The following is a 57,671-nucleotide window of genomic DNA, read 5'->3' as shown; positions in this document are numbered from 1 at the left end:
GCGTCCAACCGCATCAGCGCGCGGGCCGACCGCTTTGCCATGTCGGTCCAGATGGGCTGGCCCGACGGCGCCAGCGCGCTGTGGGGCAGGGAGAGGCCGAAGGCTTCGCCCACGATCTGCGAAGTGGCGGCCGTACCGAGGAACTGGCAGCCGCCGCCCGGCGACGCGCAGGTCCGGCAGCCCATGTCCGCCGCATATTCCAGCGTGATCTCACCATGGGCGTACCGGGCGCCGATGGATTGGATCTTGCCGGCGTCTTCGCCCTCTTCGGGCGGCAGCGTGACGCCGCCAGGCACCAGCACGCAGGGCAGGTCATGGGTCGCCGCCAGTGCGATCATCATGGCGGGCAGCCCCTTGTCGCACGTCGCCACGCCGATTACGCCCTGGCGCGTCGGCAACGACCGGATCAGCCGCCGGAATACCATGGCCGCGTCGTTTCTGTAAGGCAGGCTGTCCATCATGCCCGGCGTGCCCTGGGTGCGCCCATCGCAGGGATCGGTGCAGTAACCGCCGAAGGGAATGCCGCCCAGGGCCGTAAGCTCCTCGGCGGCCGCCTGCATGAGCAGGCCGACCTCCCAGTGGCCCGTGTGGTACCCCAGGGCCACGGGCGTTCCGTCGGATGCACGGATCCCTCCCTGGGTGCTGAGGATCAGGTATTCCCGGCGTTTCAGCGCTTTTGGACTCCAACCCATGCCCACGTTCTGGGATAGGCCGAAGAGGTCGCCGCTCGGGCTGTCCCGCAACATGTCGCCGGTGAGCGGCAGGCTGCCTTCCGGGCCCGGCGCGCTGGACTGTATATCGTATATTGCGGGATCGGACTGGCCGACCACGGCATCGAAGGAGAGCAGGGAAGGTGGTTTCATGATGAGGATGCCCCGTTTCCAATACGTCCGGTGGTCCATGAAGCGTACCAGCTGTCCGGGGTGAGCGCCGGCGGGACTTCTTCGAAGTGATAACGGGTCTCGCCGCCCTGGAAACCCGGCAGGAGCTGGTTTTCGTCGGATTGCATGAGGACGTCGACGGGCTTGAACCGCGCCCACAGGCCTTCCGCTTCCTCCGGGGTGAAGCGGTCCCCGAGCGGCCTGCCCCACTGCAGGGTCATGGGATGGACCGATTCGATGCCCAGGGCTTCCGGCGCCGAAAGGTCGTCCGGTTCCACACAATGCTGGTTGTATATGTGCCGGGCCGTCTTGCTGAGACAGATAGTCGACTTGACGACGCCCTTTTCGCCCCTTCCGGGATGCAGCGCATCCAGTGCGCTTCGATAGGCGCCGGCGTCCGCGGCCAGGACCGCACGCAGCGCCGCCTCCCCGTGGTCCATGTAACCGGCGGCGCGCTCGTGCCAGCGCTGGCAGGCATCGCGGGCCGCGGGCGCAAGATGCTCGATCCAGTCCGTCGTGTGCCAGTGCGTCAGGCGCGCGAATCCCCCGTGAATGGTGCGGCGCATTTTCGTAGAGTAGTTGCTCCCCCAGTGGAGTATGGGTAGAATGTAGACGACCCCATCCCCCGCCTGCAGCCGGGTCTGCACGCCGCCCGGGACCGGAGACCTGGGGTCTCTGGACATGGACGCGTTTTCTTCGTGCGTGTTGCGCCGGACGTGGCTGCCCGGGACGACCCACAGCACGTTGTCGTCGTACAGCGGCACGTTCCACTGGACGTACCGGGGCCCGCTTTCCAGGATATCGTCCGCATAGGCCATGAGCGGACAGTTCAACGGCGGATAGAAATCGCGATGCCACCGGGCGGGACCGTGGTCTCTCACCGGGTTGCACATGAGCATCATTTCCGTGGGCGGCGCGTCGTCTTCGTCGAGGAGCGCGCTGCTCACGCCCTGGACGTTCTCGTGCAGCCAGAACGCGAAGGCCGGTGCTGTTTCCCGGTCGCCCAGGTCCGGCGGCCGCGTAATGTTCAGCCTCGGCTGGGCCGCGGTCCGCCACACGTCGGCCGGCGCCTTGCCCCGGGCCGCCTCGTCCGTCCAGATGCAGCGCTGCCGGTCCACGAGCCTTTCGTAACTGCTGCGAAGGATTTCGAGATCCCGCGGGGAGATCATGCCGCGAAGGATCAGGTAGCCCTCTTCCAGGAACCGGTCCCGGTCGACGCGGATCACGCTGCACCTTCCCGTCGTTTTCCCACGTTGTCCAGCAACGCCTTCATGTAGCCCAGCGCGTAGGCTCGGGACGTGCTGTGGCGGTCATCGGGATCTATGGCCAGCCGCGGCACGTGATCGTCGATCATGGGACAATCCACGCCGGCTTCCTCGTAGGCCCGCAGGGACGCCATGGGATCCACGTGGCCCTGGTCGATGAAGGTCTCCGAGAACGTGGGAACGGGTCCGGACACGAAGCGGAAATGGACATAGTTGATCTTGCCCCGGCCGCCGAAATACCGGATGGCGTCGAGCACGTCGCCCGGAATTTCCGAAATGGTCCCCTGGCAGAAACCCAGGCCGTTGCAGTCGCTGGGTACGAGGTCGACGAGCCGCGACAGCGCCTCGTGGCTGCGGAAGACGCGCGCGATTCCCGCTATGGGTGAGATGGGCGGGTCGTCCGGATGCAGGCTCATGCGCACCCCGGCCTTCTCGGCCGTCGGTATGACCGCCTCAAGGAAATAGGCGACGTTGCGCCACATGTCCTCGTCGGACCGTTCCAGGTCCCGGGCAACGGGGGGATGCCAGTAGTCCTGTCTCGCGCCCCTGATCTGTTCGTAGTCGAAGCTGGTGACGACCGCGCCGCCCCGGCTCCGGGTCGACTTCGACGTGCGCAGTCCATAATTGCCGCCCACGTTGCGCAGACTGAAGAAATACCCCAGGACGGGGATGCCCGCGGCGCCCATGTTATCCAGCGTCCTGCACCAGTTGTCGATCTGCTCGTCGCGCCCCGGCAGTCCCAGCTTGATCTTGTCGCACCACTCGGGAGGCACGCCCTCGAGCACCGACCAGATCAACCCGGCATCTTCTATGCGCGCCTTCTGAAGCGACAGGTCATGAAAACTGTAGTAACCCTTTGACAGATCACAATCCGGCACCCCGTTCACCACGTCCGTCACTCCCAGCTGCCGGGCGAAGGCGAGGTGTTCGGCGTCCATCCTTCCGTTGACGGCCAGCTTCATCGTTGAATTCCCACAGACGGCCGCTATCGGACCGCTCAAGGGCCGCTGCGGCCGGGGTTTGCCTTGACAGGACCACCGGCGAGCCGTATCATACTCCGGTGTTTTCGGGGTGTAGCGCAGTCCGGTCAGCGCACCTGCTTTGGGAGCAGGGGGTCGGGGGTTCAAATCCCCCCACCCCGATTGCCATTTCCCGCTCGTGGCACGCTTCCTACTACAGCTCGCCCGCAAACCGCGCACTTCCTACTACAGTTCCCCCGCACGCGGCACGCTTTCTTCTACGGATCCTGGCTTCGGATCTCCACGTATCTTGCCAGCCGATTCACCTCACCATCGTCCACGTACTTACCGATTTCACGGCGAAACTGCTCCATGCTGGTATACGGGCGGTACTCCCTGAATTCATGGGCCATGCGCTCCCCCACGCCGGGTACGGCGAGTATCTCCTCGTCGGTGGCCGTATTCAGGTCGATGGGGACGAACACGTACTGTTCCATGCGGGCGACCTCCTCGTCGTCCACGTACTTGCCCATTTCCCGCCGCCACTGGGCAATGGAAAGGTACGGGCGGTACTCCTTGAATTCGTGCAGCATCCGGTCCCCCACGCCGGGCACCAGCAGGATCTCCGCGTCCGAGGCCGTGTTCAGGTTCAGGGGAATGAACATCTGCGCGTAGAGCGCGGCGGCCTCATCGCCGCCGAGGTGCCCGGTGACCAGTCCGTCCAGCCCGATCATGTCCATGAAGGGACGCGCATCCAGCACCGCGTTCGCGAGTTCGGAGGTCATGCCCGGCAGCATCCCGAGATCGTCGCGTCCGGCGAGATTGGGATTGATGACCGCCGACGCCGATTCGACGGTCGATTCGGCCTGGGCGGGATCGCCCGGACTGCCCGGACTGCCCGGACTGCCCGTTTCCGTGTCGCCGCATCCTCCCATCACGACCGCGAACAGACCCGTGATCAGCGCGTGCAGCAAAACAGACCGGGGTTTCTTCAGGTTTGTCATGGTTTCTCCAGGGTTTTGGTGGATACAGGTCTTGAATGAAGGGCCGGATGCCGAAGGCAGGTCACCAGGCCGAGCAAACCGAACAATGTCATGGTGCCCGGCGCGAGGGACGGGTAAGCGCCACTCAGCGCCTCCCACACCAGTTCGAGCCCTTGCCGCGACGGATACATTTCCAGTTCGAACTCCACGTTGCCCTGGTAGTGCAGCCACTGCCCGACGAACCCGGAAATAACGAACAGTATCATCATGGCCTGGTACGTCCGTATGACGGCGAAACCGGGCGAGAGAATGAGCCAGATCGAAACCGGCAGCGCGGCCGCCAGCAGTACGATCGGCGCCCATTGCCAGGGATCTTCCATGTGATCCAGCAGCACCAGTTCGAAACCAACGCCGGCGATGCCGAACGTCAGCACGACCAGGACGAGACGCCGAAGCGTACCGGCATCGTCTTGCGGAGTCCCACGGGGTGGTTGAACCACGGTACACGCCTCGCGTACTTTAGATTGCGCCAAAAGATAGCGTCAAAAGATGGCGTCAATCCGTCAGAACAGCGTTTGCCTCTCCAGCGGTTTCAGGATGTCCGGCGTGTCGTTGGCCACCCGGTTCACCAGGTCGCTCAAGGGACGGGTTTCATAGGGACCTTCGTGAGGCGTGCCTATGATCTCCTGAAGCGTCTCCTCGGGCGTCCCGGGGTCGAACCAGTCGGTATAATCGTCCGGATCGACCACCGCGGGCTGCCGATCATGTATATCCGAAAGCGCGGGCGAAGCTTCGGTCGTGATGATGGTGAACGTTTCGAGATGTTGGCCGCCCCGCCCCCATTGCTCCCACAGTGCGGCGAAGGAAACGGGAGAACCGCTTTCAAGCGCCAGGAAATAAGGTTGCTTGCCGCCTCCGGTCGGCCCAGTCCGTTTCCATTCGAACCATCCGTTCGCCGGGATGAGGCACCGCCTCGTGCGGAAAGCCGATCGGAAGGCCGGCTTCTCCTGGACGGTCTCGGCCCGGGCATTGATCATCCGTGCGCCGATCTTGACGTCTTTAGCCCAGAACGGAACCAGTCCCCAGCGCAGCACGGCCATGGATCTCAGCCCACTTTCGTCCAGGCGGCAGAGCGCGAAATCCTGGGTAGGCGCGCCGTTGAACCTGGGTTGCGGATCAAGCCGAGGCGCGGAATTCGGCAGGGTGTACAGCGTGTAGATCTGCTGCCAGGTCAGGTTCTGCGAGAGGCGGCCGCACATGGGATCAGTCGTCCGTTTTTGAGGCCTGTCGCGCTTTTATCGCGCAGGATTGAATCACACCATTGGAATGCTTGACCTTGCCCTTTCGATGTATATCATTTAATCAGCGAAGATACGTTACTTTCCCCGCGATGCAAGCCCAATCAGTCAAGTACGGGAGCACTGCTTTGAACTACAGCCTGGATACCTTCCGCGGCGACGTGTTCGGTGGGATAACCGCGGCGGTAGTGGGTCTGCCGGTCGCGCTCGCCTTCGGCGTCGCTTCGGGAATGGGCGCGGCGGCCGGTCTGTACGGCGCGATCGGCGTCGGCCTGTTCGCCGCGTTGTTCGGCGGAACCCGTTCCCAGATTTCCGGCCCCACGGCGCCCATGACCGTGGCCATGGCGGTCATCATAACGGAACACGCCAGTTCGATGAGCGAAGCCCTGGTCGTGGTCATGTTGGGCGGATTCCTTCAGATTCTGCTCGGCGTGTTGCGGATCGGCCGTTACGTCGCCTACACTCCCCACGTGGTGATCTCGGGGTTCATGTCCGGGATCGGCCTGATCGTCATGTTGATTCAGGCCCTGCCCTTCATCGGCGCGCCGGCCGCGCCGGGTGGCGTCGTCGGCACCGTTCGCGTATTGTCTGAAGCCGTCGGGGACATCAACTACAGCGCTTTCGCAGTCGCCTTCGTCACCCTGGCCGTCGGCGTACTCTGGCCACGGCGATTGTCGAAAATCGTGCCCGGCACCCTCGTCGCCCTGATCACCGGCACGCTGCTGAGCGTGCTCTGGTTCACCGAAGTACCGGTCATCGGGATCATACCCTCCGGCCTGCCCGAGATCATCCTCGTGCCGCCCTCGGCCGACTTCCTGCTTCGCGCCATCGAACCCGCGCTCATCCTCGCCCTGCTCGGTTCCGTGGACAGCCTGCTCACCTCCCTTATCGCCGATTCGCTGACGGGTACGCGCCACAGGGCGGACCAGGAACTGGTGGGGCAGGGCATCGGCAACATGGTGGCCGGACTGATGGGCGGACTCCCCGGCGCCGGCGCCACCATGGGCACGGTAACCAATATCAGGGCAGGCGGAGCGACCCGCCTGTCCGGCGTGGTCCGCGCGGTCATTCTGCTGGGGCTGCTCCTGGGCCTGGGCTGGGTCGTCGAACCGATCCCCCATGCCGTGCTGGCGGGCATACTCATGAAGGTGGGTTGGGACATCGTCGACTGGCGGATGCTGACGCGGATCCACCGTCTGCGAAGGGAACATCTCTTCATTCTGCTGATCACCCTGGGACTGACCGTATTCGTCGACCTGGTCACCGCGGTGGCGATCGGACTGATCGTCGCCGGCATGGCCCACGCCAGGAAACTGGAGAACCTCGAACTGGACAGCGTGGTGTCCGTTCCGCTGCTGGACCGTCAGTTCTTTACGCAGGAAGAAGAAAGTTCCGGCATAGACGAGTTCACGGCCCGGGTCGGCCTGGTCGCGCTCAGGGGCAGTTTCACCGTGGCCTCGTCCAAGAAACTGGTAGGGGTGATCAGCGAAGACATCAAGGACCATGACGTCGTCATCTTCGATTTCTCCGGGGCCACGTACATCGACGACAGCGCGGCCATGGTCGTCGAACAGCTCATGGACGTCGCCACGAGCGAAGATACCTCGTTCATCGTCATGTCGCTTGCAGGTTCCGTCGAAGATACCCTTTCCGCCCTCGGGATCATCCAGCGCGTACCGGAAGCGCATATCGTGCAAACACTGGATCAAGCGCGTGAGGTCGCCAGGAAGATGCTGGGCATGTGAGCCTTACGAATATAACGAACAAGGCGAGGGCACATGCTCGAACCATGGAGAACATTCCACCCTTTCTGCCGGTATGGGTTACTCGTCGCCCTGCTGACGACTACGTCCTGCGGGTTACTCGTCGCCCTGCTGACGACTACGTCCTGCGGCAACCGCCCGTCCGACCTTCCCGGCCATCCATTCGTCGAGACCGTCCCGGCGGAAGAAGCCGCGGCCAGGCCGCTACCTCCGGACGCGGCGCCCCCCAAACGCCAGGTATTCCGCTACTTCTCCAACGAACCCTCCAGCCTGGACGTGAGCGTCGCCCTTTACGAGTCCCTGGGCAGCGCGTTCCTCTTCGAACGGCTCTGCATGATCGACGAGAACGAAGGGCTCATTCCCGGCGCGGCGGACCGGTGGGAGCGTTCGCCCGACGGAAGGACCTGGACCTTCCACCTCCATCCCGGCGCGCGCTGGAGCGACGGCACGCCCGTCACCGCCCGCGACTTCGAATACACGTACCGGCGCCTGCTCCATCCGGACAGCGGCAACGTGTACGCCTTCTTCTACTATGACATCAAGGGCGCCAGGGCGTTCAACCAGCGGGAATCCGACGACCCGGACCTGCTCGGCATACGGGCGGTCGGCGACCTGACCCTGGAAATCGAGACCGAAGAACCCTGCGCCTACCTTCCCTACGTCACGTCGTACACGGCCTCCTCGCCGGTACCGCGATGGCAGGTGGAGAAATACGGCGCCCGATGGACGGAGGCCGGAAGATGCGTGAGCAATTCGGCCTTTCGGTTGGATGAATGGGTGCAGGGCAAGTACATGACGTTCCGGCTGAATCCACATTACAAAGGCAATAATCCCGGTCATCTCAGGAAGATCGTCCGTCTCTTCTCGGGGACGGCGGGGACCGGCAGCGCGTCCGGCGGCGTGGGCTTGCTTCCGTACGAGAACGGTGAAGTGGACCTGGTCGGCGTGGGAAGCCCGGCCGATCTCGACCGCATCCGGAATGATCCCGGGCTGAGCGAACAGCTCTGGAAGTTCAACGGCGTATCAACGGTATACCTGTTCTTTCGTACCCGGGAACCGCCCCTGGACGACGTCCGCGTTCGCCAGGCCATTGCCCGGGCCATCGATAAGCAGACCATAGCCGATGTCCTGTTCAAGGGCGCCGTCCGGCCGGCCCATGGCATGCGTCCCCCGAATTTCCCCGGCTATGCGGGAGAAACGTTGCGGCATCTGCAGCAGTTCGACCCGGAAGCCGCCCGCAGCCTGCTGGCCGAAGCCGGATATCCCGGCGGGAGGGGATTCCCCGCCCTCGAGGTCTGGCTACGCGACGCGCCGCCTTCGTCACAAAGCGGCCAGGCCGTGCAGATGATCCAGGAACAGCTGCTCGACATACTCGGCATCCGTCTCGAGATCCGCAACATGCAGGCGAACGCCTTCAACCGGTTGATGTACGAATGGGAGATACCCATGGGCATGGTGGGCTACGGCGCCGACTTCTCCGATCCCCAGAGCCTGCTCGGCGTGCCCTGGCGCTCCCAGCCCCGGGGATTCACCCGGCACGACTGGAACAATGCGCGTTACAACGACCTGATCGACCGGGCCCGCAGGGAAACCGACCGGGACAGGCGGATGCAACTCTACGAAGAGGCGGAATGGATACTGACTGCCGAGGTCGGCGGGGCGTTTCTGTGGCACGACCACCGGTTCCAGCTCCGCAAGCCGTGGCTAAAGGGACTGAAGCAGGATCGCGCGGGATTCTATCCCTTCTGGGAGAACAATACCGTGTACACCGAGATGTACATCGGCACGGAGAGACTGGAGAGATGAAAGGATCAACGTCATGGACGATCCACATCGCATAGACGGACATACCGCGGTCGTGACCGGCGCGGCGCAGGGGCTGGGGCTGGGTATCGCGGAGCGGCTGGCGCGCAACGGCGCAACCATCGTGATGGCCGACCTGCAACGCGAGAAGGTCGAGGAAGAGGCGAGAAAACTCCGCGAACCGGGACTGAAGATGTTCCCCGCCTTCGTGGACGTTTCGGACAGTAACTCGGTCGACCGTCTGTTTGAGGAGGTCGCCGAAGCGCACGGGCGGCTCGACATCCTGGTCAACAACGCCGGAGTCGGCCAGCAGGTCGCGCCCGTGGTCGATCTGGACGACCAGGAATGGGACCGGGTCATCCGGGTCACGTTGACCGGGACCTTCTACTGCTGCCGGGCGGCGGTCCGGATCATGGAAGGGCAGGAGTCGGGCGCCATCGTGAACATCTCATCCATCAACGGACAGAACCCGGCGGCCCTGGTGGCGGCCTACAACGCGGCCAAGGAAGGCGTCATCAGCCTGACGCGGACCCTGGCCCTGGAACTGGCGGCCTATGGGGTCCGGGTGAACGCCGTCTGTCCGGGCCCGGTCTACACCGCGTTCAACCGGTCCAACATGGCCCAGCGCAGCAAGACGCTGGGGCTTTCCGAAGAAGAGATGATCGAACGGATTCGAAGCGCCATCCCACTGGGGAGGTGGGGCGAACCGGAGGACATCGCGAATGCCGTGGCCTTCCTCTGCAGCCCGGCTGCCGGATGGATCACCGGTGAAGTCCTGCGGGTGAGCGGCGGCATGGAAGGCGTGGCGGCCGCGCCGGGGAGGCGGGGTGATGACGGTATTTGATAGTCCAGGATTTACATGTGTAAATGCATCCTGATTCCTGTTATGTGTTGGGATTAATGGGTAAATCAGGTATATTGACTTGTGTATAGTAACTCGAGTATTGGTCAGAATCCACCGACTATCTCCCATATACAGCATATCGAGAATTAACCCTTATTGCACTGTCAATGCGTTACCGAAATGACTGACCCTTATCCAATCTTGGAAGTGGAACAGAAGGGGATTGGTACTCTTGAAGAAATGGGGAGTAAATCGAAATTCTGGCACACACATCCAGAGGATGACGATTACTGGCTTTTTAAATTCCCTCGATGTAATTCTGGAGAACATTGGGCAGAGAAGATCGCTGCCGAAATCGCGGATCGAATTGGTATACCCCACGCAAGGGTAGAATTGGCAGTATTTCAGGATACTAAAGGATCATCAACAAAGTCATTTGTATCAGACGGCCAAGAATTGGTTCATGGAAACCAACTATTGAGTTGGTGTGTATCGGGATATGATCCCAAAATAGAATACAACCAATCGAGTCATATACTGCCGAATATCTGGAGTGTAGCGGATCAGGTATTTACACATCATAAGTCAAAAACAGCAGCAAAGTTACGTTTGGCTGAATACATAGTTTTCGACGCATTGATTGGCAACACGGATCGTCATCATGAGAATTGGGGTATATTAAGGTGACGAGACGATAACAGATGGAAAGGCGCCGTAGCCCCAACGTTTGATCATGCTTCCTCTTTGGGGAGAGAACTAAGAGATGGACGGCGGGAGACTTTGCTAACACAGAATCGAGTAGGGGATTATGTTGGTAGAGGCCGTGGTGCTATCTACTGGTCAGAAAACGACCAGCACGGTCCCGGTCCCCTTGAATTGCTACGGCGAGCATTTCCAGAGTATCCAGATCTCTTTCTTCCCGCACTGATAAAACTAAATAGGCTAAGCGATAAATATGTAGAAAACACCGTAAGACGTATTCCAGAAAGCTGGATGTCAGAATCAGCAAGAGCGTTTGCAGTACAATTGATGCATTACAATTTGAGTCAAATGCGGGAGTTATCAAGATGAGTGAAAAAACCCTTTTTCTGGCGTGGCAGGACAAACGTCCTCAGGAGACTCGTCCAAGTCGAGCATGGTTCCCCGTGGGACAGCTTGACGCCGTTGTTGATCGTCCATTATACCGATTCCGTTACATTTACGGTGCGAAACGAGCACAGCAAGACGCTGGATTCACACCTCTTCTTGATTTTCCTGAATTTAGTGGGGATTACCAGTCCAACGAACTGTTTCCGTTGTTTCAGAATCGCGTTATGAATCGTGCCAGACCCGACTTCGGAGAATACCTGCAGAGTCTCGATTTACATGGAGAGGCAGATCCCATCGAGATTCTATCGAGGAGCGGAGGACAAAGAGTAACTGATACTTACGAAGTGTTTCCCAAAATCGAAAAGCAGGCCGATGGGAGTTTTAACTGCCGATTCTTTTTACATGGATGGCGTCATATTAATCCGTCTGCACAACAACGACTTGACCGGTTAAACGATGGTGAAGAATTGTATGTAACACTGGAGCTAACCAATCCTGCTACTCAGGTGGCTGTTCAGATTCAAACTACCGATTACCATATGATTGGATGGGCACCAAGGTATCTAGTCGAAGATTTAGTCCAAGCGATGGCAGAAGTTCCCAGTTACGAAGCCAGAGTCGTGCAGGTTAATCCGCTGCCAGTACCTTCCAAGCAACGCGTGCTGGTTGAGATGAGTGGGCAATGGATTGAGCACAGCCCAATGAGTGGAGACGACTTCAAACCATTGGTATTCTAGTCTCTTTCACCAGAGTTTGCTTGGCAGTTAAAAACAAGCGCCACGATCATTCCCCCCCTACACTCCCGCCATCATCCGCATCACCGCACCCTGATCCGCCTCATCGCGGGAGAGTTCCCCGGCTACACGCCCTGAGCGCAGTACAAGAATCCGCGTCGACAGGTTGAGCACTTCCGGCAGTTCGCTGGACACGAGCACGATGGCCGTGCCTTCATGGGCCAGTTGATCGATGAGGGCGTGCATCTCCGACTTGGCGCCCACGTCCACCCCCCGGGTGGGTTCGTCGATGAGCAGGATTGGGCAGTTCGCGGCCAGCCACTTGGCCAGGACCACCTTCTGCTGATTGCCGCCCGACAGGCCCGCCGTGTCGTACCGGACATTGTCGGGCCGCACCGACAGCCGCCTCACGTATTCCCGGGCCAGGTCTTCTTCCCGGCTGCCGCGGATCCATCCGAAATCGGAACGGCTGGCCAGGGTGGGCAACCCGATATTCTGGTCTACGCGGAGCGACAGGACGAGACCGAACCGCTTGCGGTCTTCGGGCACGAGACCGATGCCCGACCGCATGGCGTCGATCGGATGACGGATCCTCGCCGGCCGGCCGGAAACGCTGATCCTGCCCGTGGCCATGGGGTCCAGCCCGAACACAGCCTGCAGCACTTCGGTTCGGCCGGCGCCCACCAGGCCGGCCAGAGCAAGGACCTCCCCTGACCTCACCGAGAAAGACACGTCCTCGAACCTGCCGGGACTCGACAGGCCTTCCACGGCCAGCTTCTCTCTGCCGGGCTCGGTGTCCACGTGGGAGGGGAAGTAGGCCTCGAAGGTGCGGCCGATCATGAGGTTGATCAATGACGGCCGGTCGAGTTCGGCGACCGGCCGTGTGGCCACGTGCCGTCCGTCTCGAAGCACCGTCACGACGTCGCACAAGCGGAAGATCTCGTCCAGATCGTGGGAGATGTAGATGGACGTCACCCCCTTCGACTTGAGATGACGGATGTTCTCCCGAAGCCGTTCGGCCTCCACGTGGGAGAGGCTGCTGGTCGGCTCGTCGAAGACGATCACACGGGCGCCGCTGCCCAGGGCCGCCGCGATCTGGACGAGCTGCTGCTGGGCTACCGGCAGTTTTCCGATGGGCGTCTCCACGTCCATGTCGACCTCGATCGCCGACAGCAGATGACGGGCGCGGTCTTCCATCTTCCGGTCGGAGACGAACCCGCCCCGGACCGGCAGGTTCCCCAGGCAGAGGTTCTCGGCGACGGACAGGTTCTCGCAGAAAACAAGCTCCTGGTGGACCATGCCGATACCCAGGTCCAGGGCGTCTCCCGGTTCAACAAGCTGCACGGGCCGGCCGTCGATGCGGATCTGTCCGCCGTCGAGGCCATAAATGCCGGTCAGGATGCGGCCCAACGTGCTCTTGCCGGCGCCGTTCTCGCCGACCACGGCATGGCAGGTACCCGCCTCGATGCCGAAAGTCACTTCGTCGAGAGCCGTCACGCCGGGAAACCGCTTGGTGATCCGGTCGAATTCGATATAGGGATTCGGTCGGTTGTGGTCCATGAGGTAACGGAATCAGTCGTCCGAGGCGGGTTGTTCATCCATCTGCAGGTACCGTTCCGGCACGTCGGTGAATCCCCACCCCTGGAGCATTGCCGCCCATTCGCCGAGGTTCTCCCGGGACACGTGGACCAGTTCGAGCGGGTTGATCACGGGCACATCCTGCTCCAGGTGGATCTTCTCGACGATCAGGCGTACGGATTCGTACCCCCACAGGTAGGTCGGCTGTCCCCACAACACGGGTACGATGCCCTGTTCGATGTAGGTCAGCTGGGGCGGCAGCGCGTCTACCGAGATGATCTTCATGCGCTCGGGATCCAGGTCGGTCAGCAGGGTCTGCGTGAAGAGCGCCCATCCGCCGACCATGGCCCATCCCTCGATATCCGGATAGGCGTTGTTGACGCGCACGACTTCGGCGGCGGCGTCCTGGGGGGTTTCGATGTGATAGAAGGTCCCCACGATCGAAATCTCAGGATACTCGGCGGCCTTCTGCAGCACGCCTTCCACCCGCTTGCGCAGGTTCGGCGCGTTCTGGTTGCCCGCGAGGATGGCCACGCGACCCCTGCCGTCCATCGCTTTGGCCAGTTCCCCCATGATCAGGCCGCCGGTCTTGATGTCGTCCACGCCGAAGAAGGCGAACCGCTTCGAGTCCGGCGCGTCGCTGTCAAAGGTCATGACCGGCACGCCCCGGTCCACCGCGTCATTGATAGCGCCCGTGACCTTGGCGGCGTCCGAGCAGGAGATAAGGACCACGTCGGCGCCCTCGTTCACGGCCTGCGCGATACGCTGCGCCTGTACCTGGCCGTCCTCCGTCGGCGGCGTTCGCCAGTCGATCACGATGTCGACGCCGTGCGCTTCCGACAACTCCCTGGCCGCCGCCTCCGCGCCGGTTCGGGAAGACAGGAACACGGGATTGGTCGTGCTCTTGGCGATCATGGAAATCACGAGCCGGTTGTCGTCCGGCGGCGGGGTTCCACCACACCCTGCGGCAACCAAGGACAGGCCCACGGTCAGCATGGCCAGCCCGGTCAGCGCGTACAACGACCGTAGCGTACTCTTCAGGGGTTTCATCGATTTCGTTCCTTTCTGAACGGGTCTATACGGTCACGGACCGATCCGCTCCGGCCAGTCTGCGTGCCGTGAGCCGGCGGTTCACCTGGTCGAGGACGACGGCGACGATGATCGCGCAACCGATCACGACCCATTCGTAGTTCTGGTCAAGGTGCAGGGTGCGGATGGACTGGCGGATCAGGACGATCAACATGGCGCCGAGCATGGCGTTGACCGCGCTACCCCGACCGCCGCGAAGGCTCGCGCCGCCGACGACCGCGGAAGCGATCACGTAGAGTTCGTAACCCGTGGCATCGGCGCAGGAGGCCGAGCCATAGTAGCTGCTGCCCACCAGCGCGGCGATACCCGCGGTGAGTCCTGAAATCACGTATACGCCGACCAGGATCCGGTCGATCCGCAGCCCGGCGTAGCGGCCAGCCTCCACGTTGCCGCCCACGGCGAAAATATGGCGGCCCATGACGGTTTTGGACAGATAAACGGCGCCGGCGGCCGTGATGAGGAGCATGATGATCATGGGCATGGGATAGAGGGCGTCGGAACCGAAGGACAGCTTGATCGCGTCGGTCAGGGACTGCGGCACGAGTATGCTCTCCGCCTCGCTGGCCACGAAAGCGATGCCGCGGAAAACCCACATCGTGCCGAGCGAGACGATAAAGGGGTGCACGCGGAGTCCGACCACCATCACCCCGTTCAGCAGGCCGCAAAGCACGCCCAGGCTGACGCAGGTCACGACGGCCAGCGCGACCACCGCGAAGGGACTTTCGGGAGCCATGGCCCGCAGGACCATGGCGGTGATCACGCCGGAAAGGGCGTAAATCGATCCGACCGAGAGATCGATCCCTCCGGAGATGATCACCATGGTCGCCCCGACGGCCATGATCACGAAGAAACTGGCGTCCGTGGCCGTCTGCATCAGCGTACGGGAATTCAGGAAATTGTTGACGAGTTCGCCCGTGGTGCGGTCTACGTGATACCCCGCGAAAACGGAGAGTACCGCACCGAGCAGCAGGATGACGAGAATCAGTCCCGTTTGCTGGGAACCAAGCAGGATTCGTAGCATCGGCAGGGTCGTCGTTCCGGGCGTTTGCATAGTTTTTGGATGGTGGACCGGGTGTCCTGAAAGTGTAAGGCACTGCAGGCCTAAATCAAGGAAAACGTATCGGAGGGGAAACAGAAAACCCCGGCATGCGTCGGCGGCATGCCGGGGTCGGTGCTCATCCGTTCGTCCTGCGAGGCTGCGCCGCGTCAGGAGGCCTTCTTCTCCGCGGGTTCCTCAACCTCGCGCCGCAGCTCTTCTTCCCGGTCCTCGATGTTCTGCTGCGACGCCTTGATGCGATCCAGAATGCCGTTCACCTCCGTATCTCCCGACACGTCCGTGACGCCGTCCTCGACCACCATCTGGTGCACCCGGCCTCCCAGTTCGGTCAACTGGTTGCGGATATCGGCGCGGGCCGACTGGATCTCCAGCTTGATCCGACCCTTCCGCGTGAGGTCTTCCGCCATGTCCAGCGCGCCGGACAGGCTCTTGCGTACGGTTTCGATTGGACCGTCCAATTCCGACTTGATCGTTTGCCAGAGGTTCATGATGGGACTCCTTTTCCTGTTTCCTTCGTGCTTCTCTGAACCGCGCCTTAAGCGGCCGTAGGGTCTTTAGTGGTTAGACGTCCGTTTCGCCGTCCGGGTTTCAGTATACCGCAAGCCGGCACCCGCGTCAACGATAGAGCGCGTATGCGACGATGTTGATGCCCATTCTGAAAGCGGCTTCGCGTTTTGCCGGCGGATCGTTGTGGGTCTTTTCATCGGCCCAGCCGTCGCTGACATTGCTTTCGTACGTGTAATACACCACCAGCCGTCCGTCGTGGAAGAGCCCGAAACCCTTGGGCGGCTTGCCGTCGTGCTCATGATGTTTGGGCGGACCGGCCGGGAAGTCGTAGATGATGTGGTAGATCGGATGGTCGAAGGGCAGTTCGACGAAGTCCTTGTCCGGAAAGACCCGTTTCATCTCCCTGCGAAAGGCCTCGTCCATCCCGTAGTCGTCATCGGCATAGAGAAAACCGCCGCGCGTCAGGTAGGTGCGGAGGTTCCGGATTTCCGGTTCGGTCCACCTGACTTCGCCGTGGCCGGTCATGAAAAGGAAGGGGGAAGAGAACAGGAGATCATCGGTCAGGGTGACGACACGCTGATCCGGGTTCGTCTCAATGCCCGCACGCAACTGCAGCTCCCGGGCCAGGTTGGGAATGGCCTCGGGGTCGTTGTACCAGTCGCCACCGCCGTCGTACTTCATCCGCGCGATGGTCAGCCTGCCGTTTTCGCGCTCGGCCGTCCGGCCTTCGTAACCCGTCCACCCGAGGACGAATCCGCACAGCAGGAGGGTGTGCACGCTTCTGCGAAGGGAGATCATCGCGGGAAGCTCCGGGTCATCCACGGCCGCCGGGACGGGCGGGCCGGGCTCTGCCGCCCGGGCGCCGTGCGGAGGCGCGCACGCGCTGCCCGCCTCCCGCGAGGGCCATCAGGTAGACCAGGCCGATCGCGACAAGACCCAGGATTACCGTACCGATCACGCTGAAACCAATCGTCGCCAACATACGCTCTCCTCATCCGGTGCTGAAGATACGTCCACCCGGACGTTCTCCGATCGTATTCTCCCCGTATTCGGCCAGCCGCCGACCCTGGTCCGCGTCAGCCGCCCACATCGGCCTGCGTCAGCCGCCCACACCGGCTTGCGGTCCGGCGTCGCGGCCGGTATTCACGCTCCAGTCCAGCAGGCGCCGCATGTCCGTGAACCGGGTCCTGCTCGTCGGACCTCCGAGTATGACGGCATATAGGTCGTCGCCATCGTTTCCGACGGCCCTGAGCACGAGACAATACCCGGCTCTACGGATGTATCCGGTCTTGCTGCCTACGCACGCCCACCGGCTTTCGGATACCGGTTCGCGGACCAGCCGGTTGGTGGTCCGGATGGTATGTGTGCGCCGGTTCGTGCCGAAACGGTACTCCTTCGCCAGGAGGATCTCCGCCAGCAGGTCGTCCTGCAGCGCATTCCACAGAAGGGCTATGCAGTCCACCGCGGTGGACGTATTCCCCGAATCCAATCCGGTGGGTTCGGTAAATCGCGAGTTCGCCAGTCCGAGTGAAGCCGCCGTTTCGTTCATCTGCTCCACGAACGCCTCGATCGTCAGGCCCGTCGCCCGGGCCAGCGCCCGGGCGGCCGCGTTGTCCGAAGCGACCAGGGTGGCGTATAGCAGATCCCGGGCCGAGACCCGTTCCCTGAATCTCAGCTTCGTCCAGTTCGACCGGTAGACGTCCTGCCGGGTGATGCTGATCTGCTTTTCCAGGTCCGGATTCAAACCCATGTAGGTCACGGCCGTCATCAGCTTCGTGATGCTCGCTACCGGGAACGGCGACGTCGCGTTCTTCTGGTAGACCACCTCGCCCGACTGCATGTCGACCACGAGGGCGGCCCGGGCGCGCACACGGACGCCCGTGTTCCACCTGCTCGACCTGATGGGCGCCGCAGGCGGTCCGTCCACTTCGGTGGGCGGTGCGGGTGGCCCGGCCGGTCCGGCCATTTCGGCGGACGCACCGGACGGCCCGGCTGATCCGTCCGCGACAGGGACCGGCGCATTGATCGGACCGTCTACCGGAGCATGTCCATCGGACGGTCTTGTGTCCGCGGATACGGAAGCGATCGAAAGCAGCAAGGCGCAACTCGCCCACACCACCCTCGGCCAGATCGGGTTAAGGCTATTCATAGCATGGGAAAATAGGACGGGATGTAACGCTAAGTCAAGGTGAATTCAGCCGGTTACTCAGGCTGGTCTGCGGGGAAGCCGCTACCCGGTCCAGTCCGGCCGTTTCTTCTGATACCGACTGGCCGTCGCCGACAGGCCGCAGGTCGATATGGACCCTGACCTCGCGCCCTTCGATGCTGAACGAGGAAAACGTCAGGTTTTGCGGAAGGACTTTCAAGGTGCAGTCGAAAATCTGGCTTGCGGTGAGCTGGGACAGGTCGATCACAGGCGACGTTACAATCCGTTCGATCTGGTCGAGCTCCATTTCTCGGCCCGTGATCGGCACCGAGGGCGGCTCCACCATGACGTCTCGCGCCAGCTCCAGCCCTTCAGGCAACTGTCCGGCCAGGTCATAGTCGATCATGATCCGTCGGTTTACGATACGGTCGGACTTTATGGTCAGGCTTCTCGGATCGATCGAAGTGGCTACCACGCCGTAGGGCAACTCCACGTTCGCGTCCGTGAGCGGCATGGTGTGCGTCCCGGGTTCCATATCGTCCAGGTCTACCATAACGCGGACCTGGTCCGCCGTCTGCGTCGATATACTCCCCTGGGGTCCCCGCACGCGGACGTTTACCTCGCTGGTCGAAACGTCTATCAACTCGATATTGGCCGGGATGTTCTGGAATTCGAGCGCGGCGGTTATGGCGATCTCGGACAGTTGCTGCCCGATCAGAAAGAACCAGAGCAGGCACGCTACACCGATGGACGCCAGTTTGGCGGTAAGGTTGGAGCGATTGAACCGGTATCCCTGCCGAAGGGCGACGATCTTCTTCATCGCTTCCCGCATCGACGGCCTGCTTCGGGGGATCTCGATGGGCAGCAGTGACTTTTCGAGCGTCTGCCAGAGCTTCTCCCGGTCCGCCATGGCCGAGATGTCCCCGCCGGACGCCACGGATACCTCGCCGCTCTCTTCGGACACCACGACGCAGAACGTATCGCCGAGTTCCGATACGCCCAGGGCCGCCCGGTGGCGCGTGCCGTACCGGGGCGGCAGGTGCTCACGGGTCGAGAGGGGCAGATAGGTGGCGGCTTCGACCACGCGGTCCTTCTCAACGATAATCGCGCCGTCGTGAATCGGTGATGACGGATGAAATATGCTGACGACCAGTTCCTGGCTCACGAGACTGTCGAGCTTTACGCCGTGTTGCACGACACCGGAGATCCCGGTCGCCCGGGGGAAGACCAGCAGGCCGCCGATGCGCTTCTCCGACAGTTCGAAACAGGCCTCGGTGATCTCCTTCAGAATGCGCCGGGAGATGGGACTGGACTGGAGCCTGAAAATGACCAGGGGACTGACCCGTTCCAGCAACTGCCGGATTTCGGGCTGGAAAACCACGATAATCAACAGGAGGGTCACGCCGAGCAGGTATTGCAGGATCTGGCTGGTCAGGAGCAGCCCGCTCCAGTTCGCGATGCTGTAGAGGACGCCGAGAATGCCGAGGCCGATCAGGATATGGTACGCACGGGTCCCCTTCAGCCACATGTAGAGGCTGTAGATCAGGGCCGCTATGATGAAAATGTCCAGAAGGTTGACCAGATCAAACATCGGCGAGGAATCCTCGGGGGCGGACTATATCAAACCATAAGGATAGTAGAAGATATATAATCACTATAAAGATAAGAAAACACAAGACTTTTGCAAAAACCCCGGAGGCACAGGTTCCGGCCATCTCTACACCGGGTCGTCGGACCGGGTCAGGGGTACGCGCCGGCCACGCATGGATGCGGGCGCCAGCCGGTTGCCGCGGGATGGGGAGACCGGATGTCCATCCCGTGATGCGGATTCCGGATGGTCCTGGCGGGACACTGTTTGATCGCGAGACGGCAGCGAGGGCAGGGTCAGTACGTTGCTGAAGGCCGTTCCGCCCGAAACGACGAATTCCAGTGCTTCCTCGACCGACAGGTCCACGGGTACCACGTCCCGGCGCGGCACGATGACCACGCGACCCGCGGCGGGATTGGGCGTATTGGGCACGAAAACGCTCACCAGATCTTCACCTGGTTCCTTACTCGGAATGTCGCCCGCGATGAAGGCGATCATCCACGCGCCGCGGCGAGGGTATTCGACCACGACGGTCTTCCAGGTCCTGGTCTCTCCCGTCATCGTGAAGGTGTCCAGGATCTTCCTTACCGGGTGGTACACCCTTCGCGCGACGGGAAGCCGCATCATGAGGTCTTCGAACCAGGTGATCAGCTTCCTCCCCAATACGTTCGAAGCCACAAAACCGGCCAGGTAGATCACGACCAGCATGAGCAGGATACCCAGTCCGGGAATGCGGGTGTCCAGTCCCAGCAACCCGCGAATGACCGGTTCGGCGAAGGAGTCCAGCCAGGTCAGCAACCAGCTCAGCACGGCGATGGTGATGATGAGCGGAATGAGCGCGATCAGCCCGGACACCATCGTTCGCTTGAGACTCTGACGTATTCTGGAAAACCTGGACTGACGCCTCGGGAGGTTATCCATTCTGAAGGTGGACATGGCATGCGCCTCACTTCCGTAACCTGGATCCGACGATCCCTGCGAGACTGTATCCATTCACGGCGAGACCGTATCCATTCACGCGGCCGCATGCCTTCCCATCCATTCCGCGGCCGAGGTTCCGGCCTCTCCCACACATACCGTTAAACGCAATTTCGGTTTGGTTGGTTCTATACCTTGAACAGTTGGCCCATTCTTCTGCCTAATACTTTACCAGTAAATAGCAAACTGCATGCCAGAAGGATCATGCCCAGCATGCCCATGGCGCTCGCCATGTAGGGTCCGTCAGTAATGCGCCCCATCAGGCTGTAGATGGCCTTGGTAATGGGATAGTACTGTTCCTTGATGGCCAGGATCAGGCTGTCGCTCACTTCGAGCATGGCGAAGGAGAAGGAGAGTATGGCGCCTGCCGCCACGTTGGCGAGCACGAGGGGCATAGTGATTTTCCAGAGCGTTCTCAAAGGGCCGGCGCCCATGTTCATGGAAGCCTCTTCCAGGGTGACACTCATCTGCTGGAATCCGGCGTAGGCCGCCCGGACCATGTAGGGTAGGCGGCGCACGGCATAGGCGATGATGAGCAGGGGCACGGGGGAGACGCGGACGTCCAGGAAGGTTCCCGAAAAACCGGAGATGTAGCCGAAGGCGAGTACCAGGCCCGGCAGCGCCAGGGGCAACATGGCCACGGCGTCCAGCGCGTCCCGGAACGGGAAGCGCCGTCGGGTCAGCAGGTAGGCGATGGCGACGCCGAGGACGATATCGATGACGGTGCTCATCACGCTCAGCCACAGGCTGTTTCGGATGGAGAGCAGGGTCAGATCGTGGGCGAAGATCTGCCCGTAATAGGCGGTGGTGTAGTCGGAGGGGAGCACGGTCATGAACCAGCGTTCGGTCACGGAGGTGAGGACTACACTGAGGTGGGGGATCAGCGCGATGCCCGTAATGGACAGGAGCATGCCCCAGATCAGGACGGTCTCGAGCGAAGTCGCGCGTTTCGAGGCCGACGCCACGTGGCCGCGGGCGACCATCTCGTAGTGGCGGCCGCCGAAGAACTTCTTGGAGAGGTAGAACAGGGCGAGCGTGACCAGGACGACGAAGACGACCAAGGCGTAGCCCAGGGGATTCGCATGGACATCGGTGGACATGTTGAAGATCTGGACCGCCACCACCTCGCGGAATTCGAAGATCAGGGGCGTGCCGAGATCCGTAAAGGCCCAGATGAACACGATGATCGCGCCGGCGAAGTATCCGGGCAGCATGAGGGGGAACGTAACGGTGCGGAACAGGCGGAAGCCGCCCGCGCCTACGTTGCGGGCCGACTCCTCCAGGCTGGGATCCACGTTGGCCAGCGCGGCGGCGATGTTCAGGTACATGATGGGGTACAGGTGCAGCGCCTCGAGGATCACGACGCCCCAGAATCCGCCGCCTCCGAACCAGTCGATAGGCGCGTCGATGAGGCCCGTTTCCAGGAGGAACAGGTTGATCGAACCGAACCGGGCGAACATCTGCTTCATCCCGATGGCGCCCACGAAAGGGGGCATGATCATGGGCACGAGGGCGAGTCCGCCCAGCAGGCCCTTCCCGATGAAATCGTACCGCACGAGGGCGACGGCCATGGGCAGGGCGATGATCGTCGTGAGGGCGGTCGTGACGATGCCCAGTTCGAAACTGTTGATCAACGCCCGCTGCTGCACGGGGCTCTGCAACATCAGCCCGAAGAACTCCACGGAAAACTGTTCGTCCGTGTAGAAGGCGTTCAACAGGACGTGCAGGATCGGGTAGAACAGGAAGAGGCCGAAGAAGAGGACGAGCACGCCCAGGACGGCGAGGACGCCGGGGGTCAGGTCCGAGAGATCGAATCGGGTACTGGGCATGAGGGCAGGCTCCGCGGTACCGCTATCCCGGTTTACCGAGCACGACGACCTGTGACGCGTCGCATTTCAACCGGACCGGCGCGCCGGGGCCGGCCAGCCGCCGCCCGGGACGGTGGTCCACCAGCTTCATCGCCGTGCCGTCGTCCAGCCGGACCGCATACTGCTCGTGGTCGCCAAGGTAGACGGTCTGCCGGACGACGCCGTCCATCACGTTCTGGTCCACGTTCTCGTCCACGTTCTCGTCCTCGGCGGCGGCGTCCGGATCCGATACGCGTATGGCCTCGGGTCGGACGGAGCAGACCACTTCGTCTCCCGGCGACAGGTCCTCGACGGGTTCGACCGTCGAATGGAGGACACCGACCGCGGTCTCGACGGCCAGGGGAAGCTCCGAACGCGTCAACCGGCCGGCCACGAAATTCGTTTCCCCGATGAAATCCGCCACGAACGCGTTCGCGGGCCGATCATAGATCGAACGCGGCTCCCCGGTCTGGACCACGGCCCCCATGTCCATCACGGCCACGCGGTCCGCCATGGAAAGGGCTTCCTTCTGGTCGTGGGTCACGTAGATCATCGTCGTGCCGGTCTCGTCGTGGATCCGCCGGATCTCATCGCGCATTTCCAGGCGGAGCCGGGCGTCCAGGTTGGACAGCGGCTCGTCGAGCAGCACCACGTCGGGCCGGATAACGAGGGCGCGGGCCAGGGCCACGCGCTGCTGCTGGCCGCCGGACAACTGGTTCGGCGACCGCTCCCCGTAGCGATCCATCCGCACCATCTCCAGGGCTTCCGAGACGCGGTCATTCTGTTCCGATGACGGGATCTTGCGCAGGACCAGTCCATAGGCCACGTTCTCCCAGACGGACATGTGCGGCCATAGCGCGTAGTTCTGGAACACCATGCCCGTGTTCCGCCGGTGTGGCGGCGTCCTCGTCACGTCTTGATCATCGAACAGGATGCTTCCCGCGTCAGGCGCGTAAAACCCGGCGATCAATCGGAGAAGCGTCGTCTTTCCGCAGCCGGAAGGACCCAGGAGGAAGAACAGTTCACCTCCGGCGATCTCCACCGATACGTCGTCAACCGCCGTCACGTCACCGAATTTCCGGGTTATTCCCTTCAGGGTCAGGCTGACCATGCATCGGTCTCCCCAGATATGCAAATACATTCAGGGTATGAAATAACACGCATCCGTTCGCGTCGTACCGGACCGGCTGCGACGCGCGATGACGAGCCGGCTGCGACACGCCCTGACGAGCCGTCTGTGTCGCGCCGTAACGCGCCGTTCGAAGGCCGGCCGGGAACCTCAACCGCTTCTCCGCTTCAACCTCCAGAGGTAAAGCACCATCCCCGCCAGCACCAGGCCGCTGCCGAATAAAAGCAGGTACCTTGCGCCGGCCCAACCGGACGCGCCCGATCCGTACTTCTCAGCCGCCAGCCGGCTCCACGATAGCAGGGTCCGGTTCCGGAAGGCCTGGTCCCTCCAGCGGTCGCCCAGGGCCAGCGATTCCTCCTCCGTGATCGGTACGGCTCCCAGCGACGGCAGGAGACGCTCCACGTCTCCCCTTTCGATGGCGCGCCGCCACGTTCGTTGCAGAGCCGCGTGGGCGTCGATAACGAAGACGCCGATCATATCGTCGACGATATGACGGCGCGCGGCGCCTTTCACGGCATCGTACACGAAGGACGATTTCCACGCAAAGGGGTTGAAAGTGACCGAGGTGTGCGCCGGATCGATGCGCTGGTAGAGGCGGGGCAGCACCGTGAACCGGTTCAGCTGGAACTGCTCCGGCCCGCCCGGCGTCCCGGGTTTCTGCATCCACAGGCGCTGGCCGGCCTCGGACAGGACATAGCGAAGGAAGGACTGCGCCACGGCCATATTGGTCGCGCCTTTCAGTATGGATATGCCGTCCGGGTTCAGGATCGTCAGATTGTCCGGCATGGTATATCCGATCATCTCGGGACCCACGGCGTTGATCTGTGCCCAGGCGTAGAAATCTATGGCCATTCCGTAGGCCACTTCGCCGGACGTCACGTCCTTGGGCACCTGGCTTCCCGAATTCGCGAATCCCCGGGCGTTGGCGCCCAGGGCGGTAATGACCTGCCAGCCCCGTTCCCAGCCGTAGACCTGCAGCATGATCTCGAAAGGTACGTGCGCACTGCCGCTCTTCCTGGGATCGGCCGCGCCGACCCACGAATAGAGCCCGGGATCGGCCAGGTCTTCCCAGGTCTCCGGCACGGGCAGTGCCACGAGCTGCGCCACCCGCTTGTTGTACATGATGCCGAACCCGGCCATCGTCGCACCGTACCACCGGTATTCCGCGTCGTAAATCGGATAGCCGCCCGCTTCGGCAGGCAGCCCCTCCAACTGGTCATCGGGAAGCCTGAAAGGCGCCAGCAGGCCGAGGCGCGCCAGTTCCACGAACGGATCGCTGCCTCCCCCGAACATCAGGTCGATCCCGATGCCTTCCGGCTTGCCGGTGAACTCGGACTTTATGAACCGGATGATCTCCGAAGTCCCGCCCACGTCCATCCATTCGATCTCGACCCCGCGACCGGTTTCGTCGCGGTAAAATGCGTCGAAACCCCTGGTGAATTCATAGCGGATGCCTTCCCAGTGCGGAGAGACGATGACCAGGCGGTCCTGCGCGGAGATGGAAGCCGGGCCGGTGGCGTGAACGACGACGCCCGTAAAGAGGAGACCCCGCAAGAGGGAACGAATGACTGGCCGACGGTTCAACGATGCCTCGGGGAGCTTAAGTCCGTTATCGCTTTCTCGCTGTGAGGACCAACACGATGGCGAGCAGCAACGAAACCGCCAGGCCGATGCCCACGACCGCCGGCGTGGCCACGTTGCTCATCAGGGGATCGTCGATGCCGAGCAGGACGGCTATGACCAGCACGGGAAGCAACAGGGCGACCAGGAAGTTCATGCGCCGCGAGGAGGCGTCGATTCTCCTGAGGGCTTTCGTCTGGGCGGCCATCGCCGCGTCGTTCAGCATTTCCCAGGTGCGCGTGAGCGTGTCGGCCATATTCCTGAACCGGTAATACGCGTCCTGCAGCTGGACGACCGCATCCGACTGCAGGGAGAGTCTCTCGCCGGCGTAAAGCGAGTGGACGATGTCGCACTGTGGTTTCACGAGATGGATCATGTCGTTCAGGCGGCGCTGCCTGTCGTAGATCCATCGGGCTTCCAGGTCCTGGTCCGGTGGAATCGTTTCCACGGCAAGCTCGGCAACCAGCGGGTCCTGGCAGTCGGCAATGGTCTGCATGATCAGGCCGATCGCCTGGTCCGTGGACCGCATCAGTTGGGCATCCAGCTGGATCCGGTCCTTGACTTCCTGCAAAAAGGCCAGCGGGGTGGCATGAACGGTAACCAGGTAGTCGGGCGCCAGGAAGAATCCCAACTTGGCCGGCGGCGCGTCCGGACCCTCCTGCACGTGCAGGACGATGAACAGGTGCCCCGGAAACACCGCCGAATAGGGACGGGTGGAGACCTCCCGGCAGGCTTTCACCGACAGGGGATGGACGCCGAACTCCTTGAAATCGCTCAGAAACGCCGCGTCTTCGTCCGTGATCTGCTCGATATCCAGCCAGAACAGGCCCCTGGAGCCGTCGAGAGTCTCCTGGAGATGGGAGAGTGACACGCCATCGTAGCGGATAACGTTGTTCTGTTCTACGATCAGCAAATCCCGCATGAAGTCCCTCAGTTTCCTTTGTTTTTCTTTTCCCAGTAGAAGTAGAAGGGAAAGCCGGCGGCGACGATGGCCAGGCCGATGAGCGTATTGTAGATGAAAGCCACGTTAGTCAGCAGAGACACCAGGTAACCGGATATGACGGCGAGGAAGAGCAGGGGCGTAACCGGATAGCCCCAGGTCCTGTAAGGTCGATTCGCGTCGGGCCGGCTGAAGCGCAGTACGATGACTGCGGCGATCGCGAGGATGGAGAAAAAGTACGAAGTGAAGGAACCGTAAGAGATGATATCCTCGAATCGCGGCGTCAGCGCGAACAGGGCGGCAAGAATGCCCTGGGCGAGAATGGATGCCGCCGGCGTGCGGAACTTCGGGTGTGCGCGGCTGAGCCCCTTGAAGAAGAGACCGTCCCTGCTTTGCGCGAAAAACAGGCGGGGAGCCACCAGCAAGTGGACGTTAACCCCTCCGAAGGTGGAACACATCACGCCGATCGAGATGAAGAGAGCGCCTCCGTCGCCCAGCAGGACCTTCATCACGTCCGCCGCGATCCACTGCGAGGTCTGGACCTGCTCAAAGGGCAGGACCAGCATGTACACGAAGTTCGCCGCCAGGTAGATCACGATTACGAAGAGTACGCCAACGATGATCGACAACGGGAGATTACGGCGCGGGTCGCGCATCTCCCCGGCGACGTAACTGGAAAAGGTCCATCCTTCGTACGAGAACAGGCCGGTCACCATGGCCGCGCCGAAAGCGCCCAGAGCGAATCCGCCCACGGCCGTCCCGCCACCGCCGAACAACGGCGAGAAATGAGCCATCGATCCCTTCTCGGCCATGAACAGGCCAAGCAGGATGAGTCCGCCGAGTGCGGCCACCTTGATGAAGGTAAACAGGTTGGTGACCTGGCCGCTCCATCGGACACCGACCACGTTGATCATCATCAGGATCAACACGCATGCCGAGGCGATCAACGCCTGGGCTCCGTCGCTCAGGACGATGCCCTGGCCGCCCGCGTCGGCGGTGATGATGTTGACCACGCTGGCCAGGTAATTGGCGAAGACATTGGCGACGGCGGCGATGGAAACCGGCCACACGAGCCAGAAGGCGGACCAGCCGTAGATGAAGGTAACCCAGCGCCTGCGGTAGGCTTCGCGGACGTAGACGTACTGACCGCCGGTCCGGGGCAGCATGGCGCCGAGTTCGGCGATGCAGAGCCCGCCGCACAGTGCGAGGAGACCGCAGACCAGCCAGACGAGCAGGCTCATGCCCGGCGAGCCTACGTTGGAGGCGATGGCGCTCGGCGCCTGGAAGATGCCGGAACCGATGACGCCGCCCACGATGATGGTGGTGGCTTCGAGGGGACCGAGCCCCCGAACGAGACCTTCGTCTTCGGTATCGGCTACCGGACCAGCGGCGGTATTCGAATCGGTTTCAGCCAATCCTCACCTCGACGGAAATGCTTGTGAAATCAGGCATAAACATGTGTAATGTATCCCTTTTCGAAGGTCAATAACAATCACATTTGAACCGGCTGTACGAACAGGTTATTGCCTTGACAACATACCCGTCGGATTCTATATTTGGATGTTCGATTCAAGGCGGCGTAGCTCAGTTGGTCAGAGCATCGGAATCATAATCCGAGTGTCCGGGGTTCGAATCCCTGCGCCGCTATGTTCCATGGCCTTTCTGCACTCGGAAGGCCATTTTCATTATGTCTCCCCCCCGCTGATCCTCATGCCGGGATCTCCCATGCCGCAAGCCTTGGAACATAAAGTCGAGCATACGATCCGGCGCCACGGGATGATCAGGGCGGGCGACCGGGTGATCGCCGCGGTTTCCGGTGGTGCGGACTCGGTGGTCCTCCTGCACGCCCTGCACGGCTTATGCGGCAGGCTGGACATGGAACTGGTTGCGGCGCATCTCGACCACGGCCTGCGCGGCGAGGAAGGTAAGGAAGATGCCGCCTTCGTCATGGACTACGCGGCGTTACTGGGCCTTCCCTGCGTCGCGGAGCGGGCGAACGTCGCAGCCTACTGCCGGAAAAACTGTTGTTCCATCGAGCAAGGCGCCCGCGAGGTGCGGTACGGATTCCTGAGAAGGGTGCTGCGGGACCAGGATGCGGATGCCGTGGCAACCGGCCATACGGCGAACGATCAGGCCGAGACGGTGTTGATGCGGCTCTTGCGCGGCAGCGGCAGTTCGGGCCTGTCGGCCATCCGCCCGGTCAGGGACGGATGGATCATCCGGCCGCTGCTGGACGTCACCGCCGACGAGATCGCCGCATATGCACGAAAGCACGGATTGTCCTACCGGACCGACCGCACCAATGAGGACCAGGACGTGCTCCGCAACAGGATCCGGCGCCACCTGGTACCCTTGCTGCAAAGGGAGTACAATCCCCATATCGTGCAGGGTCTGGCGCGGCTCGCCGACGTGACGCGCGGCGAGGCGGAGTACCTGGACGCAAAGGCCGCGGCGTTCCTCGCCGATCATGCCCGGCTCGAGGACGGCAAGATCCTTCGGGTGGACCTCGATGCCTGGGGGAACGCGGCGCCCGCTCTGCAGCGCGTCCTGGTCCGGACCCTGGTCCGGACCCTGGGCGGCAACGAGGAGCGACTGCGCTTCGACCAGGTGGAGGATGCCCGTGCATGGATCGGCCGGGGTCCGGTCGGCCGGATCCAGGAATTGCCCTGTGGAATCCGCCTGGAACGCCGCAAGTCCGAACTGGTTTTATGTCGAGGTTTGTTAACGCCTTTCCGACTGAATCTGGAGGTTCCCGGGAGTGTGGAGGTACCGGGCACGAACCTGTCGATCCACGTCGCTGAAGGTTCCGCGGAAACCGCGCCCGGCGCGACGGCGCATCGGGCCGTTTTCGATGCGGCGGAAGTGCGCCGGCCGTGGACCGTGCGTTCCCGCGAACGAGGTGACCGCATGACGCCCTTCGGCCTGGCGGGACACAAGTCCCTGAAGAAGCTGTTCAACGAATGGGACGTGCCCCGGCTGTTGCGCGACCGCGTACCGGTCGTAACGGACGGAACGCAGATCCTTTGGGTGGCGGGCTATAGGCAGAGCAACGAGAGCCTGGTCACCGGGAAGACCCGGCGCGTGATGGTCGCCGAGCTTATGGTGAAAGATCCGAAGCGATGAGAATCCTGCTCACCGAAGTACAGATCGCGGAGAAGGTAAAAAGCCTCGGTGCGCGGCTTTCCACGGACTACCGGGAGAAGAACCCGATACTCATCGGATGCCTCAAGGGGTGCGTGGTCTTCCTCGCCGACCTTATGCGGGAAATCACGATACCTCACACCATCGACTTCGTACGCGCTTCAACCTATGGGACGGGGCAGGTTTCCTACGGTGTCGTGAAGGCCGATTTCTTCGATGTGAACATCCGCGGACGGCACGCCGTGATCGTGGAGGACATCGTTGACACGGGGCTGACACTGGGCTATCTTACGGAAGTGTTGACGAAGCAGGAACCGTTGTCCCTGAAGGTATGCGCCCTGCTGGTCAAACCGGGGGCGCACCGTGCGCCCGTGACGATCGATTACCGGGGTTTCGACATACCGGGCGATTTCGTCGTAGGGTACGGCCTCGACTGGGGCGAGCGGTATCGGGACCTGCCGTACGTCGCCGTGGTCGATGAACAGGATGCCTGAGCGTGGGGGCATGCGGGCGTGAATACGGCCTCGCATATCCTCACGCTTATTTATTGGCGCAGCGCACAAGCACTCGGGGCGGGCAAGTTCAAATGACGAATTCCAGGCAGCACAATGCAGGGCCGCGGGGACGACGCCCCGCCCCACCGCGCCAGGACCGCGGAAACCGGCAGCAAGCACCGCGCCAGGACCGCGGAAGCCGGCAGCAGGCGCCCGGCCGGGGTCGCGGCAACCGGCAGCAAGCGCCTCGCCGTACCCGCACCATCGTCATGTGGGTACTCCTGGCCCTGCTGTCGGTGGTGCTGGTACAGTTCTTCAGCCGGAACCGGTCCGACGGGATGGAAATCGGATACTCCACTTTCCGGGACCACCTGGCCAACGGGAACATCCTCAGCGTTACGATACTCGAAAAGACCATCGTCGGTGAATTCAGAAACGGGGTCAGTACACCCGTGCCCGGCGGCCGGGAATCCATGGAGACCCGATTCAAGGTCGAGATACCTTTCGAAGATACGGAACTGATCGACGAACTGGTGCGGAAAGACGTAACCATCACCGCGCGGCCGAAATCGAGCCCCTGGTATGCGCACCTGGTCACCTGGCTGCCGCTGCTCCTCATCATCGGCCTGGGAATCCTCATCTTCCGCCAGATGCAGGGCGGCCAGAAGGGGCTCTTTTCCATGGGGAAGAGCCAGGCCAGGCTTACGGGAGAGCGCGAAGGCGTGAAGTTCAGCGAAGTGGCCGGCGTCGAAGAAGCGAAGCGCGACCTGCAGGAGGTCGTGGCGTTTCTCAAGCATCCGGAAAAATTCAGCCGGTTCGGCGCGCGCATTCCGAAAGGCGTGCTCCTGCTGGGTCCGCCCGGCACGGGAAAGACCCTCCTGGCCCGCGCGGTTTCCGGTGAAGCGGGCGTACCCTTCTTTACCATGAGCGGCGCGGATTTCATGGAGATGTTCGTGGGGGTCGGCGCGTCCAGGGTGCGGGACCTGTTCAAACAGGGCAAGGAGAACGCGCCGTGCATCATTTTCATCGACGAGTTGGACGCCGTGGGCCGCCACCGGGGCGCGGGCCTGGGCGGCGGGCACGATGAACGGGAACAGACGCTGAACCAGTTGCTCGTGGAAATGGACGGTTTCGAGCCGAACAGCGGGGTCGTCCTCATCGCCGCCACGAACCGCCCCGACGTGCTGGACCCTGCGCTGCTCCGGCCCGGACGGTTCGACCGGCACGTCACCGTGGACCGGCCTGACGTCAGGGGGCGCGAGCAGATCCTGGAAATCAAGGCGAAGGGCAAGCCGATGGCGGAGTGCGTGAACCTGAAGACCATGGCCAGGCTCACGCCGGGCATGTCGGGCGCGGACCTGGAGAACATCATGAACGAGGCGGCCCTCCTCGCCGCGCGGGAAGATCACAAGCGGATCGCCATGTCGCACCTCGAACGCGCCAGGGACCGCATCGTCATGGGCTCGGAACACCAGCTGGTCATCTCGGAAGAAGAGCGCAGGACCGTCGCCTACCACGAAAGCGGTCACGCCCTGACCGCCGCCCTGATCCCCGAGATCGATTCTCCGCACAGCGTCACCATCATTCCCCGCGGACAGGCCCTCGGGATCACCTACTCCATTCCGGAGGAAGACCAGTACCTGTATTCGGAAGCCTGGTGCCGGGGCCAGATCGCGTGCCTGCTGGCCGGACAGGTGGCGGAACGCATGGGGGTCGGTGACACGTTCAACGGGGCCGGCGACGACATCAAGCGCGCCACGGAACTGGCGCGCCACATGGTCTGCGGCTGGGGGATGGGCGAACTCGGTCCCCTGGCCCTCGGCAATCAGGACGGGGAAGTTTTCCTGGGCCGGGAACTCACCCGGAAGCGGGATTACAGCAACAAGACGGCCGTGAAGGTCGACGAGGACATGAGAAGCATCCTGGATGCCTGCCGGCAGCGTGCGGAATCCATCATTTCGAAACGGGAAGACGCCCTGCACAGGATGGCCGAGGCCCTCCTCGAGCATGAAACGCTGGACAGGGGCCAGATCGAACAGCTGCTCGCAGGGAAAACGCTGGAACCGGCCGTCAAGCGTGAAGCCCCATCGGAGCAGGACGCGAAGAATGAAGCCGGGCAGGCGGAGGAGGCTCGTACAGACGATGAAAAAGCGCCGGCCCCCACGCCATTCAAGGAGCCTCCCCTGGCCGCACCCGGAGTCTGATCGTGGATGATGAACGGGTCATCGAGGGTGACGGGTTCCACTGGGACTGTTCGCAACGCACGCGGATCATGGGCGTCCTCAACGTCACGCCGGACTCCTTCTATGACGGCGGCCGGTACTGGGACCCTTTGACGGCCGTACGGCACGGCCAGCGATTGGCCGAAGAAGGCGCGGACGTCATCGACGTGGGCGGAGAATCCACCCGGCCGGGCGCGGAACCGGTCGAACTGGAGGAAGAACTTCGGCGGGTCATTCCCGTCATTGAAAAACTGAGGGACCGGATCGAACAACCGGTGTCCATCGATACGCGAAAGGCGGAAGTCGCCCGCAGGGCCATAGGCGCCGGGGCCCGGATGGTGAACGACGTCAGCGGCTTGACCGCCGATCCGGGTATGACAGGGACGGTCGCCGCTGAAGGAGTCCCCGTGGTGATCATGCATATGGCGGGAACCCCGGAGAACATGCAGCGGAATCCCGGCTATCGGGATACCGTGGGCGAAATCGTCGAGTGGCTGGACGCGCGCATGGCCCATGCCGTGGCGCACGGCATCCGAAGATCGCGGATCATTGTCGATCCCGGCATCGGCTTCGGCAAACGGCTCAGCGACAACCTGCTCCTGATCCGGTCCCTGGCGTCATTCCGGCAACTGAATCGTCCCATTCTGATCGGTCCGTCGCGGAAGTCCTTCATCGGCCGTGTGCTTGACGCGGAGAAAGACGACCGGATGGAGGGCACGGCGGCCGCGGTCGCGCTTAGCGTCGCCAACGGCGCCAGCATCGTCAGGGTCCACGACGTCAGGGAAATGAGCCGCGTGGTCCGTATGACCGACGCGATCTGCAAGGCGCGGCAGGCGTAGGCGCCCACCGAAAACAAGGCCATCCATCTTCCATCATGACCATTGACATCGTTATCCTGGGTTCCGGAGGCGCCATTCCGACCCTGACGCGAAACCTGCCGGCCGTGGCCGTCCAGTGCGACGGACGCGTGTTCCTCTTCGACTGCGGGGAGGGCACCCAGACGCAAATGGTCCGGGCGAAGTTGCCCCTGAGCAAGATCGAGCGGATCTATATCTCCCATCTGCACGGCGACCACGTGATGGGACTGCCCGGCCTGCTGATGACCATGGGGCAGATACCGCGGGAACGGGCCCTGAACATCCACGGGCCTCCGGGCATTTCAGAATTCGTGGAAGGCAACCGGCGCTTTCTGGGCCACCAGTGCCCCTTCCCCGTGATCGTCACGGAGACCAGGGGCGGCCTGGTCTCCGAGGACGACACGCTCTTCGTCGAGGCCGTACCCGTGGACCACAGCTGCTTTACACTGGCGTTCGCCTTCCAGGAAAGGGAGCGGCCGGGGCAGTTTCAGGTCGAGGAAGCGCGGCAGCTGGGCATACCGCCGGGACCGCTCTACGGGCGGCTGCAGGCGGGTGAAGCCGTGACGCTGCGGGATGGACGGGTGATCGAGCCCGGCCAGGTCCTGGGTCCCGCCCGGCGGGGCCGGAAGATCGTGTACGCCACGGATACCCGGCCGTGCGACCAGGTGGTGTCGCTCGCCCACGAGGCGGACGTGCTGATCCACGACGGCATGTTCAGCGACGACCTGCGGGCGCAGGCCCGGCAGAAGCACCACTCGACAGTCGTGCAGGCCGCCCGCATCGCCCGGCGCGCGAAGGTCGGAAGCCTCGTGCTGACCCATATCAGTTCCCGCTACATGCAGGACGGTCCGCTGGCCGCCGAGGCGCGCAAGGTCTTCCCCGCCACCCGCGTCGCGCGGGATCTCATGGAATTCAACGTGCCCATGTATAAATAGGGTCAATCCGCGGTCTCACGCTGGACGGCCTCCCAGGCCGCCAGGCCCCCGACCAGGTCCATCACGTCCGCGATGCCGTTCCGCTTCAGGATGCTGGCCGCCATGGCGGAACGATAACCGCCGGCGCACTGGACGACCACCGTGGTGCCGGTGGGGATCTCGCCCAGTCGTTCCTCCAGGTGGTTCAGGGGAACGTGGAGACTGCCCCGGATGGACCTGGCGTCGCGTTCCTGGCCGGATCGGATGTCGAGCACCAGGGGCGGGTGTTCCGTGTCCAGCCGGTCCCGGAGCGCCGCCGCGGTGATGCGGTCGGTCCGGCTCAACAGGTCGGGCCGTTCATCCAGCGCATGCATGCCGCCCTCCAGGTATCCCGCGATATGGTCGAAGCCGATGCGGCCCAGCCGCAGGGCGGATTCCTCCTCGGCGCCCGATCCCGTGACCAGCACGATCGGCCGGTCCCGTCGCAACAGGGTGCCCGCCCAGCTGGCGTACTGGCCCCCGAGGCCGATGTTGACGCTCCCCTTCAGGTGCGCGCCCTCATAGTCCGCGGCGTCCCGCGTGTCGAGCAGCTGGGCGCCGTCGTCCGCCTTGCGCAACACCTCCTCCAACGAAAGGGGGTTCAGGTTGCGCTTCAGCAGATGGTCCAGCGTTTCGTGTTCCTGCGCGTTGAACGCGGCGTCGTAGGTGAAGTACGAAGGCGCCTCGGGCTGGTCCGTCGTGATGAGGCGGGTAAAGGTCTCCCGGTCCATGGGCTGCAGGGCGTAATTGTACTTCTTCTGATCGCCCATGGTGGACACCGTATCCGTACTCAGGTTCTTGCCGCACAACGAGCCGGCGCCGTGCGCGGGATAGACGAGCGTCTCGTCGACGGTGGCCGGAATCAGCTTCCCGTGGAGGGAGTCGTAGAGCAGGTCGGCGAGGTCCTCGGCCTTCCAGCCGAGCGCGGCCCGAAGGTCCGGACGGCCCACGTCGCCGATGAACAGGGTGTCCCCGGTCAGCACGGCGCAGGGCGAGGCCGCCTCCCCGGGATCGAAGACCAGGATACAGACGGACTCGGGAGAATGCCCGGGCGTCTCGAGAAACGCGAGCCGAATCGCGCCCAGGTCCATGCCGCCGCCGTCCCGCATCGGCTCGAAGGGGTAGTCCGCCTCGGCGCGCGCGCCGAGATGGATCATGGCGCCGGTGCGGTCTCTCAGTTCCAGGTGGCCCGCGGCGAAATCCGCGTGGAAGTGCGTCAGGAAGACATGGTCGATGGTCATGTTCCGGGCTTCGGCCTCTTCGATGTACTGGCCGATGTCGCGCTGCGGATCCACGACGGCCGCGACGCCGGATGATTCGTCCCCGAGGAAATAGGACGCATGGGCAAGGCAGCCCAGGTAGTACTGGTTGAGTATCATGTCGGACTCCTTCCGCGCTCCGGCCTGCCGTGGTTCGCCGCGGCTTCCGCGCTCCGGTCCCCGCCTCACTGTCTCCGGGCAGGCAGGGCAAGTCCCGGCTGGTCTTCCGCCAGATAGAAGGTGATGGAGGAACTCATCACCTGGTCGCCCCGCCACGACCGGTAACCCGATGCGTTCGGCTCAAGCGCCGATCCTTTCAGGTAGGGCTTCCACACCTGCGCGCGCTGCCGGTGCCACAGGAACACGCCGGCCACGTCTTCCACCAGCAGTCTTTCGGCTTCCTTGTACAGTGAAATCCGACGGCTCGGATCCCTGACCTCGGCCTCGGCCTCGGTCATCAGTTCGTCGAAAGCGGCGTTGTTCCAGTTGTGCCGCCCATTCGACCGCCAAAGTCCCAGGAGATTGCTGGGATCCACGAAATCGAATTCGTAGGGAACCATTCCGAAGGCCAGGGTGTGGTTGTTCAGGCCGTCCATGAAGACCTTGTTCTCCACGTTGCGTACTTCGATCTCTATGTTCAGGTTCCGCTGCAGCATCGCCTGGATCCCCTCCGCCGCGTCACGGTGCATGACGATCTCGTTCCGCAGCCACATGTCCAGTTTGGGAATGCCGCGACCATCGGGATACCCCGCATCCGCAAGCAACTGCCGGGCGTGTTCCGGGTCATAACCCTGGCTTTCCGCGTAAGCATTGTCGGAGAAGGCCGGGAATCCGGGCGGCAGCATGGCGTAGCCGGGTATGGCGAACCCCTTCAGCGCGGAACGGCATATGGCGTCCCGGTCGATGGCGAGACTCAGCGCGAGCCGAACCCGCCGGTCGTTGAACGGCGGTTTCGTCACGTCGAAAAACAGGTAGTGGGTCCAGAAATTGGGCCAGGTATGGACCTGGTCGCTCAATGCGTCGTCGGAAAGGAGGCGGGCGAGTTCCGCCTGGTTCTCCACCTCGGTGAAATCGATCTCTCCGGCCTCGTATGCCGGTATCCTCGGAGGCGGCGTGGTCAGGTTGAACATCTTGTAGATCAACCTCTCCAGGTAGGGCTTGTCGACCCCTCGGTACATGGGATTGGCTTCATAGACCATCCGCTCGCCTTTTATCCATTCCACCATGACAAAGGGACCGGAAGACACGCAGGTCTCCGGCCGGGTGGACCACGTGTCGCCATACTTGCGCACCGTGTGTTCGGGCGATACCCACGAGTAGGTCAACAGCAGGGGCAGGTGGGGAGTGGTCTCTTCGGTCGCGATGTGGAGGGTCAGATCGTCGGAGGCCCACACCCCCAGGGAGTCCACCGGCACCGTGCGGGCGACGACGGCCTGCCAGTTCCGGATCGGCTGGTAGTACCACCCGAAATCGTAGGCGTTTTCCGGATCGGCGCCGCGGCGCAGGGAGAAGACGTAGTCGTGCGCCGTCAACGGCCGGCCGTCGCTCCACTGCAGCCCCGGCCGCAGGTGGAAGGTCCAATCCAGCCCATCGTCCGACACCTGCCATCGTTCCGCCGCGCCGCCCCGCAACTCGAAATTACGGTTGGTGCGCGTCAGGGGTTCGGCGATGATGTACTTCCCCGCGGCGCCCTTGTAAACCGTCCGGAACCACTCGTTATAGGGCCGCGACTCGGAGAAAACGCGAATGACCTGTTGTTCGGGAGGAAGGGCGTCCCCGGGGAGCGGCACGCCGATGGAATTGACGTAGCGCGGTTCGGTGTCGGCGAAGAGGGTATCGATCAGGCCGTAGGTTGACCAGGCCAACCCCGCGACGAGGATCAGTAGGCTCGAACGCCCTGGCATCGAAATGCGGGTTCTGTTTCGCATGTTGCACCTGCCATGCGGCGGGAAGCCCTACTCGTTCATCCTCGGGTCGAGGGCGTCGCGGAGGCCGTCGCCAATGAGCGAGAATCCAAGCATGACAAGGGCGATCATGAATACCGGGAAGAGGGCGAGGTGCCAGTAGTAGATCACGTTGGGCAGGTGGCTGCTGACCATCTGTCCCCAACTCGGCGTGGGCGGATTGATGCCCAGACCGAGGAAGCTCAGTCCCGCCTCGGCGAAAATGGCCTGGGGAATGCCCATGGCCAGGCCGACGATGATGGGGCTGAGGGCGTTGGGCAGCATGTGGCGTACGATGGTATGCACGTTGGAGGCGCCCATGGAACGGGCGGCGCGGACGAAGTCGGAAGCCCGCAGCGACAGGAATTGCGCGCGGACCAGGCGGCAAACGCCCACCCAGCCGGTCACGCCGATGGCGAACAGCACGTTGCTCAACCCGCTTCCCAGCCAAGCCATGATCAGAATGGCGAAGAGCAGGCTGGGGAAGACCGACATGACGTCCACCAGGCGCATGACGATGTAATCGGCCTTGCCCCCCTTGAACCCGGCTATTGCGCCCAGCGGCACGCCGATCAGCAGGGAGATCATCTGCGCGACGAACCCCACGATGAGCGAGATCCGGGCGCCGTACACGATCCGGCTGAAGTAGTCCCGGCCGATGCTGTCCGTGCCCATTGGGTGGGTCCAGGACGGAAACTGCCAGGCTTCGTCGAAATTGGCCTCGGAATAGTGGGACGGCGAGACCCAGGGCGCGAAGACGGCCATGAAGGTGATGACGATGATGATGATCCCCGCGGCGACAGACAGCTTGTTCTTCATATAGCGGCGCAGGGCGTCGCGCCAGAGGCCGCCGGCGGGTGAGGTGATTTCGGTCAAGGTGCTGGTCATTCGTGTGCTGGCCTTCCGTGTGCTGGCCTTCCGTGTGCTGGCCTTCCGTGTGCTGGTCTACCGTTTGCTAGTCTACCGTGTCTCCTGCGGGTCGCCTGGCCGCGAGCCGCTCGATGATCACTACGATCGCGCAGCCCGCGATACCCAGGCCGATGGACAGCAGGACATCTCCCGACAGCGAAGCGGGCAGGACGTTCTCTTCGACTTCCTTCCACGGCCAGATCTTGCGCAATGAGCCGGCCATGAGGCCGATGAGGGCCGCCACGGTCACGTCATGGCAGCGGCGCAACAGCCACCTGAGCACCCGCGCGAAGAAGACCAGTCCCAGGATCCCGCCGCACCCGAAGATGAGGATGGGCAGGAAATTACGCTCGACCACGGCGGTGAGCATGTACTGGTATTTCCCCAGGATGACCAGGATGAACGAGCCCGATATGCCGGGCAGGATCATCGCGCAGATCGCGATCGCTCCGCTCAGGAAGATGAACCAGGCGGCGGAGGGCGTCTCGACCGGAACGGCGCCCACCAGGACGAATGCGGCCGCGGCCGCCAGCAGTAACGCGAACGCTTCCTTCACGGTCCAGCGAGACACCTTCACCCGCACCGTGATGATCGACGCCAGTACCAGCCCGAAGAAAAAGGCCCAGACGTGGACGGGATGGTGATCGAGCGCCCATGCGAAGAATTGGGCCAGGCTGAAAATGGCCACGAAGATGCCGGTGACGAGGGCGATCAGGAAACGGTGGGGGAAACCGTCGAAGGCATCGCCGAACCGGAAGGTAACCAGCGAACGCAGAAACCTCGCGTTGACGGCGTGCACGGCGTCGAGCAACTCTTCGTATACGCCCAGTATGAAGGCCATCGTTCCCCCGGACACACCGGGCACGACATCGGCCACCCCCATGCAGAAACCGCGGGCCGAGATGCCCAGGTAGTCCCGGAACGTCCGTTTCGAGCGCGCGGCACCGTGGTCCATTACTTGCTCCCGCGAACGTATCTGACCCGGGGATCCACGAGCGCGTACAGGATGTCCGTAATCAGGTAGACGATCCCGATCAGCACTGCGACCAGCAGGGTAAGGGCCATGATCATGGGGTAGTCCCGCTCGAAGATGCTCGTGACGAAGAACTGTCCCAGGCCCGGGATGCGGAAAATGCCTTCGACGAAGAGCGAACCGGTCATTACCCCGGGCAGCATGGGCCCCATGATGGTGAGCAGCGGGATCAGGGAGTTCTTCAGCACGTGGATGAACAGGACGCTGCGCTCCTTCAGTCCCTTGGCCCTGGCCGTCCGCACGTAGTCCATGCGGAGGTTCTCGAGGATGCTCGAACGAGTGTACCGGGCGACGATGGCCATAGGACCCAGGGCGTACACGATCACCGGCATGATCCAGGTCTCCGGCCCGCCCCAACCGCCCGTGGGCAGGACCCTCCAGATGGTCGCGAAGAGGACGATGAACAGGATGGAAATGGCAAAACTGGGCACAGTGATCCCAAGGGTGGCGATAACCGTGGTCCCGTAGTCCACCCATGTGTTCTGGCGTATGGCGGAAAGGATGCCCAGGAGGATGCCGAAGGAGAAGGCTACGGCCAGGCCCATGCCGCCCAGTTGCATGCTGATGGGCCAGGTCCGCGCGATCAGGTCCGTCACCGTCTCGCCCGGACTCTGGAAGGGGATGCCGAAATCGAATTGCAGCGCGTTCCACATGTATCTTCCGTACTGCTCGTAGAGGGGGCGGTCCAGTCCGTACTTGCGCAGGATATTGGCCTTGGCCTCGGCCGACAGGGGCATCTTCTCCTCGTCGAAGGGGCCGCCCGGCACCGCGTGCATCAGGCTGAAGGTGATGACCGTGACCAGGAACAGCACGCCGACCAGGCCTACGATGCGGTATATGATGTATCGGAACATAGGATCGGGTTTTCTGATGCGCCGCGGCGGATAAACGGGGCGATGCCGGGCGAGGCCGCCTGTTCGTGATGTGAGCGGGAATGCCGTTATTCCAGCCTCCAAAGTGCAAGGGGCCGCGCAGGAGTGTCAAGGTTTATTTGCCGGTTCCGGAGCGTCACCGGGGGCGTCAACGGGGGCGTTACCGGGGGTGTTCTCACGGGCGGATTCAGACCGCGCAAAACCTGTGTTCGGGCCGGTTGTCCGGGGGCTGGCGTCCCGCCCCCGATCCAGGGGCATCTCCCCTTGACACCCCCTGTGTCGATCCACACATTACCGACGTGATTCTACGTTGCCGGGATGAGGGTCAAGGAGGTCGTTCGCGTGCGGATCGTCGAGGTTTCCGCCCTGGTCCTGCGGCTGCCCCAGGTGACGGAGGCCTGTGACGGGACGCAGGATACCTGCCTGATTAAAATCGAAACGGACGAAGGCATCACAGGCTGGGGCGAAGTCGATTCCTGTCCCACCGTGGTCAAGGCCGTCATCGACGCGCCGCTGTCGCACCAGATCTGCGACGGCCTCGCCAACGCACTGGCGGGCGCCGATCCGCTGGACATCGACGCCTGCACGGACCGGATGATGGCGTCGGCCAACTACTACGGCCGGGTCGGCGTGGGGCGGCATGCCATGGCGGGGATCAACCAGGCGCTCTGGGACATCGCGGGCAAGGCGAGCGGACAGTCCGTCTACGAGCTCCTGGGCGGCGCGCACCGGCTCAGGTTCCGGGCCTATGCTTCCGTCCTGTTCGGCGACACGCCGGAGCAGACCCGGGCGATCGGCCGGAAATTCGCCGACCAGGGATTCACGGCGGTGAAGTTCGGCTGGGGGCCCATGGGCGAAGACGAAGGGCAGGACGTCGCCCTGGTGAGGGAGGCTCGCCGGGGCACGGGCGATGAGGTGGACGTGCTCATTGACGCCGGCCAGGTATGGGACTGGAAGACCGCCCTCACCCGGTCCCGGCAGTTCGCCGAGTACCGGCCCTTCTGGATTGAAGAGCCGCTGCATCCAGACGACATCGAAGGGTATGCCGCGCTGACCGCGGAGAGTCCTGTGCCCATCGCCACCGGGGAAGCAGAGTCCCGGCTCGAGGACTTCGAACGGCTGGTCACAGAGGGCGGACTGGACTGGATCCAGCCGGACCCGGGACGCTGCGGCATCACGACCATGGCCACGGCCGGACAGACCGCCCACCGGCACGGCCGCAAGGTCGTCAACCACAGTTACAAGAGCGGCATTACCATGGCGGCGTCGCTGCACGCCCTGGCCGCCCTGCCCAATGCGTCCGTCTTCGAGTTCTGCATGTCCGATTCGCCGTTGCGACACGAACTGACCCATGAACGCTTCGCAATCGATGACGAGGGACTTGTGGCGGTGCCGGACGGACCCGGGCTGGGCGTCACGGTAAACGAGGAAACCGTATCGAAGTACCGGGTCGCGTAGGCCCGGTTCACCAAAGGAGCATCTCGATGGCCCCGCCGAACCCGATCATGCACGCCGCGCTCAACCGCATCAATATAGACGAGATCAAGGAACGGATCGGTCCGCCGCCCGCCTCCTGCGCCGTCGTTGCCGCGGACCACGTGACCGCGGCTTTCATCTGGCAGGATTCGGGCACGATCAACGACAATCACTGCCACGATTACGACGAGTGGTGGCTGGTGCTGGAGGGAGAAATCGACTGGGTGATCGAGGGCCGTGAAGAGACCGTCCACGCGAAGGCGGGGGATTTCATCTTCGTGCCGGCCCTGACGTTCCATCACATTTTCCCCGTGGGCGGCAAGCCGTCCATCCGGCTTGGCGTGGCGCTGACGGGACACGGGCACCTGCACGAGCGTCCGGAGCGCAAGGTGAAGGTCACCCTGGAGTAACGAATCGCCTGCTGGAGTGTATCCATGTCTTCGAGATCCGAAAACCTGGCATCTATCAAAGCCTGCGGCGTGGTCGCGGTGCTCAGGGCCGACCGTCCCGACGCGCTGGTCCAGGTCGCCCAGGCCATCGGCAGGGGCGGTATCGGGGCCGTCGAGATCACCATGACGACGCCCGGGGCCCTGGACGTCATCGGCGAATGCGCGAACCGGTTGGGGGACGAGATCCTCCTCGGCGCGGGCACCGTGCTGGACCCCGAAACGGCCCGGGCGGCGATCCTGGCCGGCGCCGAATACATCGTGACGCCGACGCTTAACCCGGACGTCATCACCCTGTGCCGGCGATACGACAAGGTCATCATTCCCGGCGCATTGACGCCGACCGAGATCCTGTCGGCCTGGGAATGCGGCGCGGACATCGTAAAGGTGTTTCCCGCAACGGCGGTGGGACCCCGGTATTTCAAGGACGTCAAGGCGCCGCTCCCTCAGATCGATCTCATGCCCACGGGCGGTGTGGACCTGGACAACGCGGGCGACTTCATCCGGGCGGGCGCCTGCGCCGTCGCCGTTGGCGGGAACCTGGTCGACAAGGCCGCCGTGGCCGCGGGAGACTGGCATGTGCTCACCGATACGGCCCGGAAATACGTCGATGCGGTCAGGAACGCGCGTCAGGAAGGTGGGGGATGATCCGCAAGGCCGTCGTGCCCGTAGCGGGCCTGGGCACGCGGATGCTGCCGCTCACACGGTCTGTCCCCAAGGAAATGCTGCCCCTCGGGCGCAAGCCGGTCATTCACCACGTTGTGAATGAACTGGCGGTCGCGGGGATCGAGCGCATCCTCTTCGTGACTTCCAGCCGGAAAAAAGCGATCGAGGATTACTTCGTGAATGGCGGAACTTCGGACAGGGCGGCAAATACGACCAGCGGATCGTCCGATGGTCCGCCCGCACTGGATTATTCGTTTGTCCGCCAGGAGGTTCCGGGGGGAAACGGCGATGCCGTGCGCCTGGGAAAGGCCTTCGCCGGATCCGACGCCTTCGTCGTGGCCTGGGGCGACGCCGTCATCCGGTCGACGGGGGAAGAAAGCGTTCTGCGGCGTATGATGGCGACCCACGGGAAGGAAGATGCCGCGTGCACCATCGCGGTGGAGCACGTGCCCGAAGACAAGGTGTCGCGGTACGGCATCGTAAAGCCCAGGTACGAATCGGACACGACATTCCCCATCGATGATATCGTGGAGAAACCATCCGCGGAAAGCGCGCCAAGCCGCTACGCCGTATCGGCCCGGTACATATGCGGCCCCGGCATCTTCCCCGCACTCGAGGCGACGCCGCGTGGCAGGAACGGCGAACTGTGGCTCGCAGACGCCATTCGGGACCTGCTAAGGGCGGGCGGTTCGGGTGGGTCGGTCGGCGCGCACGATCCGGGAGTCCGGGGCCGTCCATGCGGCGAGGTCTGGTGCGTACCCCTGGGATCCGCTGACCGGCGCTACGACATTGGCACGCCATTGACCTACTGGGAAGCCTTTGCCGATTACGCCGTAGAGGACGAGGTCGACGGTACGGCTTTCCGCGATCATCTGCAAGAGCGGTTGAACGAATCATGATTACCGCGTGCATACTTCCCAAGATTCGGCGCGACTGTCGATCGGATGGTCCGCATGGGCCGTATAGGCTGCATGGGCCGCAGGATCGGAAAGGTCTGAGCCGGGTGGAGTCCAATTGAACGGGACCCTAACCGCATCCGCACCCGGCCGTGTCGGCATCGTGGGCAACCCGACCGACATGTACGGCGGCAGCGTGATTTCGTGCTCGACGAAGGAGCGGGCACGGGTCAGGATCCAGCCGGCGGACCGCCTGGTCCTGGACGCCGGCACCGAGCAGCGCGTCATCGCGTCGTCCGACGCCCTGGCCCCACGTGGGGACATTTTCGATATCGCCCGGGTCGCGTTGACCGGAACCGAATCCGCGGACCTGCGCGTCAGGATCTCGTGGTCGACCGATATCCCCTTCCGCGCCGGCCTGTCGGGATCGACCGCGCTGCTCGTATCCATGGTCGCCGGCCTGCTCGCCTTCCGTGGTATCCGCCATAGTCCGTACCACCAGGCGGAGCTCGTCCGCAGGATCGAGTACCAGAACCTTACATTCTGCGGGTACCAGGACGCCTACATGGGCACCTTCGGCGGGCTTCATTACATGGATTTCAGGGGAAAGGAATTCCACCTGGAATACGGGACCGATCCCTACGCCACCATGGAGCCGATGGCTTCCGCAGCGTCCCTGCCGCTTGTCGTGGTCATCACGGGAGGTCAGCGCATCTCCGGAGGCGTGCACACCCCCTTGCGGGAACGCTGGCTCGCCGGGGAAACCGAAGTGGTCGAAGCATATAACGCCATCGCGACCCTCGCCCGGGAAGGTAAGAAAGCAATCCTCGAGAACAGGCTCGACGCGCTGGGAGAGCTGATGAACGAGAACCAGGCGATAACCCATTCGCTGGGCGGATCCAATCCCGAGGACGATCGGTTCATCGAACTCGCCCAGCGTGCAGGCGCGACAGGTGCGAAGCTTGCGGGCAGCAGCGGGGCCATTTTGGCGCTCCACGAATCCCCAGGCGAACTGGCGCGGACCATGATGGATGCCGGTGCCGCGGGCATACTCGAACCTTCGCCGGGACCCGGGCTCGCATTCGAGCAGGAAGACCCGTAGGGAGCCGCCGTGAACATCACCCTCGACTACCATAAATCCGGCCTCAATGTCAGCGTCCCGGACGAAAACCTGGCCGCCGTCCTCAACATGCGGGAAACACCTCCGCTGGATGATCCGGTGACCTCGACCCGTGAGGCCCTGCAGCGGCCCGTGGCCGGTCCGCCCCTTGCGGAAATCGCCCGGGGCCGCCGCGACGCGTGCGTGGTCGTTTCCGACATTACGCGGCCCGTCCCCCACGACATTATCCTGCCGCCGCTCCTGGAATGCCTGGAGCAAAGCGGGATCAGGCCGGAGGACATTACCCTTCTGGTCGCCACGGGACTGCACGCCCCCATGGACGAGGAACAGCTCCGCGAGACCCTGACCGATGGCGTGGTGGACCGGTATCCCGTCGTCAATCACGTCGCCCGAAGCGGCAACGAACAGGCCGATCTAGGCGCCACCAGCACGGGGATCCCGATCCGAGTGGACCGCAGTTACGTGGAGAGCGATCTCAAGGTGCTGACCGGGCTGATCGAGGCGCACTTCATGGCCGGGTACTCGGGCGGACGTAAGCTGGTCGCACCCGGTCTCGTGGGCGTGGAGACGATCGAGCATCTTCACGGACCCGGCATCCTGGAGCATCCCAACGCCACGACGGGCGTGCTCGACGGCAACCCCCTCCACGAAGCCGCGCTGGAAATCGCCCGGCGGGCCGGGGTCGATTTCATCCTCAACGTGGCCATGGACGAGGACCGCCGCGTCACCGGGGTGTTCGCCGGCGAGCTCGATCGGGCGCACCGGTACGGTGTTCAGCACGTGGACGGCATGGTCGTGGCCTCCGTCGAGGAACCGGTGGACATCGTCGTGACCTCGTCGGCCGGCTATCCCCTGGACACCACTTTCTACCAGGCCGTGAAGGGCATGGTCGGCGTGCTGGACATACTGAAGGAAGGCGGATCCATCGTCATCGCCGCGGGATGCGCCGACGGGATCGGCAGCGCGGAGTTCGAAGGACTGCTCCGGCGGACGACGGATATCGACGCCTTCATCCACTGGATCCAGCAACCGGGCGTGTTCACCATCGACCAGTGGGAGATCGAGGAACTGGTCAAGGCGCTGAAGAAGAGCAAGATCTACCTCTATACGGACGGACTGAATAACGACGATGTCCGGGACTGCCTGGTCGAGCCCATTCCATCTGTCGAGGTGGGCATCGCGCGGGCGCTGAAGCGTCACGGCCCCGGCGCCACTATCGCGGTCGTCCCGAGAGGGCCTTACGTCATTCCCCGGTTGGTGCCTGGACAGGACGCCGCGGGCTAGCGCGCGGCCGGGCCGGTGGATCTCACGGCCAGGGCCGGTGGACTGCCGGCCGGTCGATCACCGGTCAGGTTCGCCACCGCGGCCAGCAACTCCCGGCCGGTTTCGCCGCAGGCCGGTTTCGCCGCCGCGGCCTGTAGACCACAGGAAGTTCGCCGCCGCGACCTGAAAACGAGCCTTACATGGCCTCCAACCAGTACGTCCACCATGCTCCCCGCATCCATCCGTCCGCCTTCGTGGCAGAAAGCGCCGACCTGATCGGCGCGGTGGACATTGGGAAGGACGCGAGCGTCTGGTACCAGGTGGTGATCCGGGCGGACGACGAGCCCGTAACCATCGGCGAGGGAACCAACGTGCAGGACGGCAGCGTCCTCCACATCGACGTCGGCATGCCCACCGAACTGGGCAAGGGCGTCACCGTGGGGCACCGCGCCATAGTCCACGGCGCGGTGGTGGAGGACCACGTGCTGATTTCCATGGGCGCCGTGATCCTCAGCGGTGCGCGCATCGGAAGGCACAGCATCATCGGCGCCGGCACACTGGTACTCGAAAACATGGAAGTGCCTCCGGGTTCCCTGGTCGTGGGCGTTCCCGGACGGGTGGTACGTTCCGTCACGAACGAGCAGATCGAACGCATACATCGGACCGCCGAAGGGTATGTTGAGCGGCGTGGGATCTATCTCGAAAGGCTGGCTCGCGGCCCTTCCTGACCGCCTCAATTGCGACGCTTCGCCCATCGGGACCGGGATCAGTATCCGCTTGACTTTGGCGCACTCGACCTGTAAATTGCGGTGCTCTTGTTCGCTGGCTTCGAGCGCCTGTAGCTCAATTGGATAGAGCACCTGACTACGGATCAGGAGGTTGGGGGTTCGACTCCCTCCGGGCGTATATTTCGTGGGACGCGGTCGTATGAAAAGCAACGGCGGAGAACACGAAGAATGGCTCAGGCTGGCGCTGGAAGAAGCCAGGTCGGCGGGAGCCGCCGGTGATGTGCCCGTCGGGTCCGTGATCGTTCACGACGGCGCGATTATCGGCCGGGGCCAGAATCGCGTGGAACGGTTGCGCGATCCCACCGCCCATGCCGAGATGCTCGCAATCCGCGATGCCAGCACCGCGCTGGGTTATGAACGGCTGGCCGGTGCCACGCTCTACGTTACGCTGGAACCCTGTTCCATGTGCGCGGGAGCGATCGTGCTCGCCCGCCTGGACTGCCTGGTGTATGGGGCAGACGATCCCAAGACCGGGGCCTGTGGGTCCCTGCGCGATATCGTGAGGGACACCCGGCTGAACCACCAGGTGGAAGTTACAGGAGGCGTGCTGGCAGACCCCTGTTCCGAACTGCTCCGGGAGTTCTTCCGGCAAAAACGGGGAACGGGTAATACGGCTGTCGAACCGAGGTTGCCGGAGAGGTGCGAGAGTGGTTGAATCGGACGGTCTCGAAAACCGTTGTGCCTTCGGGCACCGTGGGTTCGAATCCCACCCTCTCCGTTGCACTTTTACTGCAAGTCATTTGCCATGAATGACTTGCAGTTTTTTTTAATATACCAGCGTCGCCGTCGTGTGCGTGGTACCGCTGTCCGATGAGATCTCGACGGCCGCGTCGTGGAAACTCGGTGGCCCAAAGTTCCCCTGCGCGTTTCTACTGAAACCTGTGCCTTCTGAGGGAATGCCCAGTATGTTGGTGTCGAGTTCATCGTTACCGTTATCGTCATGAAAGACGGCTACGGCGTACCGGCCAGGTGACAGATCCAGAAACACGAAACGTAGCGATCCAGGCGCAGCCCGCATCCACTGTGCCGCGATCGCGCCATTGGCACCGGGGAAGCCCTCCATTCCGGATTCGTCGTGCAGGGCTACCATAACGTTGCCTTCGTCGTCACTGATGCCCTCCACGGTAATCTCCAGGTCGCCGCCAGTCGCGGGCGTCGCCATCGCGCCGACGGCGGCTGCGCAGATGCAACAACTTACCGCTGTAGCGTAGAGCAACTTGTACATAAGATCCCTCCCATTCAAGTTAAGGTTTTCGCCGACGGCCTTCCCGGTGGCCTGCGCACTATTCAGGCCGCGTTCTATTCAAGGCCTGCACACAATTCAGGCCTACACGCTATTCAGACCTGACTTTCTGCCGCTCACGCCGGAACGAATATGCCGTGAAAGCCAAGAGGCAACGCGTAGGGCAACCGGGCCACAGCTACGGGTCCTTCCCTGATCCGTATAGCGTCGAAGGCCGCCAGTTGTGTGATTCCGCGGTCCAGGTCCAGCGCGGTGCCGATCACCCAACCCTCCGCTTCCGTCGATGAGCCGGGACGCGGCACGAAGATATGCTCCTCCGGGATGAAGTCCGCATCGTAGACGTAAGCGTCCGTGTCGCCCGTCTCCGTATCCCAGCGCACCACGCGGTCGAGACCGGGTGACGCAATATCCGATCTTCTGGCCAACGGGCCGGCCAGACTGTAGACGTAGCGATGCCGGGCGGCGACAACGCCCGGGGCTACCCTCGGAAACTCGGCCTGGCGGTCGAAGACGTGCTGCTCCACCGCATCGCCTGTGCCAAGGGTGACCTGCGCAAACCGCGTCGGCTCCGTGGGCGGGCTCCATACGCCGCGCATGACCTCGCGGAAGGTATGGGTCAACTCGGTGGCGTCCGGCGCGACGCAGTAATCGAAATGCACGTTCCCACCGTCCTCCCAGGCATTGCCGAGATGGTACGCGAAACCGGGTGGCAACTGCCACCAGCGGCGGCAGCTGAAATCATCCTTGTCCACGGCAAGCACGCGGGTGCCGAGTTCCGGTCGCCATACTTGGGTGTCGAGGAAGCTGACTCCGGGAGCAACACGCTCGGGATCGAATACCAGCGGTGGAATGACGAAGACCAGCGAGTTCACCGTAACGGCAAAGTCGTGGATCATTCCGAGCGGCGAGATACCGACCGTGTCGGCCTTTTCTACCTTCCCGCCCGCATCGATCCGGTACAGTACCAGCAGGCCACGGTCAAGCGCGTAGCCGAACGCCCACACCGTACCATCGGGCTCGACTTTGGGATGGGCGGTAAAAGGTGCGCCGCGCAGGTCGGAGCGCCAGGTCTTGATCCCCAGCGTTTCCAAAGACTGCGGGTCGAGACGGTGGGGCGAACCGGCCTCCCACAGGGCCAGCAACTCGCCGGCATGGTGCAGGATACTGATGTTGGCGGTATTGATCGTGTCCGGATGAGAGACCGGCAGGCCGCCGTCCAGGGAAGTGCCGAACGCCGGCCACAACATGCGGTCGGCGTCGCGCTCGGCTCGGCGCTTTGCCGTTTCGACAAACCTGCCGAGATGGCGGATCCCGTCGGCGGAAATGTGGAAAGCCTGGACCAGGCCATCGCCGTCGAACCAGTGGTGGTACCGCCGTCCGCCGACCTCGTGGCCGGCCGGCCCGTTCCGGTAGAAGGTGCCCGCGAGATCCCGGGGCCAGCGGCCGTAGACGGGTAGTAGGTCGCTGGCGTAACGGTCTCGATCCGCGTTCTGAAAGCCCAGCAGGTAGGGGTTGGATGTCCGCGCCGCGTCATAGCCCCGCTTCCATGTATCAGCGGCTTGCGTCCATGCCACGCTTGACCCAGGCGACCAAAGCGCACCCAGCCCGCCTCCAACCGCCAGTGCGAGCAATTCACGACGCGTCATGTTTTCCATCCGGATCCTCTCAACATCGGCTGGCATCATCGAGTGTCATCAGATGTTTCTCTTCCGTTACGGCTAAGTCCCACCGGCAGTTCCCTGCGACGAGACGGGATGTCGGCTGTACTGCTCGGTTCCACGCAGGCGCCGCAGTTCGTCCATGGCGCGTTCACACCACCGCAGACGGGCTTCCGTCACTACAAGCCCGTAGTCTACGGTCAGTATCCAGAACGCCGCGCGCGGGTCCTCCTCGCGGCGTTCGCGAAGGTCTTCGGCAATGGACTGAAGATGGTTGAGCCTGTAGATGGCGGTCGTTCGTGCGGCTTCGACGTGGGTCAAGCTGACCTCGGGCGCCACTTCATCCCCGAAGAACAGTTTGAGCAAAAGCTCGATCCGCGGTGGCGGTTCGTCCACCGGCGCACTCAGCCATGCCTGCAACACCGCGCGGCCGGCTTCGGTTATTTCGTGGATCCGCCTCCTGCGTCCACCCACGCCGTCATCCGCACGGCTGGCAATCCACCCTTTGCCGGCCATGCGCTTCAGTACTGGATAGATCTGGCCATCGCCCTCCGACCAGAAGTTTCCGACGCTGCGGGCGATGCTGCGCTTGAGTTCGTAGCCTGACATGGGCCGCCAGGTGAGAAAACCGAGGAGGACGTATACGGTACGACTTTCGGACATATCATTAATATATATCAGGTAGAGATATAGTCAAGGTTTACCAAACCAACCTCCGCATCATAGAGCCGTAATTGGCCATTGAAGTAACCCTGAACTTCCCGAAGGGTCAGGAATCGCCGGGTAATTTCCCAAAGCGTGCGGTGGTCTCTGAACCAGAGGACGGAGTATAAACCCGATTGGTTGATTTCTGTTGTTTGTGTAGGTTGAAAATGTTAAATTGTCTGTTCTGATTCGGTGCTGTGACTCGGTTGCATTCCTGGAATCAGCAGACAGATATGTGACTGTTTCAGCATCAGTTACAGACTCCGTCCACACAGGTTCTAAACCCGGGCGGTTCTGGTCGGTTGGCTAAGTGTTACTTGATAACCAATGAACCTGGGAGAGGTGCGAGAGCGGTTGAATCGGCACGCCTGGAGAGCGTGTGTTCACCATGTGGACCGTGGGTTCGAATCCCACCCTCTCCGTAATTGTTTTGGGGCAGTAGCTCAGTTGGGAGAGCGCCAGAATCGCAATCTGGAGGTCGGCGGTTCGATTCCGCTCTGCTCCACTCGGAAGGCCGGGCGCCAGGCAGCCGGTGTCCCGCCATCCCGTTTTACAGGCTTGGATCGATTACGGTCGTGCTAGATGGGGAGTTAGCGGTGCCCTGTAACCCGCAACCCGCTACAGCGGGATCGAATTCCCATCCCGAGGATCGCACTTGCGTCGCCGGTATGCGCTGCATCCGGTATTGAAAGTCAGGTCCCGCGCAACGTGACAACGCCCAACCCCGTCAGGACCGGAAGGTAGCAGCGGTAAGCGCCTGAAGCGTGTGCCGTGGGAGTGCCTGGCCGGAGCCGGCGGCACGGATGCCTCGATACGAGTAGATTCGAGGGTGGGTGCACGACCGCTTTATCTTTCCCCTTCGTTCCGCCTGCCTCTTGTCCCGAGTAACCCAGGCATGGAGGGTTGGGCATTGGCCTACGAAGTTACCGCCCGAAAATGGCGCCCCCAGGAATTCGACGGCGTAATCGGGCAGGAACACGTCACCACCACGCTGAAAAACGCCATTCAGGCGGGTCAGATCGCCCATGCCTACCTCTTCGCCGGACCCCGCGGCGTGGGCAAGACCACCACGGCCCGCATCCTGGCCAAGGCCCTGAACTGCGTCGACGGCCCCACGGTGACGCCCTGCAACGCCTGCACGTTCTGCCAGGAAATCTCGGAAGGACGCAGCGTCGACGTATTGGAGATCGACGGCGCGTCCAACAACCGGGTCGAACAGGTCCGGACGCATCTGCTCGAGAGCGTCAAGTACACGCCCAGCCAGGGCAAGCACAAGATCTACATCATCGACGAAGTGCACATGCTGACCAAGGAGGCCTTCAACGCCCTGTTGAAGACGCTCGAAGAGCCGCCTGCCCACGTGTACTTCATCTTCGCGACGACGGACCCCCGGAAGGTGATCCCCACCGTGCTCTCCCGTTGCCAGCGATTCGACTTCCGGCGCATATCGGGGCCCACCATCGTGGATCACCTCGCCATGATCAGCGAGAAGAGCGGGTACGACGTCCAGCGCGAGGCCCTCGCCCTGATCGCGCGCCGGGTGGACGGCAGCATGCGGGACGCCGAAAGCCTGCTGGACCAGGTCGTCGCCTTCGGCGGCACCGCGCTGACCGCCCGCGAGGCGGCGGAGGTCCTGGGCATCGTGGACCAGGACGTCTATTTCGAGTTGCTGGACATCGTGGCGGAGCAGGATGTGCCCAAAGGGCTGGACCTGGTCGACCGGATCTTCGGCCAGGGGCACGATCTCGAAGAGATTGTCCTGGGCATCCTGGAACACCTGCGCAACCTGCTCGTCGTCAAGGCGGCGCCCGAAGCGGAAGTGCTGATCGGCGACGCCGCCCTCGCGTTGGACCGCTTCCGGGAACAGGCCGGACGATTCGAGACGGAAGACCTGCTCCGGCTCTCCCAGCTGGCCACGCAGATGGAACAGGCGGTTAAGAACAGCGCGCTTCCCCGGGTGCAGCTCGAGACGGGCGTCGTCCGCATGATACGCATGGCCCGCTCGGTTCAACTGACGGACGTCATGACCCGGTTGTCCGAAATGGCCCGGCGCGTGGGAACGGAAGAGGGGGGCAAAGTATCAGGCACAGAGGCGTCCAGCACAGAGGCGTCCGGGACAGAGGCTTCCGGCACAGAGGCTTCCGAAGCCCCGTCTGCTCAGCCTGCAGATCCATCTTCTGGCTCCGCACCTCCACCTCCCCCATCGGTGGCAGCCCCATCGGGACCTGCACCAGCCGATGATGCGGACCGAAGCCCCGCGGCATCCACCGAGTCATCGGCGGCCACACCGACTTCGACGGCATCCTCCGAGTCATCGGCGGGCGCTCCGGCTTCGCCGAAACTGGATCTCCAGACAGCCCGCAACCGATGGCCCTCCATCGTGGACGAGATCGCCAGGCAACCAGGCTTCCTGGGCAGGCAGTTGAAGGAAGTCGAGATAAAGAGTTTTTCGCCGCCAGATGAAGAAGGGTCGGGAGGTCCCGCCACGATTACGCTCGGGTTCGAGTCAGGACAGGTCTTTGTAAAGGAACGGGTCGAAAAACGTGAGAACTCGCAAATGATACAGTCGGTATGCAAAGAAGTGCTGGGAATCCCAGTACGTATCGAATGCGAGATCGACGAAAGCGCCGAAGAGGAAAACGCCGAAGAGATAAACGCCGACCAAAAGACCGGTGACGCCGATACCAGGATGGCCGGGGACAGCAGCAGAACTGTAGACGCCGAAGCGGAGATAGCCGGTGGCAACCGCTCGGATGACGCCGAAGCGGAGATGGAAGGCGGTATCGACCAGGCGGATATCGCTGAAGCGGAGATGGAAGGCGGTATCGACCAGGCGGATATCGCCGGGGCCGGCCTGGACGAGTATCCCGGTTCGGCTGTAGAAATCGACAGCGAAGCACAGGGCACCACTACGGCCGGCAAAACAGGCGGCCAGGCGGCAAACGCCCGCACGGGCGCCGCGAAAGATCCGGCCGTCCAAAAAATCGTGAAGGCCTTCGACGGCCAGATCGTGACGGACTGAGTCCGGGTCGCGGCAATCGAAGGCAGGCAGGAAAGGAAAAGGATATGGCCAAGGGCATGTCGGGCATGATGAAGCGCGTCCAGCGGATGCAGAAGAAGATGATGCAGATCCAGGAAGAAATGGCCGGGAAGCGGGTCGAAGGCACGGCGGGCGGCGGGATGGTGACCGCGGTGGTCGACGGCAGGCTGAGCGTCGTGGAGATCAGGATCGATCCGGCCGTGGTGGACGCCGATGACGTGGAAATGCTCGAAGATCTCATAGTGGCCGCCGTCAACCAGGGCCAGCAGAAAGCGCAGGAACTGGTGAACCAGGAGATGGGCCAGATCACCGGCGGACTGAACATCCCCGGCCTGGGACCGTAACACCCCGTCGCGAGACGTTTCGCCGATCCCGATTCGGTCGTACTATCCGGTCGTACTATCCGGTCGTACTGGATGTAAACCCATGGTGCGCAAATACAGTTCCGAGGCCCTGGCCATCCTGGTGGACGAGTTGAGCCGCCTGCCCAACATCGGCAGGGTGACGGCCCAGCGGCTGGCCTTCCACATCCTGAAGGGGCCCGCCGAACGCGCCTTTTCGTTGTCCGACGCCATCCGCGCGGTGAAGGAAAAGGTCCGGTACTGCAGCGTGTGCTGGAACATCACCGAGTCCGAGACCTGCGAGATCTGTTACGACGCCCGGCGAAGGCCGGAGACCATCTGCGTGGTGGAAGAACCCCGCGACGTGATCACGCTCGAAAGCACGGGAGAATACCGCGGCCTGTACCACGTGCTCCACGGCGCGCTTTCGCCCCTCGACAACATCACCCCGGACGACATACGCGCCCGGGAACTCGTGGATCGGATGAGCGAATCGGTGGAAGAGGTCATCATCGCGACCAATCCCAATATCGAGGGAGAAGCCACCGCGCTCTACCTCAGCCGCCTGATCAAGCCCCTGGGCGTGCGGGTTACCCGCCTCGCCAGGGGGCTTCCCATGGGCGGCGACCTGGAGTACGCCGACGAAGTGACCCTCGCACGCGCCCTGGAAGGCCGCACGGAGTTGTAACACGGAACTGAATCAAGACCGCCGGACCGAACCGGCGATTCCCTTGCCGCCATGAACCTACCCAACAAGCTGACCATATTCCGCATCATCCTGAGTCCCATCTTCATGGTCTTCTTCTTGGTAGATACATTGTATACACGGTATATCGCGCTGGTCATCTTCATGATCGCGGCGCTGACGGACCTGTACGACGGCTACCTGGCCCGCAAGACCGGGGTGATCACCAGCTTCGGCAAGTTCATGGACCCCCTGGCGGACAAGATCCTCACGTCCACCGCGCTGATCTGCTTCGCGTCCCTCGGATACATCTACACCTGGATGGTCCTGGTCATCATCGGAAGGGACTTCATCGTGACCGGCCTGCGGTGCATCGCGGCGTACCGGGGCCTGCTCATCCTGCCGACCCAGGTCGCCAAGTGGAAGACCGCCTCGCAGATGGTGGTCATCGTGATCATCCTGCTCTATATCAACGTCCAGACGACCATGATCGCCTTCGGCCAGTGGAACGGGGAGTTCGACGGTATCGCCTGGTGGGTCCTCAACGGCATGGTCTTCGTATCCATGGTGCTCACGGTCAGTTCCGGCCTGGACTACGTGGTCAAGAACCGGTCCATATTCACCAGTCTGCTGAGGTAGGTATGCGCGCCCTGATCACCTTGCTGTCGACCGGATGTTACGTCGGCTACACACCCCACGCGCCCGGCACGGCGGGCAGCATTCTGGGACTCGGGCTGGTCTGGGCGCTGACCGGTCCGCTCGGGCTGACCGTATCCTATTACCTGCTAGCCACCGCGCTCTTTTTCGTATTGGGCATCTGGGTATCGAGCCGGGCGGAACCCCTGTTCGGCCACGACGGACCCAGGATCGTCATTGACGAAATCGCCGGCGTCCTTATCGTCTTCGCCGCCATGCCGTTCGACCTGTTGACCGTGGTCGCGGGGTTCGTCCTGTTTCGCGTCCTGGATATCTGGAAACCCTTCCCCTGCGACCGGGTGCAGCGCCTTCCCGGTGGGCTGGGGGTCATGATGGACGATGCCGTGGCCGCGGTCTACGCCCATCTCCTCTTGCGGATCGTAACGGGGTTCTTGTCATGAAGTCCGCCGCGATAATTACGATCGGCGACGAACTGCTCTACGGTTCCGTGGTCGATACCAACGCCTCCTATATCGGCCGGCGCCTGACGGAAACGGGCATCGAGCCGGTCTGTACCATGACCGTGGGCGACGAGGGGCCGCGCATCGGCCAGGCCCTGGAAACGGTGTGCCGGCAGGCGGACGTGGTGCTCGTTACGGGCGGACTCGGACCGACGCACGACGACGTGACCAAGATCGTCATCGCCGAGGCGATCGGGCAGGACCTGGTCTTTCATCCCGAAATCATGGATACCGTGGAGCGGATGTTCACCCAGCGGGGCATGGTCATGCCGGAATCGAACCGCATCCAGGCTTATATGCCCCGCCACGCCGAGGTGCTCGACAATCCCGTGGGCACGGCGCCCGGCTTCCTGGTACGCCACCACGACGCCGCCGTATTCGTCATGCCGGGCGTGCCCCGCGAGATGATGAAGATGTTGAACGAACAGGTGCTGCCGCGGCTGAAGGAGCAGGGCACGGGGAGGGTCATCCTCCACCGGTGGATCCGCACCACGGGCATCGGCGAATCGAATCTCTCCCAGATCATCGGCGATGTCATCGAAGAGGCGGAGGACGTCAAGATCGCCTCCCTGCCCCAGGAGACCGGAGTGAACCTGCGGCTCACGGCCGAGGGGCGCACCGGGGAGGAGGCCCGGCAGCGCATTGAAGCCGTCGAAACCAGGATGGTCGCCCGGGCCGGTGAACATATCTACGGCGTGGACGACGATACCCTCGAAGAGGTGGTGGGACGGCTGCTCCGGCAGGCGGGCGCGACCGTGGCCATCGCCGAATCCTGCACCGGCGGCCTCGTGGCTTCCCGCATGACCGACGTGCCGGGCAGTTCCGATTACCTGCTGGAAGGAGTCGTGTCCTACAGCAACGCCGCGAAAATGGCGCGCCTGGAGGTGCCGGTGGGAACGATCGATCGCCACGGCGCGGTCAGCGCTGAAACCGCGGCCGCCATGGCCCAGGGTATCCGTCATACCAGCGGCGCCACCTACGGACTGTCCACTACCGGCGTCGCGGGGCCCGGCGGCGGGACGCCCGAGAAACCGGTGGGACTGGTCTACCTGGGTCTCGCGTCGGTGGACGGCGTCGAGACGCGAAAACTCATGCTGGGACCGGACCGGCAGGTCAACAAGACCCGGGCCGCGCTGGCCGCCCTGAACTTGCTGCGGCAGGCGCTTACCCGCGCGGCCGGCACGAACCGGATCCCCGGGAACGGCAACCCGCAGGCCACGTAGGCAACCCGCAGGCCACGTAGAAAGGTTATCGATGCGTACGTTCATTGCCGTGGAAGTTCCGGTCTCCGCAAAGGACCGGATCGCGCAACTGGTCAACCGGTTCAAGACGACGGGGACCGACATCAAGTGGGTGGAGCCGGACAACATCCACGTCACGCTGAAGTTCCTCGGCAACATCGGGACGGACAAGCCGGCGGTCATTCGCGATGGCCTTAGCGCTGCGCTCGATTCGGCGGGCACCTTCGACCTGAAGCTGGGACGCATCGGCGCCTTCCCGGATATGAACCGCCCGCGCGTCTTCTGGGTTTCGATCGTAGAAGGACGGGACGAGCTGGTTGCCATGCAGCAGCGCATCGAGACCGAACTGCACGCCCGCGGCTTCGTTCGCGAGGAAAGGCCCTTTTCTCCGCACCTGACCATCGGCCGGGTACGGTCGCCGCGGGGCCTGGCCAAGCTTACGGATCTGGTCCGGGACATGGCGTTCGAGACCGAACCGTTTACGGTGAAACGGGCGGCGCTGGTGAAGAGCGATCTGAAACCGGACGGACCGGTGTACACGGTCATCGACCATGTCGAACTGGAATGACCAACTGGAATGACCATGCCGACCATAACGGATATCACGCCGCGGGGGAGTGGAGGTCGACGGGAACGCAAGGTCACGATCGACGGCGAGCGCATCCTGACGATCACGGAAGAGACCTTCCTCCGGTTCGGGCTCTTCGACGGACAGGCGATGGACCCGGAACGGCTGCAGGAAGTGGAACTGGCCGACGGCGTGTCCCGGGCCATGGCGGAAGCCCACCGGCTCATCGACCACCGCATGCGGACCCGCCGCGAACTGGCCGTGAAACTCAAGTCCAGGGGCCGGGTGGATGAGGTGATCGACCAGGTGCTGGACCGGCTGGAGCACGCGGGACTGATCGACGACGGGCGCTTCGCCCGGCTGTGGATCGATGAACGGCTTCGGAGAAGGCCGGCCGGCTTGTCCCTGCTGCGCCGCGAGTTGCGTCAGAAGGGGATTGACGCCGAAATCGTCGAAACCGCTCTCGAGGAAAGTGCATCCGGCGAAGGGGAGACCGAACGGGCCTACGAGGCGCTGCGACGCCAGTCCCATCGATATGCCCGGCTCGATCGTGACGCGGCACACCGCCGCATGGTCGCCTTCCTGGGCAGGCGGGGG

52 protein-coding genes, 6 tRNA genes and 1 other RNA gene (2 of these 59 cut by a window edge) are annotated in these 57,671 nt (G+C 63.0%); 33 read left to right on the top strand and 26 right to left on the bottom strand.

Going from position 1 to position 57,671, the window contains the following annotated elements:
• The 3 genes in view from F4Y38_08945 to F4Y38_08935 are tightly spaced (each overlapping or abutting the next) and all read right to left on the bottom strand, a layout consistent with a single transcriptional unit that may run on beyond the window.
• On the bottom strand, nt 1-863 hold the 5' end (the start) of the coding sequence (locus tag F4Y38_08945) for a YjhG/YagF family D-xylonate dehydratase (protein ID MXY49405.1). Its footprint begins 1,180 nt before the window's first position; 863 of the gene's 2,043 nt are visible here — the first part of the coding sequence; the start codon lies at nt 861-863; its stop codon lies beyond the left edge, outside the window.
• Nucleotides 860-2,107 (bottom strand): phytanoyl-CoA dioxygenase family protein, encoded by a 1,248-nt coding sequence (locus tag F4Y38_08940; protein ID MXY49404.1) that lies wholly within the window; start codon nt 2,105-2,107, stop codon nt 860-862. Before F4Y38_08940 ends, F4Y38_08945 begins: the two co-directional genes overlap by 4 nt.
• Nucleotides 2,104-3,108: a TIM barrel protein gene (locus tag F4Y38_08935; protein MXY49403.1), complete on the bottom strand. Its 1,005-nt coding sequence runs from the start codon at nt 3,106-3,108 to the stop codon at nt 2,104-2,106. The genes F4Y38_08940 and F4Y38_08935 overlap by 4 nt, the downstream gene beginning before the upstream one ends.
• A 105-nt stretch (nt 3,109-3,213) precedes the next feature.
• On the opposite strand from F4Y38_08935, the gene F4Y38_08930 reads away from it, so the two are divergent.
• Nucleotides 3,214-3,288 (top strand) — tRNA-Pro (locus tag F4Y38_08930).
• Between the two features lie 95 nt (nt 3,289-3,383).
• On the opposite strand, the gene F4Y38_08925 is transcribed toward F4Y38_08930, so the two are convergent.
• Nucleotides 3,384-4,451, bottom strand: a complete 1,068-nt coding sequence (locus F4Y38_08925) for a helix-hairpin-helix domain-containing protein (protein MXY49402.1) — start codon at nt 4,449-4,451, stop codon at nt 3,384-3,386.
• 200 nt (nt 4,452-4,651) lie between these two features.
• Nucleotides 4,652-5,347: an SOS response-associated peptidase gene (locus F4Y38_08920; protein ID MXY49401.1), complete on the bottom strand. Its 696-nt coding sequence runs from the start codon at nt 5,345-5,347 to the stop codon at nt 4,652-4,654.
• A gap of 131 nt (nt 5,348-5,478) precedes the next feature.
• Between F4Y38_08920 and F4Y38_08915 the strand changes: the two genes are divergently transcribed.
• From F4Y38_08915 to F4Y38_08895, 5 genes are all read left to right on the top strand, one after another.
• Nucleotides 5,479-7,131, top strand: a complete 1,653-nt coding sequence (locus tag F4Y38_08915) for a SulP family inorganic anion transporter (GenBank protein MXY49400.1) — start codon at nt 5,479-5,481, stop codon at nt 7,129-7,131.
• Between the two features lie 33 nt (nt 7,132-7,164).
• Complete coding sequence (locus F4Y38_08910) at nt 7,165-8,955, top strand: peptide ABC transporter substrate-binding protein (protein ID MXY49399.1); 1,791 nt, start codon at nt 7,165-7,167, stop codon at nt 8,953-8,955.
• Between the two features lie 13 nt (nt 8,956-8,968).
• A complete protein-coding gene (locus F4Y38_08905) occupies nt 8,969-9,796 on the top strand; it encodes an SDR family oxidoreductase (GenBank protein ID MXY49398.1) in 828 nt (275 codons plus the stop codon).
• Between the two features lie 180 nt (nt 9,797-9,976).
• Nucleotides 9,977-10,483 carry a hypothetical protein gene (locus F4Y38_08900; protein MXY49397.1) on the top strand — a complete coding sequence of 169 codons (507 nt, stop codon included), beginning with the start codon at nt 9,977-9,979 and terminating at the stop codon, nt 10,481-10,483.
• A gap of 380 nt (nt 10,484-10,863) precedes the next feature.
• Nucleotides 10,864-11,622: a DNA-binding protein gene (locus F4Y38_08895; protein MXY49396.1), complete on the top strand. Its 759-nt coding sequence runs from the start codon at nt 10,864-10,866 to the stop codon at nt 11,620-11,622.
• Between the two features lie 57 nt (nt 11,623-11,679).
• Here the strand turns inward: F4Y38_08895 and F4Y38_08890 are convergent, their stop codons facing one another.
• The 13 genes from F4Y38_08890 to F4Y38_08830 form a co-directional block, all read right to left on the bottom strand.
• Nucleotides 11,680-13,179 (bottom strand): sugar ABC transporter ATP-binding protein, encoded by a 1,500-nt coding sequence (locus F4Y38_08890; GenBank protein ID MXY49395.1) that lies wholly within the window; start codon nt 13,177-13,179, stop codon nt 11,680-11,682.
• 12 nt (nt 13,180-13,191) lie between these two features.
• Entirely contained in the window at nt 13,192-14,247 is a 1,056-nt protein-coding gene (locus tag F4Y38_08885; protein ID MXY49394.1) for a sugar ABC transporter substrate-binding protein, read from the bottom strand.
• 25 nt (nt 14,248-14,272) lie between these two features.
• Entirely contained in the window at nt 14,273-15,337 is a 1,065-nt protein-coding gene (locus tag F4Y38_08880) for an ABC transporter permease (protein MXY49393.1), read from the bottom strand.
• Nucleotides 15,338-15,492: 155 nt separating this feature from the next.
• Nucleotides 15,493-15,831, bottom strand: coding sequence for a hypothetical protein (locus F4Y38_08875; GenBank protein MXY49392.1), 339 nt, complete (start codon nt 15,829-15,831; stop codon nt 15,493-15,495).
• A 127-nt stretch (nt 15,832-15,958) separates the two neighbouring features.
• Nucleotides 15,959-16,648, bottom strand: coding sequence for a DUF4159 domain-containing protein (locus F4Y38_08870; GenBank protein ID MXY49391.1), 690 nt, complete (start codon nt 16,646-16,648; stop codon nt 15,959-15,961).
• A gap of 301 nt (nt 16,649-16,949) precedes the next feature.
• Nucleotides 16,950-17,999, bottom strand: a complete 1,050-nt coding sequence (locus F4Y38_08865; GenBank protein ID MXY49390.1) for a D-alanyl-D-alanine carboxypeptidase — start codon at nt 17,997-17,999, stop codon at nt 16,950-16,952.
• 34 nt (nt 18,000-18,033) lie between these two features.
• Nucleotides 18,034-19,587: a TIGR00159 family protein gene (locus F4Y38_08860; GenBank protein MXY49389.1), complete on the bottom strand. Its 1,554-nt coding sequence runs from the start codon at nt 19,585-19,587 to the stop codon at nt 18,034-18,036.
• 126 nt (nt 19,588-19,713) lie between these two features.
• Nucleotides 19,714-20,577: a DUF502 domain-containing protein gene (locus F4Y38_08855; protein MXY49388.1), complete on the bottom strand. Its 864-nt coding sequence runs from the start codon at nt 20,575-20,577 to the stop codon at nt 19,714-19,716.
• A 113-nt stretch (nt 20,578-20,690) separates the two neighbouring features.
• Nucleotides 20,691-22,391, bottom strand: coding sequence for an iron ABC transporter permease (locus F4Y38_08850; GenBank protein MXY49387.1), 1,701 nt, complete (start codon nt 22,389-22,391; stop codon nt 20,691-20,693).
• Between the two features lie 22 nt (nt 22,392-22,413).
• Nucleotides 22,414-23,520 (bottom strand): ABC transporter ATP-binding protein, encoded by a 1,107-nt coding sequence (locus F4Y38_08845; GenBank protein MXY49386.1) that lies wholly within the window; start codon nt 23,518-23,520, stop codon nt 22,414-22,416.
• 168 nt (nt 23,521-23,688) lie between these two features.
• Nucleotides 23,689-25,122, bottom strand: a complete 1,434-nt coding sequence (locus F4Y38_08840) for an extracellular solute-binding protein (GenBank protein MXY49385.1) — start codon at nt 25,120-25,122, stop codon at nt 23,689-23,691.
• Nucleotides 25,123-25,147: 25 nt separating this feature from the next.
• On the bottom strand, nt 25,148-26,080 hold the full coding sequence (locus F4Y38_08835; GenBank protein MXY49384.1) for a hypothetical protein: 933 nt from the start codon (nt 26,078-26,080) through the stop codon (nt 25,148-25,150).
• A gap of 8 nt (nt 26,081-26,088) precedes the next feature.
• Nucleotides 26,089-27,513 (bottom strand): amino acid permease, encoded by a 1,425-nt coding sequence (locus F4Y38_08830; protein ID MXY49383.1) that lies wholly within the window; start codon nt 27,511-27,513, stop codon nt 26,089-26,091.
• Nucleotides 27,514-27,671: 158 nt separating this feature from the next.
• Between F4Y38_08830 and F4Y38_08825 the strand changes: the two genes are divergently transcribed.
• From F4Y38_08825 to rnz, 6 genes are all read left to right on the top strand, one after another.
• Nucleotides 27,672-27,745: transfer RNA gene (locus F4Y38_08825), tRNA-Met, on the top strand.
• A gap of 6 nt (nt 27,746-27,751) precedes the next feature.
• Nucleotides 27,752-29,221 carry a tRNA lysidine(34) synthetase TilS gene (tilS, locus tag F4Y38_08820; protein ID MXY49382.1) on the top strand — a complete coding sequence of 490 codons (1,470 nt, stop codon included), beginning with the start codon at nt 27,752-27,754 and terminating at the stop codon, nt 29,219-29,221.
• The gene (hpt, locus tag F4Y38_08815) at nt 29,218-29,733 is read left to right on the top strand and encodes a hypoxanthine phosphoribosyltransferase (GenBank protein ID MXY49381.1); all 516 of its coding nucleotides are present in this window, start codon (nt 29,218-29,220) and stop codon (nt 29,731-29,733) included. The genes tilS and hpt overlap by 4 nt, the downstream gene beginning before the upstream one ends.
• Nucleotides 29,734-30,002: 269 nt before the next feature.
• Nucleotides 30,003-31,937, top strand: coding sequence for an ATP-dependent zinc metalloprotease FtsH (gene hflB, locus F4Y38_08810; GenBank protein MXY49380.1), 1,935 nt, complete (start codon nt 30,003-30,005; stop codon nt 31,935-31,937).
• 68 nt (nt 31,938-32,005) lie between these two features.
• The gene (gene folP / locus F4Y38_08805) at nt 32,006-32,794 is read left to right on the top strand and encodes a dihydropteroate synthase (GenBank protein ID MXY49379.1); all 789 of its coding nucleotides are present in this window, start codon (nt 32,006-32,008) and stop codon (nt 32,792-32,794) included.
• Nucleotides 32,795-32,829: 35 nt separating this feature from the next.
• Nucleotides 32,830-33,747, top strand: coding sequence for a ribonuclease Z (rnz, locus tag F4Y38_08800; GenBank protein ID MXY49378.1), 918 nt, complete (start codon nt 32,830-32,832; stop codon nt 33,745-33,747).
• 2 nt (nt 33,748-33,749) lie between these two features.
• Here rnz and F4Y38_08795 read toward each other — a convergent pair whose 3' ends face one another.
• The 5 genes from F4Y38_08795 to F4Y38_08775 all read right to left on the bottom strand — a co-directional run bounded on the left by F4Y38_08795 (nt 33,750) and on the right by F4Y38_08775 (nt 39,763).
• Complete coding sequence (locus F4Y38_08795; GenBank protein ID MXY49377.1) at nt 33,750-35,144, bottom strand: MBL fold metallo-hydrolase; 1,395 nt, start codon at nt 35,142-35,144, stop codon at nt 33,750-33,752.
• A 65-nt stretch (nt 35,145-35,209) separates the two neighbouring features.
• A complete protein-coding gene (locus F4Y38_08790) occupies nt 35,210-36,952 on the bottom strand; it encodes a peptide ABC transporter substrate-binding protein (GenBank protein ID MXY49376.1) in 1,743 nt (580 codons plus the stop codon).
• Nucleotides 36,953-36,979: 27 nt separating this feature from the next.
• Entirely contained in the window at nt 36,980-37,855 is an 876-nt protein-coding gene (locus tag F4Y38_08785; GenBank protein ID MXY49375.1) for an ABC transporter permease, read from the bottom strand.
• Nucleotides 37,856-37,922: 67 nt separating this feature from the next.
• The gene (locus tag F4Y38_08780) at nt 37,923-38,831 is read right to left on the bottom strand and encodes a DUF368 domain-containing protein (GenBank protein ID MXY49374.1); all 909 of its coding nucleotides are present in this window, start codon (nt 38,829-38,831) and stop codon (nt 37,923-37,925) included.
• The gene (locus tag F4Y38_08775; GenBank protein MXY49373.1) at nt 38,831-39,763 is read right to left on the bottom strand and encodes an ABC transporter permease; all 933 of its coding nucleotides are present in this window, start codon (nt 39,761-39,763) and stop codon (nt 38,831-38,833) included. The genes F4Y38_08780 and F4Y38_08775 overlap by 1 nt, the downstream gene beginning before the upstream one ends.
• Before the next feature lie 360 nt (nt 39,764-40,123).
• Between F4Y38_08775 and F4Y38_08770 the strand changes: the two genes are divergently transcribed.
• From F4Y38_08770 to F4Y38_08725, 10 genes are all read left to right on the top strand, one after another.
• Nucleotides 40,124-41,239 carry a mandelate racemase/muconate lactonizing enzyme family protein gene (locus F4Y38_08770; GenBank protein ID MXY49372.1) on the top strand — a complete coding sequence of 372 codons (1,116 nt, stop codon included), beginning with the start codon at nt 40,124-40,126 and terminating at the stop codon, nt 41,237-41,239.
• Nucleotides 41,240-41,265: 26 nt separating this feature from the next.
• Nucleotides 41,266-41,667 carry a cupin domain-containing protein gene (locus tag F4Y38_08765; GenBank protein MXY49371.1) on the top strand — a complete coding sequence of 134 codons (402 nt, stop codon included), beginning with the start codon at nt 41,266-41,268 and terminating at the stop codon, nt 41,665-41,667.
• 24 nt (nt 41,668-41,691) lie between these two features.
• Complete coding sequence (eda, locus tag F4Y38_08760; protein ID MXY49370.1) at nt 41,692-42,351, top strand: bifunctional 4-hydroxy-2-oxoglutarate aldolase/2-dehydro-3-deoxy-phosphogluconate aldolase; 660 nt, start codon at nt 41,692-41,694, stop codon at nt 42,349-42,351.
• Nucleotides 42,348-43,268, top strand: coding sequence for an NTP transferase domain-containing protein (locus F4Y38_08755; protein ID MXY49369.1), 921 nt, complete (start codon nt 42,348-42,350; stop codon nt 43,266-43,268). Before eda ends, F4Y38_08755 begins: the two co-directional genes overlap by 4 nt.
• Before the next feature lie 115 nt (nt 43,269-43,383).
• Complete coding sequence (locus F4Y38_08750; GenBank protein ID MXY49368.1) at nt 43,384-44,367, top strand: hypothetical protein; 984 nt, start codon at nt 43,384-43,386, stop codon at nt 44,365-44,367.
• Nucleotides 44,368-44,376: 9 nt separating this feature from the next.
• Nucleotides 44,377-45,669, top strand: coding sequence for a nickel-dependent lactate racemase (gene larA, locus F4Y38_08745; protein MXY49367.1), 1,293 nt, complete (start codon nt 44,377-44,379; stop codon nt 45,667-45,669).
• A 179-nt stretch (nt 45,670-45,848) separates the two neighbouring features.
• Entirely contained in the window at nt 45,849-46,376 is a 528-nt protein-coding gene (locus F4Y38_08740) for a gamma carbonic anhydrase family protein (protein MXY49366.1), read from the top strand.
• A 104-nt stretch (nt 46,377-46,480) separates the two neighbouring features.
• Nucleotides 46,481-46,554, top strand: a tRNA-Arg gene (locus F4Y38_08735).
• A gap of 21 nt (nt 46,555-46,575) precedes the next feature.
• A complete protein-coding gene (tadA, locus tag F4Y38_08730) occupies nt 46,576-47,091 on the top strand; it encodes a tRNA adenosine(34) deaminase TadA (GenBank protein MXY49365.1) in 516 nt (171 codons plus the stop codon).
• A tRNA-Ser gene (locus tag F4Y38_08725) sits at nt 47,070-47,154 on the top strand. Before tadA ends, F4Y38_08725 begins: the two co-directional genes overlap by 22 nt.
• A gap of 48 nt (nt 47,155-47,202) precedes the next feature.
• Here the strand turns inward: F4Y38_08725 and F4Y38_08720 are convergent.
• The 3 genes from F4Y38_08720 to F4Y38_08710 all read right to left on the bottom strand — a co-directional run bounded on the left by F4Y38_08720 (nt 47,203) and on the right by F4Y38_08710 (nt 50,000).
• Nucleotides 47,203-47,661, bottom strand: a complete 459-nt coding sequence (locus F4Y38_08720) for a DUF2141 domain-containing protein (GenBank protein MXY49364.1) — start codon at nt 47,659-47,661, stop codon at nt 47,203-47,205.
• 134 nt (nt 47,662-47,795) lie between these two features.
• A complete protein-coding gene (locus tag F4Y38_08715) occupies nt 47,796-49,364 on the bottom strand; it encodes a carotenoid oxygenase (protein ID MXY49363.1) in 1,569 nt (522 codons plus the stop codon).
• A 33-nt stretch (nt 49,365-49,397) separates the two neighbouring features.
• Entirely contained in the window at nt 49,398-50,000 is a 603-nt protein-coding gene (locus tag F4Y38_08710) for a PadR family transcriptional regulator (GenBank protein ID MXY49362.1), read from the bottom strand.
• A 378-nt stretch (nt 50,001-50,378) separates the two neighbouring features.
• On the opposite strand from F4Y38_08710, the gene F4Y38_08705 reads away from it, so the two are divergent.
• From F4Y38_08705 to F4Y38_08655, 11 genes are all read left to right on the top strand, one after another.
• Nucleotides 50,379-50,464: transfer RNA gene (locus F4Y38_08705), tRNA-Ser, on the top strand.
• A 10-nt stretch (nt 50,465-50,474) separates the two neighbouring features.
• Nucleotides 50,475-50,547 (top strand) — tRNA-Ala (locus F4Y38_08700).
• Nucleotides 50,548-50,615: 68 nt separating this feature from the next.
• An RNA gene (ffs, locus tag F4Y38_08695) (signal recognition particle sRNA large type) lies at nt 50,616-50,883 on the top strand.
• Nucleotides 50,884-50,937: 54 nt separating this feature from the next.
• Entirely contained in the window at nt 50,938-53,064 is a 2,127-nt protein-coding gene (gene dnaX, locus F4Y38_08690) for a DNA polymerase III subunit gamma/tau (protein MXY49361.1), read from the top strand.
• A gap of 44 nt (nt 53,065-53,108) precedes the next feature.
• Nucleotides 53,109-53,426, top strand: coding sequence for a YbaB/EbfC family nucleoid-associated protein (locus F4Y38_08685; protein ID MXY49360.1), 318 nt, complete (start codon nt 53,109-53,111; stop codon nt 53,424-53,426).
• A gap of 82 nt (nt 53,427-53,508) precedes the next feature.
• Entirely contained in the window at nt 53,509-54,111 is a 603-nt protein-coding gene (gene recR, locus F4Y38_08680; GenBank protein ID MXY49359.1) for a recombination protein RecR, read from the top strand.
• Nucleotides 54,112-54,162: 51 nt separating this feature from the next.
• Nucleotides 54,163-54,747 carry a CDP-diacylglycerol--glycerol-3-phosphate 3-phosphatidyltransferase gene (pgsA, locus tag F4Y38_08675; protein ID MXY49358.1) on the top strand — a complete coding sequence of 195 codons (585 nt, stop codon included), beginning with the start codon at nt 54,163-54,165 and terminating at the stop codon, nt 54,745-54,747.
• A gap of 2 nt (nt 54,748-54,749) precedes the next feature.
• On the top strand, nt 54,750-55,205 hold the full coding sequence (locus F4Y38_08670) for a phosphatidylglycerophosphatase A (protein ID MXY49357.1): 456 nt from the start codon (nt 54,750-54,752) through the stop codon (nt 55,203-55,205).
• A complete protein-coding gene (locus tag F4Y38_08665; GenBank protein ID MXY49356.1) occupies nt 55,202-56,488 on the top strand; it encodes a competence/damage-inducible protein A in 1,287 nt (428 codons plus the stop codon). The genes F4Y38_08670 and F4Y38_08665 overlap by 4 nt, the downstream gene beginning before the upstream one ends.
• A gap of 31 nt (nt 56,489-56,519) precedes the next feature.
• Entirely contained in the window at nt 56,520-57,074 is a 555-nt protein-coding gene (thpR, locus tag F4Y38_08660) for an RNA 2',3'-cyclic phosphodiesterase (GenBank protein ID MXY49355.1), read from the top strand.
• 9 nt (nt 57,075-57,083) lie between these two features.
• A protein-coding gene (locus F4Y38_08655; GenBank protein MXY49354.1) for a regulatory protein RecX crosses the window boundary here: on the top strand, nt 57,084-57,671 show its 5' portion. Its footprint extends 69 nt past the window's final position; the window shows 588 of its 657 coding nt (coding positions 1-588); the start codon lies at nt 57,084-57,086; the stop codon falls past the right edge of the window.

The sequence above is a fragment of the Gemmatimonadota bacterium genome (genome assembly GCA_009838645.1).
GTDB lineage: Bacteria > JAAXHH01 > JAAXHH01 > JAAXHH01 > JAAXHH01 > JAAXHH01.
The sequence above is the reverse complement of the archived record's forward strand: the minus strand, read 5'-3'. Positions and strand labels throughout refer to the sequence as shown.

Bases quoted from the DNA above. Each gene is read 5' to 3' on its own strand.
- F4Y38_08935 (MXY49403.1), bottom strand. From the start codon at position 3,108: ATGAAGCTGGCCGTCAACGGAAGGATGGACGCCGAACACCTCGCCTTC.
- F4Y38_08925 (MXY49402.1), bottom strand. From the start codon at position 4,451: ATGGGCGCCGATCGTACTGCTGGCGGCCGCGCTGCCGGTTTCGATCTG.
- F4Y38_08920 (MXY49401.1), bottom strand. From the start codon at position 5,347: ATGTGCGGCCGCCTCTCGCAGAACCTGACCTGGCAGCAGATCTACACG.
- F4Y38_08915 (MXY49400.1), top strand. From the start codon at position 5,479: ATGCAAGCCCAATCAGTCAAGTACGGGAGCACTGCTTTGAACTACAGC.
- F4Y38_08910 (MXY49399.1), top strand. From the start codon at position 7,165: ATGCTCGAACCATGGAGAACATTCCACCCTTTCTGCCGGTATGGGTTA.
- F4Y38_08905 (MXY49398.1), top strand. From the start codon at position 8,969: ATGGACGATCCACATCGCATAGACGGACATACCGCGGTCGTGACCGGC.
- F4Y38_08900 (MXY49397.1), top strand. From the start codon at position 9,977: ATGACTGACCCTTATCCAATCTTGGAAGTGGAACAGAAGGGGATTGGT.
- F4Y38_08895 (MXY49396.1), top strand. From the start codon at position 10,864: ATGAGTGAAAAAACCCTTTTTCTGGCGTGGCAGGACAAACGTCCTCAG.
- F4Y38_08890 (MXY49395.1), bottom strand. From the start codon at position 13,179: ATGGACCACAACCGACCGAATCCCTATATCGAATTCGACCGGATCACC.
- F4Y38_08885 (MXY49394.1), bottom strand. From the start codon at position 14,247: ATGAAACCCCTGAAGAGTACGCTACGGTCGTTGTACGCGCTGACCGGG.
- F4Y38_08880 (MXY49393.1), bottom strand. From the start codon at position 15,337: ATGCAAACGCCCGGAACGACGACCCTGCCGATGCTACGAATCCTGCTT.
- F4Y38_08875 (MXY49392.1), bottom strand. From the start codon at position 15,831: ATGAACCTCTGGCAAACGATCAAGTCGGAATTGGACGGTCCAATCGAA.
- F4Y38_08870 (MXY49391.1), bottom strand. From the start codon at position 16,648: ATGATCTCCCTTCGCAGAAGCGTGCACACCCTCCTGCTGTGCGGATTC.
- F4Y38_08865 (MXY49390.1), bottom strand. From the start codon at position 17,999: ATGAATAGCCTTAACCCGATCTGGCCGAGGGTGGTGTGGGCGAGTTGC.
- F4Y38_08860 (MXY49389.1), bottom strand. From the start codon at position 19,587: ATGTTTGATCTGGTCAACCTTCTGGACATTTTCATCATAGCGGCCCTG.
- F4Y38_08855 (MXY49388.1), bottom strand. From the start codon at position 20,577: ATGGATACAGTCTCGCAGGGATCGTCGGATCCAGGTTACGGAAGTGAG.
- F4Y38_08850 (MXY49387.1), bottom strand. From the start codon at position 22,391: ATGCCCAGTACCCGATTCGATCTCTCGGACCTGACCCCCGGCGTCCTC.
- F4Y38_08845 (MXY49386.1), bottom strand. From the start codon at position 23,520: ATGGTCAGCCTGACCCTGAAGGGAATAACCCGGAAATTCGGTGACGTG.
- F4Y38_08835 (MXY49384.1), bottom strand. From the start codon at position 26,080: ATGCGGGATTTGCTGATCGTAGAACAGAACAACGTTATCCGCTACGAT.
- tilS (MXY49382.1), top strand. From the start codon at position 27,752: ATGGCCTTTCTGCACTCGGAAGGCCATTTTCATTATGTCTCCCCCCCG.
- hpt (MXY49381.1), top strand. From the start codon at position 29,218: ATGAGAATCCTGCTCACCGAAGTACAGATCGCGGAGAAGGTAAAAAGC.
- hflB (MXY49380.1), top strand. From the start codon at position 30,003: ATGTGGGTACTCCTGGCCCTGCTGTCGGTGGTGCTGGTACAGTTCTTC.
- folP (MXY49379.1), top strand. From the start codon at position 32,006: ATGGGCGTCCTCAACGTCACGCCGGACTCCTTCTATGACGGCGGCCGG.
- rnz (MXY49378.1), top strand. From the start codon at position 32,830: ATGACCATTGACATCGTTATCCTGGGTTCCGGAGGCGCCATTCCGACC.
- F4Y38_08795 (MXY49377.1), bottom strand. From the start codon at position 35,144: ATGATACTCAACCAGTACTACCTGGGCTGCCTTGCCCATGCGTCCTAT.
- F4Y38_08790 (MXY49376.1), bottom strand. From the start codon at position 36,952: ATGCGAAACAGAACCCGCATTTCGATGCCAGGGCGTTCGAGCCTACTG.
- F4Y38_08785 (MXY49375.1), bottom strand. From the start codon at position 37,855: ATGACCAGCACCTTGACCGAAATCACCTCACCCGCCGGCGGCCTCTGG.
- F4Y38_08780 (MXY49374.1), bottom strand. From the start codon at position 38,831: ATGGACCACGGTGCCGCGCGCTCGAAACGGACGTTCCGGGACTACCTG.
- F4Y38_08775 (MXY49373.1), bottom strand. From the start codon at position 39,763: ATGTTCCGATACATCATATACCGCATCGTAGGCCTGGTCGGCGTGCTG.
- F4Y38_08765 (MXY49371.1), top strand. From the start codon at position 41,266: ATGGCCCCGCCGAACCCGATCATGCACGCCGCGCTCAACCGCATCAAT.
- eda (MXY49370.1), top strand. From the start codon at position 41,692: ATGTCTTCGAGATCCGAAAACCTGGCATCTATCAAAGCCTGCGGCGTG.
- F4Y38_08755 (MXY49369.1), top strand. From the start codon at position 42,348: ATGATCCGCAAGGCCGTCGTGCCCGTAGCGGGCCTGGGCACGCGGATG.
- F4Y38_08740 (MXY49366.1), top strand. From the start codon at position 45,849: ATGGCCTCCAACCAGTACGTCCACCATGCTCCCCGCATCCATCCGTCC.
- tadA (MXY49365.1), top strand. From the start codon at position 46,576: ATGAAAAGCAACGGCGGAGAACACGAAGAATGGCTCAGGCTGGCGCTG.
- F4Y38_08720 (MXY49364.1), bottom strand. From the start codon at position 47,661: ATGTACAAGTTGCTCTACGCTACAGCGGTAAGTTGTTGCATCTGCGCA.
- F4Y38_08715 (MXY49363.1), bottom strand. From the start codon at position 49,364: ATGATGCCAGCCGATGTTGAGAGGATCCGGATGGAAAACATGACGCGT.
- F4Y38_08710 (MXY49362.1), bottom strand. From the start codon at position 50,000: ATGTCCGAAAGTCGTACCGTATACGTCCTCCTCGGTTTTCTCACCTGG.
- dnaX (MXY49361.1), top strand. From the start codon at position 50,938: ATGGAGGGTTGGGCATTGGCCTACGAAGTTACCGCCCGAAAATGGCGC.
- F4Y38_08685 (MXY49360.1), top strand. From the start codon at position 53,109: ATGGCCAAGGGCATGTCGGGCATGATGAAGCGCGTCCAGCGGATGCAG.
- recR (MXY49359.1), top strand. From the start codon at position 53,509: ATGGTGCGCAAATACAGTTCCGAGGCCCTGGCCATCCTGGTGGACGAG.
- pgsA (MXY49358.1), top strand. From the start codon at position 54,163: ATGAACCTACCCAACAAGCTGACCATATTCCGCATCATCCTGAGTCCC.
- F4Y38_08670 (MXY49357.1), top strand. From the start codon at position 54,750: ATGCGCGCCCTGATCACCTTGCTGTCGACCGGATGTTACGTCGGCTAC.
- F4Y38_08665 (MXY49356.1), top strand. From the start codon at position 55,202: ATGAAGTCCGCCGCGATAATTACGATCGGCGACGAACTGCTCTACGGT.
- thpR (MXY49355.1), top strand. From the start codon at position 56,520: ATGCGTACGTTCATTGCCGTGGAAGTTCCGGTCTCCGCAAAGGACCGG.